Origin of the sequence: Amycolatopsis acididurans (assembly GCF_012328925.1) — a bacterium.
In the GTDB taxonomy this organism is placed as follows: Bacteria; Actinomycetota; Actinomycetes; order Mycobacteriales; family Pseudonocardiaceae; genus Amycolatopsis_E; species Amycolatopsis_E acididurans.
This window is the reverse complement of sequence record NZ_JAAXLS010000036.1, coordinates 1-57,202: the sequence shown is the minus strand read 5'-3', so window position 1 is coordinate 57,202 and position 57,202 is coordinate 1. Positions and strand designations below refer to the sequence as shown.

Annotated in this window: 52 protein-coding genes (1 of these 52 cut by a window edge); 24 read left to right on the top strand and 28 right to left on the bottom strand. The window is 69.4% G+C overall.

Features of this window, described 5'->3' with window-relative positions; genetic code table 11:
• The 13 genes from HFP15_RS31790 to HFP15_RS31730 form a co-directional block, all read right to left on the bottom strand.
• Positions 1–361, bottom strand: partial view of an SDR family NAD(P)-dependent oxidoreductase gene (locus tag HFP15_RS31790; protein WP_168520476.1) — the 5' portion only. Its footprint begins 380 nt before the window's first position; only the first 361 of its 741 coding nucleotides appear in the window; its start codon is at positions 359–361; its stop codon lies off the left edge, out of view.
• Positions 362–374: 13 nt separating this feature from the next.
• On the bottom strand, positions 375–1,520 hold the full coding sequence (locus HFP15_RS31785) for an acyl-CoA dehydrogenase family protein (protein ID WP_168520475.1): 1,146 nt from the start codon (positions 1,518–1,520) through the stop codon (positions 375–377).
• Between the two features lie 2 nt (positions 1,521–1,522).
• On the bottom strand, positions 1,523–2,326 hold the full coding sequence (locus HFP15_RS31780) for an enoyl-CoA hydratase-related protein (protein ID WP_312871855.1): 804 nt from the start codon (positions 2,324–2,326) through the stop codon (positions 1,523–1,525).
• A gap of 135 nt (positions 2,327–2,461) precedes the next feature.
• Positions 2,462–3,433 carry a PDR/VanB family oxidoreductase gene (locus HFP15_RS31775; protein WP_168520474.1) on the bottom strand — a complete coding sequence of 324 codons (972 nt, stop codon included), beginning with the start codon at positions 3,431–3,433 and terminating at the stop codon, positions 2,462–2,464.
• Positions 3,434–3,629: 196 nt separating this feature from the next.
• Positions 3,630–4,484 (bottom strand): helix-turn-helix domain-containing protein, encoded by an 855-nt coding sequence (locus HFP15_RS31770; RefSeq protein WP_312871854.1) that lies wholly within the window; start codon positions 4,482–4,484, stop codon positions 3,630–3,632.
• Positions 4,474–5,880, bottom strand: a complete 1,407-nt coding sequence (locus HFP15_RS31765) for a PepSY-associated TM helix domain-containing protein (RefSeq protein WP_210718137.1) — start codon at positions 5,878–5,880, stop codon at positions 4,474–4,476. Before HFP15_RS31765 ends, HFP15_RS31770 begins: the two co-directional genes overlap by 11 nt.
• A gap of 30 nt (positions 5,881–5,910) precedes the next feature.
• Positions 5,911–7,158: a copper resistance CopC family protein gene (locus HFP15_RS31760; protein WP_168520473.1), complete on the bottom strand. Its 1,248-nt coding sequence runs from the start codon at positions 7,156–7,158 to the stop codon at positions 5,911–5,913.
• Complete coding sequence (locus HFP15_RS31755) at positions 7,155–7,904, bottom strand: DUF1775 domain-containing protein (RefSeq protein WP_168520472.1); 750 nt, start codon at positions 7,902–7,904, stop codon at positions 7,155–7,157. Before HFP15_RS31755 ends, HFP15_RS31760 begins: the two co-directional genes overlap by 4 nt.
• A gap of 109 nt (positions 7,905–8,013) precedes the next feature.
• The gene (locus HFP15_RS31750) at positions 8,014–10,299 is read right to left on the bottom strand and encodes a copper oxidase (protein WP_312871853.1); all 2,286 of its coding nucleotides are present in this window, start codon (positions 10,297–10,299) and stop codon (positions 8,014–8,016) included.
• A 295-nt stretch (positions 10,300–10,594) separates the two neighbouring features.
• The gene (locus HFP15_RS31745) at positions 10,595–11,425 is read right to left on the bottom strand and encodes a hypothetical protein (protein ID WP_168520470.1); all 831 of its coding nucleotides are present in this window, start codon (positions 11,423–11,425) and stop codon (positions 10,595–10,597) included.
• A 304-nt stretch (positions 11,426–11,729) separates the two neighbouring features.
• Positions 11,730–12,470 (bottom strand): helix-turn-helix domain-containing protein, encoded by a 741-nt coding sequence (locus HFP15_RS31740; RefSeq protein ID WP_246272213.1) that lies wholly within the window; start codon positions 12,468–12,470, stop codon positions 11,730–11,732.
• A 7-nt stretch (positions 12,471–12,477) separates the two neighbouring features.
• Positions 12,478–14,241 carry a copper resistance CopC/CopD family protein gene (locus tag HFP15_RS31735; RefSeq protein ID WP_246272212.1) on the bottom strand — a complete coding sequence of 588 codons (1,764 nt, stop codon included), beginning with the start codon at positions 14,239–14,241 and terminating at the stop codon, positions 12,478–12,480.
• 12 nt (positions 14,242–14,253) lie between these two features.
• Positions 14,254–14,877 (bottom strand): YcnI family copper-binding membrane protein, encoded by a 624-nt coding sequence (locus HFP15_RS31730; RefSeq protein WP_168520469.1) that lies wholly within the window; start codon positions 14,875–14,877, stop codon positions 14,254–14,256.
• 579 nt (positions 14,878–15,456) lie between these two features.
• On the opposite strand from HFP15_RS31730, the gene HFP15_RS31725 reads away from it, so the two are divergent.
• The 3 genes from HFP15_RS31725 (at position 15,457) to HFP15_RS31715 (ending at position 17,098) form a co-directional block, all read left to right on the top strand.
• A complete protein-coding gene (locus tag HFP15_RS31725) occupies positions 15,457–15,933 on the top strand; it encodes an MmpS family transport accessory protein (protein WP_312871852.1) in 477 nt (158 codons plus the stop codon).
• Positions 15,934–15,936: 3 nt separating this feature from the next.
• On the top strand, positions 15,937–16,752 hold the full coding sequence (locus HFP15_RS31720; RefSeq protein ID WP_168520468.1) for a hypothetical protein: 816 nt from the start codon (positions 15,937–15,939) through the stop codon (positions 16,750–16,752).
• A gap of 178 nt (positions 16,753–16,930) precedes the next feature.
• Complete coding sequence (locus tag HFP15_RS31715; protein ID WP_168520467.1) at positions 16,931–17,098, top strand: Lsr2 dimerization domain-containing protein; 168 nt, start codon at positions 16,931–16,933, stop codon at positions 17,096–17,098.
• Here HFP15_RS31715 and HFP15_RS31710 read toward each other — a convergent pair.
• Positions 17,076–18,314 (bottom strand): calcium:cation antiporter family protein, encoded by a 1,239-nt coding sequence (locus tag HFP15_RS31710; protein ID WP_168520466.1) that lies wholly within the window; start codon positions 18,312–18,314, stop codon positions 17,076–17,078. The genes HFP15_RS31715 and HFP15_RS31710 overlap by 23 nt on opposite strands.
• Positions 18,315–18,597: 283 nt before the next feature.
• Positions 18,598–19,227, bottom strand: a complete 630-nt coding sequence (locus tag HFP15_RS31705) for a GNAT family N-acetyltransferase (RefSeq protein WP_168520465.1) — start codon at positions 19,225–19,227, stop codon at positions 18,598–18,600.
• A gap of 161 nt (positions 19,228–19,388) precedes the next feature.
• On the opposite strand from HFP15_RS31705, the gene HFP15_RS31700 reads away from it, so the two are divergent.
• The gene (locus HFP15_RS31700; protein WP_168520464.1) at positions 19,389–19,646 is read left to right on the top strand and encodes a helix-turn-helix domain-containing protein; all 258 of its coding nucleotides are present in this window, start codon (positions 19,389–19,391) and stop codon (positions 19,644–19,646) included.
• Here the strand turns inward: HFP15_RS31700 and HFP15_RS31695 are convergent.
• From HFP15_RS31695 to HFP15_RS31675, 5 genes are all read right to left on the bottom strand, one after another.
• Positions 19,643–20,017 (bottom strand): pyridoxamine 5'-phosphate oxidase family protein, encoded by a 375-nt coding sequence (locus HFP15_RS31695; protein ID WP_168520463.1) that lies wholly within the window; start codon positions 20,015–20,017, stop codon positions 19,643–19,645. The genes HFP15_RS31700 and HFP15_RS31695 overlap by 4 nt on opposite strands.
• Before the next feature lie 172 nt (positions 20,018–20,189).
• Positions 20,190–20,564 (bottom strand): STAS domain-containing protein, encoded by a 375-nt coding sequence (locus HFP15_RS31690; RefSeq protein ID WP_312871851.1) that lies wholly within the window; start codon positions 20,562–20,564, stop codon positions 20,190–20,192.
• Between the two features lie 19 nt (positions 20,565–20,583).
• On the bottom strand, positions 20,584–20,931 hold the full coding sequence (locus tag HFP15_RS31685; RefSeq protein WP_168520462.1) for an STAS domain-containing protein: 348 nt from the start codon (positions 20,929–20,931) through the stop codon (positions 20,584–20,586).
• A 114-nt stretch (positions 20,932–21,045) separates the two neighbouring features.
• A complete protein-coding gene (locus HFP15_RS31680; protein ID WP_168520461.1) occupies positions 21,046–21,303 on the bottom strand; it encodes a WhiB family transcriptional regulator in 258 nt (85 codons plus the stop codon).
• A gap of 161 nt (positions 21,304–21,464) precedes the next feature.
• Complete coding sequence (locus HFP15_RS31675) at positions 21,465–22,481, bottom strand: epoxyqueuosine reductase (protein ID WP_168520460.1); 1,017 nt, start codon at positions 22,479–22,481, stop codon at positions 21,465–21,467.
• A gap of 178 nt (positions 22,482–22,659) precedes the next feature.
• On the opposite strand from HFP15_RS31675, the gene HFP15_RS31670 reads away from it, so the two are divergent.
• Positions 22,660–23,094: a winged helix-turn-helix transcriptional regulator gene (locus HFP15_RS31670; protein ID WP_168520459.1), complete on the top strand. Its 435-nt coding sequence runs from the start codon at positions 22,660–22,662 to the stop codon at positions 23,092–23,094.
• A gap of 48 nt (positions 23,095–23,142) precedes the next feature.
• On the opposite strand, the gene HFP15_RS31665 is transcribed toward HFP15_RS31670, so the two are convergent.
• Genes HFP15_RS31665 through HFP15_RS31655 form a run of 3 tightly spaced genes read right to left on the bottom strand, consistent with a single transcriptional unit; the run spans position 23,143 to position 26,903 of the window.
• A complete protein-coding gene (locus tag HFP15_RS31665; protein ID WP_312871850.1) occupies positions 23,143–23,757 on the bottom strand; it encodes an acetoacetate decarboxylase family protein in 615 nt (204 codons plus the stop codon).
• Positions 23,758–23,767: 10 nt separating this feature from the next.
• Complete coding sequence (locus HFP15_RS31660) at positions 23,768–25,444, bottom strand: GMC family oxidoreductase N-terminal domain-containing protein (RefSeq protein WP_168520457.1); 1,677 nt, start codon at positions 25,442–25,444, stop codon at positions 23,768–23,770.
• 1 nt (position 25,445) lies between these two features.
• Positions 25,446–26,903: a flavin-containing monooxygenase gene (locus tag HFP15_RS31655; RefSeq protein ID WP_312871849.1), complete on the bottom strand. Its 1,458-nt coding sequence runs from the start codon at positions 26,901–26,903 to the stop codon at positions 25,446–25,448.
• Positions 26,904–26,974: 71 nt separating this feature from the next.
• Between HFP15_RS31655 and HFP15_RS31650 the strand changes: the two genes are divergently transcribed.
• The 5 genes from HFP15_RS31650 (at position 26,975) to HFP15_RS31630 (ending at position 30,837) form a co-directional block, all read left to right on the top strand.
• On the top strand, positions 26,975–28,006 hold the full coding sequence (locus HFP15_RS31650; RefSeq protein ID WP_168520455.1) for an AraC family transcriptional regulator: 1,032 nt from the start codon (positions 26,975–26,977) through the stop codon (positions 28,004–28,006).
• A gap of 57 nt (positions 28,007–28,063) precedes the next feature.
• Positions 28,064–28,492 carry a cupin domain-containing protein gene (locus tag HFP15_RS31645; RefSeq protein WP_168520454.1) on the top strand — a complete coding sequence of 143 codons (429 nt, stop codon included), beginning with the start codon at positions 28,064–28,066 and terminating at the stop codon, positions 28,490–28,492.
• Between the two features lie 209 nt (positions 28,493–28,701).
• Entirely contained in the window at positions 28,702–29,454 is a 753-nt protein-coding gene (locus HFP15_RS31640) for a GAF and ANTAR domain-containing protein (RefSeq protein WP_168520453.1), read from the top strand.
• 38 nt (positions 29,455–29,492) lie between these two features.
• Positions 29,493–30,590: an FUSC family protein gene (locus HFP15_RS31635; protein WP_312871848.1), complete on the top strand. Its 1,098-nt coding sequence runs from the start codon at positions 29,493–29,495 to the stop codon at positions 30,588–30,590.
• Between the two features lie 37 nt (positions 30,591–30,627).
• Entirely contained in the window at positions 30,628–30,837 is a 210-nt protein-coding gene (locus tag HFP15_RS31630) for a DUF2795 domain-containing protein (protein WP_210718135.1), read from the top strand.
• Here the strand turns inward: HFP15_RS31630 and HFP15_RS31625 are convergent.
• Entirely contained in the window at positions 30,834–31,925 is a 1,092-nt protein-coding gene (locus HFP15_RS31625) for a glycosyltransferase family 9 protein (protein WP_312871847.1), read from the bottom strand. The genes HFP15_RS31630 and HFP15_RS31625 overlap by 4 nt on opposite strands.
• Positions 31,926–32,042: 117 nt before the next feature.
• On the opposite strand from HFP15_RS31625, the gene rfaE2 reads away from it, so the two are divergent.
• The 3 genes from rfaE2 to HFP15_RS31610 are packed head-to-tail and all read left to right on the top strand — an operon-like array spanning position 32,043 to position 34,989.
• A complete protein-coding gene (gene rfaE2 / locus HFP15_RS31620) occupies positions 32,043–33,491 on the top strand; it encodes a D-glycero-beta-D-manno-heptose 1-phosphate adenylyltransferase (protein WP_246272210.1) in 1,449 nt (482 codons plus the stop codon).
• On the top strand, positions 33,488–34,285 hold the full coding sequence (locus tag HFP15_RS31615; protein WP_168520451.1) for a glycosyltransferase family 2 protein: 798 nt from the start codon (positions 33,488–33,490) through the stop codon (positions 34,283–34,285). The genes rfaE2 and HFP15_RS31615 overlap by 4 nt, the downstream gene beginning before the upstream one ends.
• Positions 34,285–34,989 (top strand): methyltransferase domain-containing protein, encoded by a 705-nt coding sequence (locus tag HFP15_RS31610; protein ID WP_168520450.1) that lies wholly within the window; start codon positions 34,285–34,287, stop codon positions 34,987–34,989. Before HFP15_RS31615 ends, HFP15_RS31610 begins: the two co-directional genes overlap by 1 nt.
• Here the strand turns inward: HFP15_RS31610 and HFP15_RS31605 are convergent.
• The gene (locus HFP15_RS31605) at positions 34,986–36,023 is read right to left on the bottom strand and encodes a glycosyltransferase family 4 protein (RefSeq protein WP_168520449.1); all 1,038 of its coding nucleotides are present in this window, start codon (positions 36,021–36,023) and stop codon (positions 34,986–34,988) included. The genes HFP15_RS31610 and HFP15_RS31605 overlap by 4 nt on opposite strands.
• Positions 36,024–36,108: 85 nt before the next feature.
• On the opposite strand from HFP15_RS31605, the gene HFP15_RS31600 reads away from it, so the two are divergent.
• Together HFP15_RS31600 and HFP15_RS31595 are read left to right on the top strand one after the other, a co-directional pair.
• Positions 36,109–36,273 (top strand): hypothetical protein, encoded by a 165-nt coding sequence (locus tag HFP15_RS31600; protein ID WP_168520448.1) that lies wholly within the window; start codon positions 36,109–36,111, stop codon positions 36,271–36,273.
• A 118-nt stretch (positions 36,274–36,391) separates the two neighbouring features.
• Complete coding sequence (locus tag HFP15_RS31595; protein ID WP_168520447.1) at positions 36,392–37,276, top strand: PfkB family carbohydrate kinase; 885 nt, start codon at positions 36,392–36,394, stop codon at positions 37,274–37,276.
• On the opposite strand, the gene HFP15_RS31590 is transcribed toward HFP15_RS31595, so the two are convergent.
• Positions 37,266–38,525 carry an erythromycin esterase family protein gene (locus tag HFP15_RS31590; protein ID WP_168520446.1) on the bottom strand — a complete coding sequence of 420 codons (1,260 nt, stop codon included), beginning with the start codon at positions 38,523–38,525 and terminating at the stop codon, positions 37,266–37,268. The genes HFP15_RS31595 and HFP15_RS31590 overlap by 11 nt on opposite strands.
• Before the next feature lie 72 nt (positions 38,526–38,597).
• Between HFP15_RS31590 and HFP15_RS31585 the strand changes: the two genes are divergently transcribed.
• Genes HFP15_RS31585 through HFP15_RS31575 form a run of 3 tightly spaced genes read left to right on the top strand, consistent with a single transcriptional unit; the run spans position 38,598 to position 42,198 of the window.
• Positions 38,598–39,023: a hypothetical protein gene (locus tag HFP15_RS31585; RefSeq protein ID WP_168520445.1), complete on the top strand. Its 426-nt coding sequence runs from the start codon at positions 38,598–38,600 to the stop codon at positions 39,021–39,023.
• Entirely contained in the window at positions 39,020–40,519 is a 1,500-nt protein-coding gene (locus HFP15_RS31580) for a glycoside hydrolase family 13 protein (protein WP_168520444.1), read from the top strand. Before HFP15_RS31585 ends, HFP15_RS31580 begins: the two co-directional genes overlap by 4 nt.
• Before the next feature lie 17 nt (positions 40,520–40,536).
• The gene (locus HFP15_RS31575; RefSeq protein WP_168520443.1) at positions 40,537–42,198 is read left to right on the top strand and encodes a RecQ family ATP-dependent DNA helicase; all 1,662 of its coding nucleotides are present in this window, start codon (positions 40,537–40,539) and stop codon (positions 42,196–42,198) included.
• Here the strand turns inward: HFP15_RS31575 and HFP15_RS31570 are convergent.
• Positions 42,162–43,883 (bottom strand): IS1634 family transposase, encoded by a 1,722-nt coding sequence (locus tag HFP15_RS31570; protein WP_168520442.1) that lies wholly within the window; start codon positions 43,881–43,883, stop codon positions 42,162–42,164. The two genes, HFP15_RS31575 and HFP15_RS31570, sit on opposite strands and share 37 nt — an antisense overlap.
• Positions 43,884–44,027: 144 nt before the next feature.
• On the opposite strand from HFP15_RS31570, the gene HFP15_RS31565 reads away from it, so the two are divergent.
• From HFP15_RS31565 to HFP15_RS31555, 3 genes are all read left to right on the top strand, one after another.
• The gene (locus tag HFP15_RS31565) at positions 44,028–46,616 is read left to right on the top strand and encodes a bifunctional FO biosynthesis protein CofGH (protein ID WP_168520441.1); all 2,589 of its coding nucleotides are present in this window, start codon (positions 44,028–44,030) and stop codon (positions 46,614–46,616) included.
• Positions 46,617–46,651: 35 nt separating this feature from the next.
• The gene (locus HFP15_RS31560) at positions 46,652–47,473 is read left to right on the top strand and encodes an inositol monophosphatase family protein (RefSeq protein WP_168520440.1); all 822 of its coding nucleotides are present in this window, start codon (positions 46,652–46,654) and stop codon (positions 47,471–47,473) included.
• A 765-nt stretch (positions 47,474–48,238) separates the two neighbouring features.
• The gene (locus HFP15_RS31555) at positions 48,239–50,068 is read left to right on the top strand and encodes an AMP-dependent synthetase/ligase (protein ID WP_168520439.1); all 1,830 of its coding nucleotides are present in this window, start codon (positions 48,239–48,241) and stop codon (positions 50,066–50,068) included.
• A gap of 136 nt (positions 50,069–50,204) precedes the next feature.
• Here the strand turns inward: HFP15_RS31555 and HFP15_RS31550 are convergent, their stop codons facing one another.
• Positions 50,205–51,122 (bottom strand): SDR family NAD(P)-dependent oxidoreductase, encoded by a 918-nt coding sequence (locus HFP15_RS31550; protein ID WP_168520438.1) that lies wholly within the window; start codon positions 51,120–51,122, stop codon positions 50,205–50,207.
• Between the two features lie 391 nt (positions 51,123–51,513).
• Between HFP15_RS31550 and HFP15_RS31545 the strand changes: the two genes are divergently transcribed.
• From HFP15_RS31545 to HFP15_RS31535, 3 genes are all read left to right on the top strand, one after another.
• The gene (locus tag HFP15_RS31545; protein WP_168520481.1) at positions 51,514–52,704 is read left to right on the top strand and encodes an MFS transporter; all 1,191 of its coding nucleotides are present in this window, start codon (positions 51,514–51,516) and stop codon (positions 52,702–52,704) included.
• Between the two features lie 761 nt (positions 52,705–53,465).
• Positions 53,466–54,713 carry a GGDEF domain-containing protein gene (locus tag HFP15_RS31540; RefSeq protein WP_168520437.1) on the top strand — a complete coding sequence of 416 codons (1,248 nt, stop codon included), beginning with the start codon at positions 53,466–53,468 and terminating at the stop codon, positions 54,711–54,713.
• A 72-nt stretch (positions 54,714–54,785) separates the two neighbouring features.
• Positions 54,786–56,921 carry a phospholipase gene (locus tag HFP15_RS31535; protein WP_168520436.1) on the top strand — a complete coding sequence of 712 codons (2,136 nt, stop codon included), beginning with the start codon at positions 54,786–54,788 and terminating at the stop codon, positions 56,919–56,921.
• Positions 56,922–57,202: the final 281 nt, after the last annotated feature.

Genomic DNA, 57,202 nt, shown 5'->3' with positions numbered 1-57,202 from the left:
GCACCGTGCGGCAGGTGTTGAGCACGCCGTAGAGGTTGATCTGCACGACGCGGTCCCAGTCGGCGGGATCGGAGTCCACGAACGGACCCGCCTTATCCCAGCCCGCGTTGTTGACCAGTGCGTCGATCCGGCCGAACCGGCTTTTCACGTCCTCGACCATGGCGTTCACCGACTCGCGGGAGGTGACGTCGGTGTGGATGCCGATGCCGCCGATCTCGTTCGCCGTTTCCTTGGCGGTGGTCTCGTTGATGTCAGTGACGACAACGGTCGCGCCCTCGGCTGCCAGCTTCTCCGCGATGCCGCGGCCGATGCCCTGGCCGGCACCGGTGACGATGACGATCTTGTCGGTCAGCTTGCCCATGTCGGGAGTCCTTTCACGGTGCGTAGGCCCGGCCGAGCAAGTTGCGGGCGATGACGAGCTTGGATACCTGTGCGGTGCCGTCCCCGATTTCCAGGCCGATCACGTCGCGCAGCCGCTGCCCGATCGGGCTCTCGCTGGAGTAGGCGAGGTGCCCGAAGGTCAGCAGGCACTGGTGGATGACCTCGGCCGCCAGCTTCGGCGCCCAGAACTTGGCCATCGCGGCCTCCGTGCTGTGCTCGAGGCCGCTGTCCTTGCGCCACAACGCCTCGTAACAGACATGCCGGGCGCCACGCAGGTAGGTCGCGTACTCCGCGAGCGGGAACGACACGCCCTGGAACTTGCCGATCGGGTTGCCGAACGCGACCCGGTCCCGCGCCCACTGCAACGTCTCGTCGAGCGAAACCTGTGCCGCGCCGAGACAAGCCAGGCCGATGATCGCGCGGGAGTAGTCGAAGCCTTGCATGACGGACACGAACCCCTCGCCCTCGCCGCCGACCATCCGGTCGTGCGGCACGGGCAGGCCGTCGAAGTGCAGCGAGGCCCGGCCGATCGCGCGGCTGCCGAGGTCGTCGAAGGCGGCGCGCGAGACGTAACGCTCATCGAGGTCGACCCAGAAAGCGCTTACCCCGCGTGCACCGGGGCTACCGGTGCGGGCGAGCACGAGCGCGGCATCCGCGGCGGCGCCCAGCGTGATGGACGTCTTCTCGCCCGTCAGCCGCCAGCCGTCGCCGTCGCGTTCGGCCTTCATCTCCAGCTTCGCGGCGTCGGTGCCGTGCTCGGGTTCGGTGATGCAGAACGCGGGCACGACCTCGCCGGACGCGATCGGCGGCAGCCAGGCCGCCTGCTGGTCCTCGGTCGCGTTGCGGGTGAGGATGTCGCTGACCAGCGCACTGACGATGATCAGGTAGCTGGCGTTGAAGTCGCCGCGCGCTACCTCCTCGGCGGCCATTCCCGCGATCGCGGCGCTGGCTTCCTGGCCGCCGTGGCGTTCCGGGATGCGCAGCCCGGTCAGCCCCATGCCCGCCATCTCGGTCACGAGTTCCGGCCGGAGCTTGGCCGCCTTGTCATCGGACTGGTAGTGCGGCGCGAGCACCTTGCCTGCGAACCGCCGCAGTTCCTGGCGGTAGGCCTCTTCGTCGTCGGAGAAGGTGAAGTCCATGATCAGTGCCAGTTCACGTGCGCGTTGAAATCGGGCTTGCGCTTCTCGGCGAACGCGGTCGCGCCCTCCAGCCCCTCGGGTGAGGCGGTGAACAGGTCGAGCGCGGACATGGCCAGATTGGACAGTCCGGCCTGGTGGTCGGTGTCGGCGTTGAAGGACTGCTTGCAGAAGCGGATCGCGGTCGGGCTCTTCTCGGCGACCTCGCGGGCCCAGTCCTTGGCGGTCTTGAGCAGCTCACCGGCGGGCACGACGGTGTTGACCAGCCCCATGCGCTCCGCCTCGGCCGCGTCGTACTGCCTGCACCAGAACCAGATCTCGCGTGCCTTCTTCTCACCGACAACGCGGGCGAGGTAGGCGGTGCCGAAACCGGCGTCGAACGAGCCGACCTTCGGGCCGGCCTGGCCGAAGCGGGCGGTCTCGCTGGCGATCGTGACGTCGCAGAGCACGTGCAGCACGTGCCCGCCGCCGACCGCGATGCCGTTGACCGCGGCGATCACGGGCTTGGGAATGTCGCGGATCAGCTTGTGCAGGTAGCCGATCTCGAACATGCCGCTCTCGGTCGGGCCGTAGTCCCCGGTCTCCGCGCGTTGCTTGACGTCGCCGCCGGAGCAGAACGCCTTTTCGCCGGCGCCGGTGAGGATCACGGCCTGCACCTGCTTGTCCGCCCAGGCGGCGCGGAAGGCCTTGATCAGCTCCTCGACCGTTTTGCCCCGGAAGGCGTTGTAGCGCTCGGGCCGGTTGATCGTGATGATCGCCGCCGGCCCGTCGATCTCGTAACGGATGTCCTCGTAGTCCTGACCCACCACGGTCGTCTCCTTCGTCGATCGGGTGTGACCACGATGGCAAACTTTGACTCATGGGTCAATAGTTGATTTTGAGGTAAAAGAAGAGGCCGTGACCGCACTGCGCGGTCACGGCCTCTTCGAAGGCGGCGGGGACGGCTAAAGGTCGAGCACCAGGCGACGACCACACGCTCGGGAAACGCAGATCATCATGGTGTCGTTCGCGGCCTGCTCGTCGTCGGAGAGCAGGGAGTCGCGATGGTCCACAACGCCGTCCAGCACGGATGTCTCGCACGTGCCGCAGGTGCCCTCCTGGCACGAGGACAGCACCGGTACGCCCGCGTCCTCGACGACCTGCAGGATCGACCTGTCCTCCGGCACGGTCAGCGTGAGACCCGACTGCGCCAGCTCGACCTCGAACTCGGTCCGCTCGCCGCTGTCGGCCCCCTGCTTCGGCGTGAAACGCTCGAAGTGCAGCGCTCCCGACGGCCAGAACCGGCACAGCTCCTGGACGGCGGTCAGCAGCCGCTCCGGGCCACAGCAGTACACCGCGGTGCGCTTCTGCGGTTTGCCGAGCAGCGCCTGCAGGTCCATCAGCCCGTGTTCATCCTGGGGCCAGGCCGTCACCCGGTCGCCGTACTTCTGCGCCAGTTCGTCACGGAACGCCATCGACGTGCTGGTCCGGCCGCCGTAGATGAGCCGCCAGTCGGCGCCGCGCGCGTCGGCCGCGGCGATCATCGGCATGATCGGGGTGATGCCGATCCCGCCCGCGATGAACAGGTAGCGCTTCGACTTCACGAATCCGAAGTGGTTCCTCGGCCCGCGGATGCGGAGCCGGTCCCCATCGGAGAGCTCGTCGTGCACCAGCTGCGATCCGCCTCGCCCTTCGGGCTGCCGCAACACGGCGACCTGCAGCACCGACCGGTCACCCGGGTCCCCGCACAGCGAGTACTGCCGCACGACATCCGGTCGCAGCACGAGGTCCAGATGCGCGCCCGGTTCCCACGGCGGCAACGGCTCGCCCTCGGGGTGGCGCAGCGTCAGCCGGACCACGCCATCGGCGACGACCTCCTTACGCGCCAACAGAACCTCGAGGTCGAGCTCGGTTTTGGGAAGGGTGTTCAGACTCATGACACTCCCACTCTTCGCGTCCTTCCCCAAAAGTCAAACGGCCGGGAGGGAAATTCGCGTGGCGGGGATGTCAAATCGCCGTATCAGAACTCTCACCACGTGCGGCTAGCATGGTGAAAGCGACTCATTCAAGTCCTAGTGCAAATACTACACACTGACCGCAGCACGAGGCACCCCTGTTCGCCGCAGTGGAATCCTACGTGAGGGTGAAGCGCACCGACACCCGGTTCGGGTAACGCTGCGGCCACGTCCGCACCAGACCGTAGTACTGCAACGGCCAGCCGCAGATGATCACGTTGAGTCCCTTGCCCAGCTGTGCCATCAACCGTTCCAGGAACTCCGTCACCTGTTTCGCGTCGAAGGGTCCTCGTTTGGCCTGGAAGAAGACCACGCCGCGATTCGACATCGCGACGAGCACGTTGACATCGCCGAAGTAGTCGCGGAAACCCGACATGAGATTCTGCCTGCCGGCGACCGGACCGCGCTGCGGATGCAGCGGCGCGTGCGGCCGGGTCCAGGCCAGCCACAGGATTTCCGCGTTCGCTATCCACTCGTTGCCGCTGACCCCACGCATTCCGCGGCGGGGCACCGGCACGGTGCCGGCTCCCCGCCGGTTGTCCAGCAGCCGCCGCTCCTCGATCAGTCCCCACCGCAGCAGGTACTTCGAGACGGTCGCGGGGCTGAGCAGGATCCGGAACTCGCGGTTGACCAGTTCGACGATCGCCTGTCCGGTCCACAACCGGTGCGGCATGCCGAGCCGGTCCGGCGTACCGTCCACAATGGTCCGCACGATCCAGGCCTGCTGGGCCGGGGAAAGCGCCATCTGCTCGCCCGGCCGCCTGCCCCGGCGTTTGGGCCGGAACGACTCCTCGCCCATGCGCTGGTAGGCCGAGACCCAGACCCCGACGGTCTTCCTCGACACCCCGAACAGCCGGGCCACCTCGGTCTGTGAAGCCCCGGACTCGACCGCCGCGACGGCCCTGCGGCGCAGGGCTTCCAACGCGTCCGGGGGCAGGCTGCGCGCGTCGCGGGTCGCCATGTCAGCGCGCACGGGGAGTCGGGATGGGCCGGCGCCTGCGCCTGATCAGGTTGATCAGCGCGTCGGCGAGGACGAACACCAGCAGGCTCGCGCCGAACACCGGCATGAACCAGGCGAGTGCCGCGACGACGATCAGCGCCAGCGCCAACGGCAGTGACGACAGCTGCCGCCATGACACCGGTGGTACGGCCGACCATGTGCTCTTGTACGGATTCTTGATCCACCACATTCGATACCCCAGCAGTATCAGCGCGATCAGCCCGACGGCGATCACGGTCAGCACGATTTGATTGGCGAGCCCGAACAACGTGCCGGTGTGGAACTCGGTGGCCAGCGCGCTCACCTTCGCCGGCACCGAGTAGTCGTGCCAGCCGATCTTTTCGGTCACGGCGGAGGTGTAGGGGTTGATCGCGACCTCGTCCCGGTGCATGGGCAGGCCGAGGGAGGTCTCCCGCACCGTGTACACCGCGCCCGGCTTCGCCGGCTGCGTCACGACGAGTTCCCCGTCCAGGCCCGCGCTCCGCGCGACGGCGAGCGCTTCGTCGATCCCGATCGGCGCGGTGCCGGGCGGCACGGGCACCGGCGCCGCCGTGAGCGTGGGGGCGTGCAGGCGCAGCGGATCGATCGAGCGATCCGCCCTGCCGCCTGCGAACTGTGACATCAGCAGGCCGGAAAGGGCGAGCAGCAGCATCCCGATCGCCAGCCACAGCCCGAGCGGCCCGTGCACGCCGCGCAACCTGCCCCAGCCGTCCTTGGCGCCGCTGACCGACGGAAGTAGCAGTTCCTTGGCAGTGACGCGTTTTCGCCGCTTCGGCTGCGCGAGCCACAGCACCAGCCCGCCGATGATGATCAGCGGCAGCCAGCTCGCGCCGAGTTCGGCGTACACCCTGCCGACCTCGCCCAGATGGAAGTCCGCGTGCAGATCCCGTAGCCACGTGTTGGCGGGCAGTTTGCTGTCCACTGTGGTCAATTCGCTGCTGATGAAATCGGTGTACGGGTCGACGAAGACGGTCCGCTCCTGCATCCCGTAACCGGACTTCTGCAAACCGGGCACCGACATCACCACGCGCGTGGTCCGCTCCGGCGTCGGCGGGGGGATGACCTGGCGCACCGAGCCTTCCGGATGCGCGGCCAGCGCCGCCGCGACCTGCTCGGACACCGGGTGCGGTTTGCCCTGGTGGCCGTTCACGTACAGCGCCGAGTGGTACAGGCTGTCGTGGATCTGGGGGCTGAACACGTACACGAGCCCCGTCAGTGCGAGTACCAGCAGGAAGGGCGCGACGACGATCCCGGCCATGAAGTGCAGCCGCCGGGCGAGCAGGCGCACCGCGAGCATCCCGCCTGCCTTGGCCCGCCTCGGTTTGGCTCTGCTCGGCCGGGTCTGCTCACCAGTACTGGGGGTGGACAAAGTGGACTCCTCGACGTGCACGGGCGTCGGTCAGGCTGGAACGTCGACGACGCCGTAGATGGTTTCTCGCTTGCCGCCCGCGGATTCGACGGTCAGCTCCAGCTCCCACTGCCCCGGTCCGGGAAGCCGTACCGAACCCGTGGAGTAGCCGGTTCCCGCGCGGGCCAGCGGAACCGGAACGGCGGGCACCGCCGCGTCGGGCGGGTGGAACGCGACGGTCACGCCGAGCCCGTCCTTGGCGACGTCCTTGGTGTCGAGCACGGAGACGTGAACCTCGTTGTCGCCGATCTTGCCTGGCGTGACGGCGAGATCGAGCAAACCCTTGTCGGCGCCGGTGTCGAACATCAGCCGGACCGGCGCGGCCTGCGTGTGCCGCGCGGGGCCGCCGATGGGCGCGACGAAGACCCAGGTGACCGCGAGCGCACCGGCGCATCCGGCCACGGTCGCCGCACGCGCCCAGCGCTCACGCGCCGTCGCCGCCGCTCCCGCGGTCATCAACTGTGCGACCGCGAGCCCGCCGAGCGCGAGCACGGCGAGCCGGGCGAGCAACACCGCGCCCGCGCCGGAATCCATCGTGCCCGCCAGGGTTTTGAAGGCTTCGGTCAGCGGCAGCTTCGCCGTGTAGGGGCCGAAAGTCAGGAATGCGGCCGTGGTCAGGCCGATCGCCGCGAACCACGCGTACGTCGCCACGCGCCGCATCGGACCCTCACCGACCGGACGGAACACCGCCAGCAACGCCGCGCCCGCCAGCACCGCCGCCGCGGCCAGCGCGCCGAACTGAGCGATCCCGTGCGCGACGGTCACCACGACGGAGGGACGAGCGGGCAGGACGGGTGCGTCCTGCACCGGGCTGCGCGAGGCCAGGTCGAAGGTGAACGTGCCGTTCGCCGCCACATCCGCACCCGCGGGCACGCTCCACGCGACCGAATAGGTACCCGCGTATTTCTGCTTCGGCAGCGGCACCGAGATGGTCTCGGCGCGGCCGTTCGCGTGCACCGGGCGGTCCGGATCGATCGGACGGTGGTAGGGGTCGGTCAGCCGGACCGTCGCCAGATTCGCGCTGACGGGGCGGTCGAACGTCAGCACCAGGTTGTCCGGCCGCGCGGTGGAATCGACGCCGGGCGAGGTGGTGCGCAGCACGGGAAGATCCGAAGACGGTGGCGCTGCGATCGCGAGCAACGTGCCCCAGCAAGCCAGCACCAGCAGCGCGAACGCCGCGAACCGCCGGGCGCGGGGCCCGGCCGGTTTCGCCCGCGGGCGTCGCTCGAGAGTCGTCATTTCCGCAGCACCTCCGACACCTCTTCGTCTTCGGCCTCGGGCGCGGGCGGCTGTTGCGCGCGAAGGCGAGCGCGAATTCCGACGACCGCGACGATGAGGATCGCGAGCCCGAGCGCACCCCACATCAGCGCGAGCGCCGGGAAACCGCTGCCCTCGCTGCCGCTCCCGGCACGACCCGCGGCGGCGACTTCGGGTTCGCCGGAGTCGTTACCATTGTTCGAATCCGCGATCACCGGCGGCGCGTCGGCGGCGCCGGCCGGGGTCAGCGAGATGCTCGGCGCGTTGGCGCCGGTCCACTTCTCGACGCGGCCGCCCGCATAGGTCTGCGTGGCCTCGAAGCTCAGCATGCCCTCCGCGGGCAGCGGGCCCAGCGTGATGAGGAACTGCTCGAACTGGCCGGGTCCGACGGATCCGCCTTGGAGCACGATCGAGTCGACCACCTCGGTGATCGTCTTGTCACCGGAGCGCATCGGTTGCGCGAGCGGCCGTGCGGTGATGTTCGCGGTCCAGCCCCGGACGGGGGCGACCTCGGCGAACGCGATGTTCTTGTCCTGCGGGATGACGATTTCCAGCCGGGTGCTGTTGGTCGCGGTCTGCTGGTTGGCCAGGCGGAAGGCGAACGTCGCAGTGTCTCCGCCACGCGCGGCACCGGGCACAATGGACACTTTGGCCTGTGCGGGCGAGGCGAAGGCGAGCAGCGCCAGCAGGGCGAGGAGGAAGGTGACGAGGGTGCGGGGAAAGGACATTGGGGTCTCCGGGGGAAGCCGCGGCCAGGGGCTCGGCCAAGGTGAGCCCCTGGCCGCGGTGTTCTAGTGGGTGACGGAGTGTTTACGGTTGAGCTGCTGCGGAATCAGTTCAACCGATCGGGTTCAGTTGCTGCGCGGTCAGCTTCGACCGCCACGGCTCCGGAACCTTCTGCGACCATCCGTTGTAGACAAGCGGAATCGGCAGCACACCCTGGCCACCCATACCGGGCTGCCCACTGAGTGAACCGTCCATCTTGGTGTCCGCGGTCGGCGCGAGCACCAGCTGACCCACGATGGCGGCATCGGAGATGTCACCGTCGTTGTTCGGGTCGATGTCGATCACCTGTGCGGCGTTGGAGAACTTGTTCGACACGTAGGCGTAGTACCCGCCGCCCTTCTTGGCACCGAAGTTGATGCCGTGACAGCCGGCGTTGCACGGCAGCTCCTTGACGATCTTGTCGGTCTTCGGGTTGATGACCGAGACCGTGGCGCTGAAGGTGTTCGCGGCCAGCAGTGCCTTGTCGTCGGGGCTGACGGGCAGCTGGATGGTCAGACCACCCCACGGCTTGGTGCCGTTGCGCCCGGCGACCGGGTCGTAGTTCTCCCAGAGGTCGATGCTCGAGTTGTGCACCTTCTGACCGCTGGGGTTGACGCACGCGTCCTGTCCCAGTGAGACACACGAGATGCTCCCGCCGAGGAAGTCGGCCATGTAGAACTTCGACTGGTCGGACATGGCTCCGGTCGCGATCGGCAGTTCGCCGGTCGGTTCCTTCTTCCACGTCCCGGTTTCGTTGTCCAGCACTGTCGCGTCGTACGGGTTGACGTTCGGCGTCAAGGTGGTCTTGCCGTCGGCGGTCAGCCAGAACGCGTGCGGATGCTGTGGCGCCTGGTTCGCGCCCGGTGGCCCGACCGGTAGCCGCCGGTCGATCTTCGTGGCACCCGGTGAGAGCTCCACGACGTCGGTACCACCGTTGATGGCCACCTGCACCTGGTCGGTGTCGGTTCTGGTCATCACGTGCGATGGATCAGGCCCGACATCGATCGTGCGGACGTGGGCACCTGTGTTCCGGTCGAACACGGACAGCTCGTCGTCGAACCATTCCGTCTGGTACAGGTACTTGTAGTCCTGGTCGGTCCACATGTTGTGCGGATTGTTCATGTTGATGCTCGAACCGGAGATCTTGCGATCGACGGTCCAGTTCTCCACGTTGACCTTCGTGGCAGCACCGACGTAGTCCTTGCTCGAGTACTCCTCCATCTGGGTGTCGATCCAGACTTCGCCCACACCGGGTGTCTTCGGCGGGCTCAGCTGGTCCAGATTCTTGGGGTAGCCGAACTTCCTGTCGTAGTAGGCATCCAGCAGCGGGATCAGAACGGGGTTGCCGTTCTGGTCGTACTGCAGGATCGGCGCGGGCGGGAACACGGGGTTCCACTGCGAGGCCGACGTGGTGCTGTATTTCTGCCAGTTGTCCGGCACGGTCGCGGTGAAGAAGATCCGCACCAGCTGCTGGATGACGTCCGCGGTCGAGGGAACGGTCAGGTTCCGCGACGTGACCTGGAGGTTCTTGCCGAAGTCCAGGCCGATGGTGAGCGGATCGTCCACGACGGTCGCACCGAGCATGTACGGGTGGATCGTGCAGGTCCACGCGTACAGTCCGGGTTCGGTGAGCTGAGTGGAGTCCTCACCGGCGAACGCGCCCATCTGCTCGAAGAACGGGGCGCCCTCCGGACGGATCAGCGACGTGATGTCGTGCAGCGACTGGTTGTTCGGCGACGCGATCTTGAAGTCCGCCGTCACCGCCGGGCCCTTGATCGCGAACGTCGCCAGGTCGTTCAGGGCCCGTTGCAGGTCCAGTCCGACCGGGAGATCGTTCAGGTTGATCGGGGCGTCGGCGGGCAGGCTCGCCACCTGAGCCTGGAACTGGCCCAGCAGCCCTTCGGCCTTGGCTGCCGAAGCGGCGGCCTTCGGCTGGGTCGCGGCGATGTTCTTCACCGCGGCCAGCGTGCTGTCCAGGTTCAGCAGGTCGGCCAGACCACCCGTGAGCGACCCCAGCGCCGGCGCGGGCTTCGTCACGTCGGTGACGAGCCCGGTCAGCGAGTTGACGAGGTCGAGGTTGAGCAGACCACCCGACTGCTGGGCGTTGAGCCCACCAAGCCCGAGCGTGCCCGCGGGCAGGCTCGGGATGATGTTTCCGTCCAAAGCGGACGTTCCCAGCCTCGGCAGCTCGGCGACCGCGAGTGACCGGCCACCGAAGAGGTTCAGGCCCGAGTCGAACCAGTTCCCGTTGCTGTCGTTGAGTTCGAACGTGATCGGCACAGGGCCGATCCCGACCGGAAGGGCGTTGGCCGCCGGCAACGCGGCCACCGTCGAGGCACCGACCGCGACGACGGCCACTGACACCACCGTTTTGAGGCGTCGTCGCCTCCGCCTGCCTCCCGGAGGAGTTTCTTCAGGCATGCGATTCCTTTCTGTATCCGTGGATCCACGGGCACAAAAAAGTAAATCATGATGTGTCCGCATTGCCGCGTTTTGGAACGTAAACCAGATGTAAAAACGACCCGGTCACATTACCCCGGATACGTGAAAAAATGTAGAGAAAAACACCTGGTGAGCGGCCTTGTTAAATACTTCCACGAGGGTTCGTACAGTGCGAAGTATTTAATTTCGACGGAAATGGGAAATGGTTCGCTCAGACCTTTGTTCCGAGCGCCCACCGGCGCACGAGTTGCGCACTCACGACCGCGAGCAGCACCACCGCCAGCAGAATGGGCGCGGAAAGCTGACGCTGGGCATTGGGCAGCGCCCGCGCGTCCCCGGTCTGCACGGCCGGGTTGACCAGTGAGGACTGCTGTGGGGCGCGCGCGGCACCGTCGAGGCCGGTTCCCGGTACGCCCGCGGTGTTCAGGCTGAACGCCGCACCACTGGCCAGCAGATCGGACAGCCGCTCGCCGAACACCGCGCCCTGGCCTTCCGAAGCGTCACCACCGTCGGCGATCCGGCCACTGCCCGACGGCGATGTGGTGGGGTCCGCCGGTGCACTCGACGGAGGGGGCGCCGTCGGTGATCCGGCAGGTGGTGCGACCGGTTTTTCGGCCCGTACGAGCAATCCGCACAACGAGCCGAGAAGATCGGTCACGCCGGGCACGAGCGGTTTCAGCACCGGCCCCACAACGGGGATCTCGTTCAGCCTGCCGGTGACGGCGCCGGCGACCTGGCTGCCGCCGATTTCCGAATCGCCCGTACCGACCGTGCCGACCGGAATCGGGCCCGCCGCGCGCCAGGCCGCACCGAAGGATCCGGTCAGCACGCCGAGCGGATCCAGTCCCGCGAGCACACCGGTGATCGGTTGCTCGACCGAAGCCGGATCGAGCATCACCTGTTGTCCCGGCTTTCCCGTCACCGTGGCCGAGCAGCTTCCGGCGATGACCGGGCCGGAATCGGCCGCGGTCGCCACCGGTGGCGCGCTGAGCACACAAAAGAACGTCAGCGTGCCTGCGGCGAGAAGGCGTCGGGATCGCATGTGCTTGTGCCTTTCGAATTCTTGGCCATATCTCAGGTACGCGGCCGTGCGATGTGCCACCGTGGACGAAGGTCGGCAACAGCCATGGTGACAGCAGCTCGCCACCATGACCAGTCACCCGAAATTGCTTGCACGCCTTGGTTTCACGGCAGTCTCGGCCCGCCACGAATCCAAATGGGTCACACATCCGCCCAGCACAGCGTCCGTTGCGCTGTAACGTATTTGTCCGACCAGGAGCCGGGTGGTGCCACGTTTATCACCGCCTCGATCGGCCGCAGGAGGAGAAGTTTCACGCGGGCGTAACTCAGCGCAACATGATCGCGGCATCCGACAGCCGCCAGCGCGCGAGCAGTTCCGCGTGCGGGGCGGGCCAGGAGCGTATCCGCACGCGCACGTCATGGCCGAGCGCTACGCCGAGCCGTTTCCGGAAATCGCCGAGTTGTGCCTGTGTGAAGGGATGTTCGCTCGCGACGAAGAACATCAGGCCGCGATGGTTGACCGCGATGAGCGCGTGCATGCGCTCGACCCCGGTCGCGTCCCGCGGGTGCGTCCACGCCACCTGCAGCGTGTCCGGCTCGCAGTCGTCCGGGTGCGCCAGCGGGCCCGTCCGGTTCGTCACGTCCCACCGCGCGAGGTACTGGTCGATCGTGCCACCGGTCAGCGAAATGCCGAACTCCCGCCGGATCAGCTCGGTCAGCGCCTTGCGTGTCCACAGTAGACTCGGCAGGCCGGCGTCGTCGGGTGGGCCGCACGCGATGGTCTTGACGATCCATGCCTGTTGCGTGGCCGAAAGCGCGAGCTGCTCACCGGCCCGGCGGCCGCGCCGCCGTGGCCGGAACGCCAGCTCGCCGTTGGCCTGGTAGGCACGCATCCAGTTGCCGACCGTTTTCCTTGACACGCCGAACAAGCGCGCGACGTGTGATTGCGGCATACCGGACTCGACAGCGGAAACCGCCTGCCGGCGAAGCCTTTCCAGTGCGTCGGCGGGCAGGCTGCGTGCGCCGGCACTGCCCAGTGGTTGATCGAGGTCCATGGTCGCCCCCATCTCGGGTTCACCGTGCTCCGACCGGCACGCGGAGGACGGCCTGGTCGATTTCGGACGTACGGACGGTCACGGACAGCTCCCACATGCCCGGCATCGTGATCGGCGCGTTGGTGCCGATCGCGTGGTCCCCGCCGAGGAACCGCATGTCAACGGGCAGCGGCCCGATGCCACGCGACGGCAGGCTGAGTTCGGCTCGTAGTTCGGCGACCTGCTTCGGTCTGCCGTTGGAGTCCAGTGCCGCGAGGTGCACCTCGTTGCGCCCGACCTTGCCCGGGGTGACCAGCACCGCCAGCTTGCCGGTGCCCGCGGGGCCGCCACCGGCGTCGAACGGCAGCACCGTGTTGACCGGTCCGCTTCGCTGCGGGATCGCGGCCTCCTCGCGGATCCTGGCGAGTTCGGCGGCGGCAGGCTCGGCGTTGACGAGGGACGCGGTCGCGCCGAGTACCGCCGCGGCCACCACGACCTCGACCGCGACCATCCGGCGGAACCGGCCGATCTCCTGCTTTTCCGGGCCCCGCTTGGCTCTGCGCTTGTCCGAGACGGTGACGATTTCGAACGCGTAGTGCCGCTGGACCCATTTGCGCGCGTAGGCGCCCAGCACGACGAGCACGACGACCATGCCCACCTTCGCCGCGAGGACGAGCCCGTAGCTCGTGCCGAACAGCGCGGCGGGCGTGCCGACCTCCCGCCATGCCTGGTAGGTACCGGTCACGACGAGGACGAGCACGCAGATCAGCGCGATCTGCGAGAACACCGGCACCGCGGCACGCATGCCCGGCACGTCACCGGAGCGCAGCAGCACGCCGAGCAGCACGGGCAGTCCGCCGAGCCAGATCGCCATCGCGAGCAGGTGGATCGCGTCGACGGGCAGGGCGAGCAGCGCACCGGAACCGGCGGCGCTGTGGTTGGCGAGACCCCACGTGACCACGAGCGCGACACCGATGCCGAGCACGATCGCCGCGCGACGGCGCAGGTCGGCCGGGCTGTGCGCGGTGAACGGCACGATTCGCCGCAACCGCACCATCGCGACCGCGAGCAGCCCCAGCACCATGAGCCGGACGAGAAGCACCACGCCGATCCGGCTACCCAGCGTCGCGCCCAGCAGCGCCGGATCGAGCGGCGATCCGCCCGCCACCGACGGGCCGTAGAGGGCGAGCGACGCCAGCGTCGCGCCGAGCAATGTCGCCCATCCGGCCCACAGGATCCGGCGGATGCCCGTCGAGGACTCGCCGCCCGGCCAGCACACCGCCGCGAAGAACGCGGTGCCGATCATCAGCGCGAGCGCGGCGTAGGCGAGCCATCGTGCGAGGCCGTAGAGCAGCGACACCCCGGCACCGGCGCTCGCGGGCCGACTGTTCTCGGCGACTCCACCCGTGACCGTCCCGACGCTGAACGCGAACGCGCCCTCCACGGGATGGGAGTCCGCCGAGGTCACGCGGTAGGTCACGGTGTAGGTGCCCTTGGCCAGGTTCGCCGGCAGGGTCGCCGCGATCGTGTCGGGCGCTGCGGCGGCATGGGCCGGTTTCGACACCCCGTCGACGTTCGTGCCGCCCGGGCCGATGAGCCTGACCTCGGCCAGCGACACGTCGATGGACTCGCTGAACCGCATGGTCACCTCACTCGGGGCCGAGTCCAGCAGCTGGAATCCGTTGGGTGTGGTGGACAGCAGGACCGCGTGCGCGGAGGCCGTGCCGGGGACCGAGACCAGTGCGATCGCGGCCAGGCCGAGCACCGCGGCCAGCCGCCGGGCCCAACGTTTGTGTCGTGACAACGCCGGCCCCCTCTACCGCAGCCCCTTCTCGCGTCGCGGTGTGAGCCTCGCCCACAGCGCGACGGCGAGCGCGATCACGCCGGCCCCGAGTCCGGCACCGCCGAGCGCGATCGCGGTGGTGTCCGAAGTGGACTCCTCGGCCGCCGCCGGCACGGCTGCCGATACGGTGACCGTCGGCGCCGGGTGCTCCGGCTCCGGCTTCCCCGGTTCAGTGGCGTCGATCCAGCGTGAAACCGTTCCGTCCGAATAGGTCTGGAGCGTTTTGAACGCGAGCGCACCCGGCTTGTCGGGCATCGCGTTCACCCGCACCGGGAACTCCGCGTACGTGTCGGGAGGGATCTGGCCGCCCTCCCACACGATCGACTGCACCTGCTGGCCGGACATGCCGGTCGAGGTCTGCATGGGCTTGTCGAGTGGCAGCTTGCGGACGGTGATGCGCCAGCCGGGCACGGCCTGCGGTGTCGCCGCGGACAGCGGCTGGTCGGTGGGGAACACCACTTCGAGTCGTACCGTCGAGGCGGTGTCGTTTTCGTTCGGAACGTGGAAGGAGAACACGGCCGGCGCTCCGGTCTCGACCGTTCCGGGCGTGATGGAGATGTGTGCGAACGCGGCGGGCGGTACGGCGAGCGTTGCCACGATCCCCAACGCACCTGCCACGACGAGCCGGGACGAAACCATGCGTCGCAAATGCGGTGCGCGCATAAGTGTCCTTTCTGGAGTTGACCCTTTCGCGATGCGACCGCGGTGGCGGAACCGCGGTCTGGCCAATGGTGCTCCAGCTTGTGTCGGGCAAGCTACGCGCTCGTTACCCCCTAATGACAAGGGGTCCTGCTTTGTTGTGTTTGTGTGCTTAGGCCGATTGGCCGAAAGTACGGGTGAAGTGCGAGGTCAGGCAAAGGTGTTACAACCCGCCATCGGGTTACCTGTACACAATCGACAGTGCACTGTCACCTATTTGCCCGCGCTGACATTTAACGGCCGGTCATGCGTTTTCAGGGCGGACACCTGCCTGGTTCGCCGGGGCCACCACGAGCGACCTGCGAAAACGGGCATACCGCCCCATGTTTCGGGCACGTGAACCACGACCGGCGGATGCCGCACGCCGAGGCTGGCGCGGAATGGAGCGAACATGCCACCATTGCGCACCGCGACAGGTATGAGATTCGCACATCCGCGGGCCGAGTACCTGAGAAGAAACCAAGAAAGCGAGCGGCGGTGAAGGCACCCCAGCCCCATACGAAGGAGCCGCATCCGTCCACTGTGTACCGGTTGGCGGTGCGTACGTGGTGGATGCCGTGGGTGCTCGGGGTCGCCATCGTCGCGGCGGGCACGGTGACCGCGGTGCAGCTGCTCACCGGCACCACCCCGGTCGCCGAGCAGGAAGGCAAGCGCACCAGCCACCAAGTGGTCTACGAGGTGACCGGGACCTCCGCGTCCGAGATCAGGTACGTGATCGACGGTGCGCGCGGTGTCGAGACCGTGACCCGCACCCGCCTGCCGTGGCGGGTCGAGCTGCCGGTCGAGGTGGGACCGGGGCTCGGGGTCGTGCAGGTGTCGGCGTCGCGGCCGGATCCCGACGCCCCGTTGTCGTGCTCGGTCACGGTCGACGGCAAAGTGGCGCAGCGGTCGCAAGCCATGCGCGACTGGTCGTCGGTGTCGTGTTCCGCGGTCATCCGGCCGGGCGCGGAGTAAGCCATGCGCTGGTCGGTCGCGGTCCTCGTGCTCGTGTTCGGTGTGCTCGGCGCGCCGCCGGCCCTCGCGGACGAGCAGCAGGTCGTCGACAGCTGCGTCGCGACCGTGCCCGCCGGGTCTCCGATCGCGCTCAATCCGCTCGCCGTGCTCGAGCCGATCACCGATCTGCTCGGCCCGCTCGACCCGCTCGACGTGCTCACGCCGGTGTTCCGGTCGGTCTGGGCGGCTCAGCCGCCGATTCCGCTGTCCGCGTCGCCGTCCGGAATTTCCGGTCCGGCGATAGCGGATGCGGTGCTGGCCCGGCTGGCGAACCTGCCCGTGTTGTCGCCGGTGCTCGACGCCCTCACCGCGCCGCTGCGTGCACGGCTGGCGATGACCTGTGGAATCGCGATCACGCCGCGCGTCGCGAGCGGAGCCGGGACGGCCACCTTCCCTGCCAAGTCCACGAAACCGGCCGTACCCGAGCCTCCGGCGGTGCAGCCCGCACCGCAGCCGACCGCAGGGGTGACCGTGCTACCGCCGCAGGCGCCGGCGGAACCCGGACCGCGGCCGGGCGCGGCCACGCCACCGGCGGGAGGTGCCGAACCTTCCGCAGAGGGCCGCGATCTCATGCCGCTGGCCGTGGCCAGCGTGCCCGCGAGCGTCGGGCAACCGGAGGGTGAGCCCGGCAGCCACACCGGGGTGCTGCTCCTCGCCGGGCTGCTGAACCTGCTCGTGGGCGTTCAGCTCGGCCGGGTCTGGGCATTGCGCAGACCCGCCGCCGGGGTGCGATCCAGCGGACGTTCCGCCCGTCCGCTGGATCCCACCGTAGTGCCCTGACCGCATTTCAGGGCGATGCCAGCGTAAACGCGGGGACGAGCGATTGGCTGAGGAAGAGCTTTGAAAGCCTGCGCGCGCCGCGAGGAAAAAGCTGGATAACAACCCTGGCGGGTTCGCCGTCACAGTGGTTTCATTAGCTGAAATACGATGACCAAGCTTACGGGAAGGGGAGTTAGGGATGACCACGCCGAACCTTGCCCACCGAACGGCCGACCTCGACGTCGCGGTGGAGAACGTGAAGTTCCACCTCGACGGCGTTTCCTACGTCATCAGCCTGTCCCACCAGGAGGCCGGTGAGCTGCGGCGCAAGCTCGCCCGCTACATCAAATCGGCCCGGAGGCGCTGACCGGCGACCGCGGCTCGGTTCGCACCGGTTCCGCCCGGAACGGTGCCGTCAACGTCGCCACGATGTGGCGGCGGTTGCGCAGCAGAGCCACGAGGGCGAGCGCGGCATAAACCCCGCACAGCACGTACCGCGCCGCCTGCCCGGGAAACGCGAACTGGGCACCGAACAACGCCAGCAGGGCCCAGGCCGCCCAGCGCGGAAAACGCAGGGTCAGCAGGGCGGCGACACCGAGCAACGTCTGCGTCGCGGTGAGCAGGACCTCCTCGACCTGGCGCGCGTCCAGCTGCAGCGCCGCCCCACCACCTCCGGAGAGATAGGCGATCGGCAGGCTGCCCACGAGCAGGGTCCACTGGTTGACCTTGCTGGAGATGAGCGTGCCGATCGCCTCGTCGCCCCGCCCGCGCACCGCGAACAGGATCGCCACGATGAACTCCGGCGCTTCCGACGCCAGCGGCGCGAGCCACTGCACGAGCAGGAAGCGGTCGACGCCGAGGCTCGTGCCCGTTTCGATGAGCGAATGCGCGAACGGTTCCGCGCACATCACGATCACCACGGCGGCGAAGGCGAACAACACCGTCACCAGCACCCGGCGCGCCCGCTTCGGCAGCTCCCCGATGGTCGCGGCGGGACCGACGAGATGCGGCTGCCCGGCCTCGGCACGCGAGACCTTCCACAGGTAGAACACGAAGAACCCGAGCAGCGCGAACCCGAGCACGAGCGGGATCCGCCCGGTCGCCGGGATCAGGAACGCGACCACCGACGCGATCGCGAGGAACCCCAGCTCGATCCGGTACCCGCCCTCCAGCGTCAGCTCCCGCAGGCTCCTGCCGCTGCGGCGCTTCGCGAGCGCCAGCGCGACGAGCACGACGACGGACCAGCCCAGCCCCAGCAACAGCCGGTTCGAACCGGTCATGTTCGCGGCGGCGTAGGACACGTATTCCGGATCCGAACCCGCGGTGTAGGCGAAGTAGAGATCGACCGCGTACTCGGGCAGCACCGCGATCACGGCGAGGATCGCGATCGCCAGTCCACCGGAAATGTCCACCTGCGCGGCTTCCGCCGCCCACGCGAGCACGAACGAGGCCGCCACCACGGCCATCCCGAACAGCAGCAGCCCGGCGACCGGCGCCGGCACGAGACCGCCCGCCCGCAGCACGAGCGCCGGCACCGTGAGCGCCACACGCAGCGCCAGCGGGCGCACCAGTTTCGCGGGCATCCGTCTTTTCCTCCCAGAACGACCGAATCCCCACGTTGACGACGGTTTCGCTGTTTTCGCAACCGGCGAAACGGATCAAGGTCTCCCGCGACCCCGAATGGGGGCTGGGGGAACAATCGGAATCGTCGTGCCGAAATCCGCCGCACGGACCACCACAGAATCGGGCATTACCGGCATCAACACAGAGCCGCCCGGCGACGGCCGGCCACCACCGTCGCGACGCTCACCCTGCGCGCGAGCGCACCGCGGCCACGCGCGGTGTGGCCCATCACACAGGCCGCGCCTACAGGCCCGCCTTGCCGCCGCTGGGCCACCACAGGTCCAGCACCTTCATGCGCGTCTCCAGCAGGGCCGGGTCCCGCAGGCCGATCACGTGTACGTCGCGCCAGCGGCGGAAACCAATGCGTTCCAGCATCCCGCCGACGCGGGACGCGGCGAGTTCGCGCGCCAGGCGGTCGTCGTGGCACTGCGCGAAGTCCAGCGGCGAGATGCGGCAGACCGCGAGCCTCGCATCGGGGGCGAGGATCCGCAGCGCGCTCGCGATCAGGGCCGCCCCGAGACCGTGCCCACGCCACAGCGGCGTCAGCGCGACATGCCGCAGGACCACCATCCGCGGCGGGCCGGGGTCCAGTTCGGCATCGAGTGCGGGATGTAGCTTTCCCTGTCTCGGATCGATCACCGTCTCCGCGATGAACTCCAGCGCCCATTCGCCGAGCGTGACCGAGTCGAGCAGGTTCCGCTCCCCGCCGAGATCGGCGATGGCCAGTTCGATGTCGGCGACGTGCCGGAGTTCGTCCTGACACGGATCCAGTGGCGTGATGTCGGCGGAGACATGCCACGACTCGGGATTGGCGTCCTCTTCGTCGATCTGCCACCAGAACCGGCGGTGCGACAGCGTCAGCTCGATCGACATGGGTGTGACAGGAAGGTCTTGGACCACCGTGCCGGCTCCGTCCGTGTGACCTGCGGCTTTAAGTCAACGTTCGCCAGCGACAATAGTACATGTACCTAGGCTCATGTACTTAAGATCATGTTCTGTGGTTCCGGGAACAAGTTTGCAACAACCTGTACCGCGTGCCGAGGCCGTCCAGTCCCTCTCCCGCGTCGACCGAGCTGGGTCGTCGCGTCCACGAAGCCCGCAAGGCGGTCAAGGGCCTGACGCAGGAAAAGCTCGCGCACAAGCTCGACATCGCGCACTCCGGAATCAGCGACATCGAGCGCGGCCTTGCGAACCCGACCTTCGAGACGCTCGTGCGGATCGCCGACGCGCTCAACACCGACCCAGGCGACTTCATCCGGGGCTTCACCGCGAAGGAACTCGACCGCTCCTAGGCGGCCACCGGCACCAGCCGGCGGCCCGTGACGCGTTCGATGTTGACCTTGAGCGCGCGACCGCGCATCGAGGTCACATCCTCGTCGAGATCGCCCACCAGCTCCGCCTTGCCGACCGCGACGACGCTCCACCCGGTGTGCGTCGCCTCATCGATTTGGTCGGCCTCGAACGCCACCACGGTGCGGTCGAGCTTGTCCGCCCAGGATCCGCGCGCGTCGGGGATCACTACGAACCCGGCGGCGATGGTGAAGGTGACCGGCCGGATCGCCGGCAGCGCCGCGGCCGAGAACACCAGCCTGCCGACGGCAACCGACCGCAGCAGGGACAGACATTCTCGCACCCCGAGTACCTCGGATTCAGTGCTCGGCATGACGCCCTCCGACTTGAAAAACTCGCTCTGATACAACGAGTGTGCCGTCCGGCCAGTACGCGGAGCAGAGGAGAAAGACCCTCGGGGCAGGTGTCAAGAGACCGATTCCACACCGGCCTCGCCGAGCGCGGCTGATCGGCAACCGCGTCCCAGGACCCGCTACGCCGCAGGCTCAGGCGCCGAGCGCTTCCTCACGGGTGGGGTAGAGCGGGATCTCCTGGTCGAGACCGGTGAGCTGGAGCGGCCGCGCGGTCGCGCTGCTCTTCGCGACCACGCGCAGCGCCGTGACCTCACCCGCCTGCTGACGGGCCGCGACCAGCGCGGTCAGTCCCGCCGAGCCGAGGAACGCGACCCCGGTCATGTCCACGACCAGCGCCTCCGGCTGCTCGCGTACCGCGGCGATCAGGGCTTTCTCGAACTCCGGGGCGGTCACCATGTCGATGTCGCCAGACACCACGACGACCGCGTCCCGGCCGTGCTTCTCCACGGTGACGCTTACGGTCTGCCCGCCAGGGGGCTCGGCTTGGGACGAATCGACTGAACTCACGGCGTCAATATCTCACAGGTCAGCTGTCGAGGGCATGGTCAAGGTCCGGACTCGTGGGCACCGGTACCCCGGCGACCTCCAGCGCACGCGCGACGGTGCGGCCTTCGCCGACGACGACGCGGACACCGACACCGGCCGATGCGGCGCGCTCGGCGACGCCGGTGATCTCGGTGATCCCGGCGGTGCCGAGGAAACCGACCCTGGACAGGTCGAGCACCACGGCTTCCGGCCCCGCCGCCAGCGCACTTTCCAGTGCCAGCGCGAACTCCAGCACGGTGGCGGCGTCGATCTCGCCGACGATGTGCAGGACCGTCCGGCCGGGACGTGGCTGGCTGGACGTGATGTGCAACAGAGTGGCTGTGCTCACGAAACCCCTCCGGTTTGCAGCGCGCGAAAAAAAGGTGTGGGCTGCTGTCTCAACCGTAGGCAGCCTCTGTCTATCACGTACGGAACTGTCTGTACAGCTAGGCGGTGAACCAGCTCACGCCGCTTCCGCACGCGTGCGGCGGAACAGCCCGCGCCGCTCGGTCTCGGTCGTGCCACCGAAGATGCCGTAGTCCAGTCCGTTGTCCAGCGCGTGGCTGAGACATTCGGACCTGACCGGGCAACGCGCGCAAACGGCCTTGGCCTGCGTCACCTGCCGGGCGCCCGGTCCCTTGTCGGACACGGGGAAGAAGAGCTCGGGGTCCTCGTCCCGGCAGGCGGCGCGATGCCGCCAGTCGATGTGGTCGCGATTCATCTGCCGCCTCCTTTCCTGGCGTGTTGACGGCATGGACCGACCTGCTCGCGCGGCTTGGACGGAGTGCACGACGGTGCGGACCAGCCGAAATCTCAACGACAGCTGGTCGTGCATTCTTCCCGTATGGGGGTTGTGGTGTTCCGCACGTGGCTTTACCCCGATCAGGCCGGACGTAATCCGATCTCTTTCACCTTCTTGTGCGGGAAGCGCCGCTCGACGTGTTCCCTGGCCGGAGAGCCCGGGGTGACGTAGACCGTCTCCTCCTTGTCCTGCAACGGCCGTAGAACCTCGTTCATGAACTCCTTACGGTTTTCCAGATACGGCTCCAGAACGTCCTCCCCGGCCGGGCAGACGGCCAGGCAGTAGGCGGCTTTGTAGTTGGCCTTGAACGACAGGCTCTGCCACATCGAGGCGTTCTCGGAGTCGGTGACGCGGGCACGGAAGTCGGCGCCGTTCTCACTGTCGGCGATCGTTTCCACCCAATCGGTGAAGCCGCCCATGAACTCGCGGTAGTTGTGCGTGGCGCACGCGCGGAAGTCGAAGGCGCCGTCCTTGCCGATCGCGCCGACCGGACACGCGGCGACACACAGTTTGCACTCGAGGCAGGGGTTGTAGTCGAGCTTTTCGCCGTACTCGCTGACCTCGGCGTCGACAAGGAGCGTCGCGAGCAGGACGAAGTTGCCGAAGCGCGGATGGATGACGTTGCGGTGGATGCCGATCGCGCCGAGCCCGGCGGCGACGGCCACGGTCTTGTGCGCGACGACCCAGATGCGGCCCGGGTAGTGCTCCATCTCCATGGGGAACGTCGCGGAAGGATTGATCACCCGGTGGCCCGCGTCCTGCAGCGCACGGGTGATGTCGCGAGCCGCCTCGTTGATGATCTCGCCGGTGCGATGGAACTCCTGGTTGGCGACGCTGCGGGCCGGGGACCGCACGTTGTCCCGGTTCATACGCACGACGAGGGAGACGAGGCTGCGGGTGCCCGGCAGGGCGGCCTCGACGTGCGGACGCTCCCCCGTGAGATCCGGATGACTGAGCGGGACCGCGGCGACGTCGTCGGCGCCTGCTTCGAGGGCGACCTTGCGCAGCCACCGCGCGTCGATCACCTCGGCCCGCTTACGGGCAGGACGGGACCGGACGTGCTTGACGGAGGGATGGTTGTTCAGGTCGCGTGCCATCTGAAGCCGACTCCTTCAGGTCAGTTGTGAAAGTCGACTTAGGGTTTCACGTGGTAAGTTGGTTTTCAAGACTCAATGTGGTCGAGGGTCGTGATCGCGGGTGGAGCGGGGCACGCGGCAAGGTGGCGGTCTCGCTCGATGCGGCAGCGGGAATGATGGCGGTGAGGAGGTGTCGTCCATGGCCGGACGTGAGTGTTCGATCGCCAACGCGCTGGGCGTGATCGGCGAGCGGTGGACGCTGCTGGCGTTGCGCGAAATCCTGCTGGGGGTGCGGCGGTTCGACCAGATCGCACACAACACCGGCGCCAGCCGGGACATCCTCGCCACGCGCCTGCGCAAGCTCGTCAGCGCGGGCGTACTGGAGAAGCAACAGTACGAGGCACATCCGCCGCGCTACGAATACGTGCCCACCCAGGCCGGGCGCGATCTCGCCCCCATCTTGCACAGCCTCATGGAGTGGGGCGACCGCTACGTGACCGAGGGCCCCGCCCCCACCGCCTGGGAACACACGTGCGGATCCGAGTTGCACGTTCGCGCCGTGTGCGCCCAGTGCGGCGAGACCGTCCGGTCCGAGGATCTTCGGCCACTGCGCCTGGGAGCCGTGCCGTCCTGAGCGAGGGGCGGCTCACGGAGCGAAGCTGCTCGCGGACGGCGCCGCCGTTCAGGCTCGCCGGGGGCCGAAGCGCAGGTCGAAGTCCGTCGCCGTGATCGTGGCGAAGGGGCGGCGGCCGGACAGCCAACTGAGGGCGCCGCCGACCTGCCAGGTGCTGCGGGCGAGGTGAATGCGGGCATTCGCGCGGACCGGGGTACGCGCGAGCGCACCGTTCAGGGTTTGCAGCACCGTGCCCTGCACCGGGACAGGCAGCTTGACCCCACCGAACAACTTGCGCACGTGGGCGTCGGCCAGGACGGTGTCGTTCTCCGTCGCCGTGCCGGTGAAGGTCGGCTCGTGGACCAGCTTGAAGTCGGCCAGTTCCTTGGGGATCCCCCACAGCTCACGTCCACCCGCCCGGGACGACGGGCTGTCCACCCAGATGTCCGTGATCGTCAGGCCCACCTGCCTGCCCTGCCGCACCAGCACCCCGGCCAGCAACTCGTGGTAGGGCAGCAGGCCTCCGGGCAGGTAGTCGACGAACGCCGTGCTCACCAACGCCCGTCCCAGCAGGCTGAGCGGTTTCACCTCGGGCGGCAGCGGTGGCAGCGCCGACACCGGTACCTGCCACAGCGACACGTAACCGTGCCCGCGCAGGTCCCATGGTTCGGGCGGATAGTCCACAGTAGACACCTCACTTGGGGCTGATCGGCAGCCGCAGGGCGCCGGGAGCAGCCTCGGGGACGACGGGATTCTTCGGGGCGACCGGGGCGAGCCGCCGGTAGCGCGCACCCAACGGCGGCCGCTCGTCGGCCTCGCCCTTGTTGGGCCACATGGACATCGCGCGCTCCGCCTGCGCGGTGATGGTCAGCGCCGGGTTGACGCCGAGGTTCGCCGAGATCGTCGAACCGTCGACCACGTGCAGGCCCTCGTACCCGTACAGCCGGTGGTACGGATCGACCACACCCGTGTCTGCGGAGTCGCCGATCGCGCAGCCCCCGATGAAGTGACCGGTGAGCGGGATGTTCGCGAGGTCGGGCCATGCGCCGCCGGGAATGCCGTCGATCTTCTCCGCGACCCGCCGCGTGGCGTCGTGACCGGCGGGAATCCACACCGGATTCGGCTCCCCGATGCCCTGCCGCGTCGTCATCCGGCGGCCGAACAGACCGCGCCGGGTGTACGTGGTCAGCGAATTGTCCAGGCTCTGCATCACCAGTAGCGCGATCGTGCGCTCCGACCAGTGCCGCGGATTGAGCAGGTACGGCAGGTCGCGCCGCTGCCGCCACAGCTCACGCAACCCGAGCAGCCACCGCGCGCGCCCCTCCTTCGCGTCGACCAGCACCGTGCCCAGCATGCCCATGAGGTTGCTGCCGTGGCCGTAGCGCACCGGCTCGATGTGGGTGTGCGCGTCCGGATGCAGCGACGAGGTGATGGCGACGCCGTTGGAATAGTCGACACCGGCGCCGCGCGCCTTCGCCGCGAGCACGGCCTCGGAGTTGGTGCGCGAGAGCATCCCGAGCCGGTGCGAGATGGCAGGGAGGCTGCCCTTGTCCCGCAGCTTGTGCAGCAGCCGCTGCGTACCGAGCGACGCCGCCGCGAACACCACCTGGTCGGCGGTGTAGGTGCGGCGCCCGCGCCCGCCCGTCTGCCGCGCCTTCACCACGAAGCCGCCACCGGGCCGCGGCTGGACGTCGGTGACCGTGGTCAGCGCGTGTACCGTCGCACCGGCTTGCTCGGCGAGGTACAGGTAGTTCTTGACCAGGGTGTTCTTCGCGTTGTGCCGGCAGCCGGTCATGCATTCGCCGCAGTGGGTGCAGGTGGTGCGCTCGGGCCCGATGCCGCCGAAGAACGGGTCGGCCACCCGCTTGCCCGGCTGCTCGCCGAAGAACACGCCGACCTGCGCCGGGTGGTAGGTGCCGCCGACACCCATGTCCTCCGCGACGGCGCGCATGACGTGGTCCGACGGGCTCGTGCGCGGGTACCGCGTCACGCCGAGCATCCGTTTGGCCTGGTCGTAGTAGGGCGCGAGCTCGGCCCGCCAGTCGGTGATGTGGCCCCACTGCGAATCGCGGTAGAAGGCCTCGGGTGGTTCGTACAGCGTGTTGGCGTACACCAGCGAACCACCGCCGACACCGGCACCGCTGAGCACCATGACGTCGCGCAGCAGGTTGATGCGCTGGATGCCGTAGCAGCCGAACCCGGGTGCGAACAGGTAGTCCTTGAGGTGCCAGGAGTTCTTCGCGAACTCCTCGTCCCGAAAGCGCTTTCCCGCTTCCAGGACGCCGACCCGGTAACCCTTCTCGGTCAGGCGCAAGGCGGTGACACTGCCGCCGAAGCCGGAGCCGATCACCAGCACGTCGTAGTCGGCCACGTCACACCACCTCCTGGTAGGCACTGAGATCCGGCTTCGCGGTGCGTTTGTGGTACTCCCAGACCAGGCCGGGCCAGTTGGTGGACACCCGGCCGTTCGCTTCGCGGTACCAGCTCGAGCAGCCGCTCCACACGCTGCTCGCCAGCCGTCGCTGCACTTCGTCGTCGAAGGTGGCGGCCACCTCCGGCTTGACGTCCACACAGGACATGCCCGCCCGCAGCACCTGCAGGATGTACCGCGCCTGGTGCTCCATCATGTAGATGATCGAGTTGCCGCCCAGGTTGGTGTTCGGGCCGTAGATCAGGAACATGTTCGGGTAGTTGGGCACGCTGATGCCGAGATAGGCGTGCGCTCCCTCGGCCCAGTCCTTGGACAGCTCGTGCCCGTCGAGGCCGCGGATGCGCATGGGCGCGAGGAACTCCGTGGCCTTGAACCCGGTGCCGTAGATGATCACGTCGACCTCGTGCTCGCCCTGGGCTGTGCGCACCCCGCGCGGCGTGATCTCGGTGATCCGGTCGGTGACCACGTCCACATTGGACTGGGCGAGCGCGGGGAACCACTCGTTGGAGAACAGCAGCCGCTTGCAGCCGATCGGGTAATCCGGAACCAGCTTGGCCCGCAGCCGCTTGTCGGGCACCTGGCGGCGCAACTGGAGCCGGAACAGCCCCTCGACCAGCTTGCCCAGCGGCTGCACCGACGTTAGCGCCATGGTCAGGAACTCGCCGATGGTCCACGTGCCGAGCCTGCCCGCCAGCTGGGTCAGCGGCAGCGCCCGGTAGAGGCGGTGGTGCCAGCGCGTGTAGGCGCGGTCCGCCTTCGGGATGACGTACGGGGCCGACCGCTGGAAGACCGTCAGGTGCCCTGCCGTCGGCTGGATCTGCGGCACGAACTGGATGGCGCTGGCCCCGGTGCCGATCACCGCTATGCGCTTGCCCGCCAGGTCGACGTCGTGGTTCCAGGTCGCCGAGTGGAACGCCGCGCCCTCGAAGCTCGCCGCGCCGGGAATGTCCGGCATCGCGGGCCGGGACAGCTGCCCGACCGCGGGAATGAGCACGTCCACCTCGAACGTGTCGCCCTGTGCGGTCTCCACCCGCCACCGCCGCGTGTCCTCGTCGAACTCGGCACCGGTGACCTCGGTGCCGAACCGGACCCGGTCGAGAATGCCGTGCTCGGTGGCGACCCGGCGCAGGTAGGCGAGGATGTCGGGCTGCTGGGAGTAGCGGCGTGGCCAGGCGCGGTTGGGCGCGAACGAGTACGAGTACAGCGGTGACGGCACATCGCAGGCCGCACCGGGGTACGTGTTCTCGCGCCACACCCCGCCGAGGTCGGCGGCGCGCTCGAACACCGTGAAATTGTCGAACCCGGCACGCTTGAGCGTCATGGCCATGCCGAGCCCGCCGAAGCCGGCGCCGATGATGGCGACCGTCGGCTCGCGGTAAGACGTCCGTGGCTCACTCACGGAAACGACGTTAAGGCCCGCCATGGCGTGTGGCCAAGACAACAGCGGTCAGACGATCCATAATTTCGGACATGAAGCAGCTGGCGGATCCGGCCATCCGGCATTGGGACTTCCCTCGCGGGGTCGCGAGCGTCTGCCTGCTGGTGCGCTTCGGCGAGGAGTACGGGCTTTCCGGAGAGCGCCTGCTGGCGGGCAGCGGCCTGACCCCCGAGCAGCTCGCGGACCCCGCGGGCGTGCTGGAGGCACGGCAGGAACTGCAGGTCGTGCGCAATCTCGCGAGCGAACTGCCCGAACTGGGCCTCGTCGTGGGCCGCGAGTACCACGCGACCACGTTCGGCATGTTCGGCTTCGCGTTCATCAGCAGCCCCACGGTGCGCGACGCGGTGGACTTCGCGCTGCGCTACCTGGACCTCAGCTTCACCTTCAGCATCCCGAAAGCCCGGCTGGAGGACGGCCAGGTGCGGATGGAGATCGACGACAGCACGCTTCCGGGTGATATCGCGGATTTCCTCGTCGCCCGCGACCTCGCCGCGATCTACACGGTGATCAGTGAGCTGCTGCCGACCGGGGTCCCGCTGACCGGGCTGGACCTGCGCATGGCCGAGCCGTCCGAAGTGGACATGTACGAGGAGACCTTCGGGGTCGAACCCCGCTTCGGCAGGCCCGCCAACGTCGCCAGCTTCGACGCCCGCTACCTCGACCGCCCGTTGCCGCAGGCGAACCCGCAGACGGTCGCGTTCTGCGAGGCGCAGTGCCGTGAGCTGGTCTCGCGAAGGCGGAGCAGGGCCGGGATCGCCAACGACGTGCGTGAACGGCTGGTCAAACTCGGCGCGCTGCAGGAGGGCATGCCGCGGATCGCGCGGGAGCTGAACATGAGCACCCGGACGCTGCGCCGCAAGCTGGAGGAGGCGGGCACGAGCTTCCGCATGCTCTCCGACGAGGTGCGTGAGGCGCTGGCCGAGGAACTGCTGACCACCGGCGCACTGTCCATTGAGGATGTGGCGACCCGGCTGGGCTACGCGGAGGCGTCGAGTTTCATCCACGCGTTCAAGCGCTGGAAGGGCACGACTCCCGCCGCTTTCCTGCGTAACCGCGGGATCTGACCTGACCGAACAGGGGATGTGCGGCGGCACCTTCGCGAGCTGAGTGACAATGAGGCGATGAGCGACCAATGGCATCAGCCGCTGCGGCACATCAAAAGCGGTGAGCTGACCGGGGACACCACGCAGACCAGCGGTATGCGCCGGTTCGAGGCGATATCGGGCAAGTCCGTGGGCTCGTCGAAGGTCTGGATGGGCGAGACGCACGTCGGCCCCGCGACCAACTCCGGCGACCACCACCACGGCGAGGCGGAGACCGCGATCTACGTCAAGTCCGGGCATCCGGTGTTCGTGTTCGCCGACGGCGACGAGGAAGTGCGGCTGGAGGCCGGCCCCGGCGACTACATCTTCGTGCCGCCCTACGTGCCGCATCGCGAGGAGAACCCGGGCGGCGAGGACGCGGTGGTGATCATCGCGCGCAGCAGCCAGGAAGGCATCGTGGTGAACCTGCCGAGCCTGTGGGCACCGGTGGACGTGCCCGAGGCGTAGCGCTTAGCCCCACCGTCCCCGGCTGTCTCCCTCCCGGGACGATGCCGATCACCAAAGCCCGCCCGCGCGGTCTCCCGCATCGTGGGAGGCCGTATGCTTTCCTTCGCGTCAAGCAGCCGGCGCCGAATTCTTAACGGCGCGAAGGTGGCGGACGGCTTGATGCATGGCGTATTCGTGGTGGGCTCACCGGGATCGGCGAACGCCCGTCGATGAGCAGCAACGCACCAGGGCGGCCGGAGCCGCTCATCCGGCTCGACGAGGTGGCCGCCGCACTCGAGGATCTGCGCACGGAGATCGGCGGCGAGGAGCCGCTGGCCGATGTGCTGCACCGACTGGCGGAAACAGCGGTCAAGGGGATCGGCGACGCGGACGCGGTCAGCGTGACCGTGCTGTCCGAGGAGGGCATCCGCACGGCGGCGAGCACGGACGAGCCGCTCGCCAGGATCGACCGCGACCAGTACGCGGCGGGCCGCGGACCGGCCCTGCACGCCACGCACACCCGCAAGCCGGTGCGGGCCGTGGTGGCCGAGGACGAGAACCGGTGGCCGGAGTTCGTCGCGGCCGCCCGGGACGCCGGGGTGCAGGCGTGCCTGTCGGTGCCCTTACTGCTCGACGGAGCCAGTGAGAACGAGGGCGAACTCGTGGGCGCGTTGAACATCTACAGCCGCACGGCCTCGGCCTTCGACCCGTTCGACGAAACCCTGATGCGGCTGTTCTCCAACGCCGCGTCCGCCGCCATCAGCAACGCCCGCCGCTGGCATCACGCCAGTCGGCGGGTCCGGCATCTGGAGATCGCGCTCGTCTCCCGCGCCGAGATCGACCAGGCGAAGGGCGTGCTGATGGCCGTGCACGGGATCAGCGCGGACGACGCGTTCGCGTGGCTGGTCGAGCAGTCGCAGCGGCAGAACGTCAAGCTGCGCGAGGTGGCCCGCAAGCTGCTGTTGTCGGTCCGGCGTCGTTGAGCGGGCATGACGCCGCCCCGACCGGGTACCGCACGTGAGTGATCCGAATCCTGCGTGAACCCGGCTGGTGGCTGTGGCGTGCCGTGCGCGTGTCCGGTCGCGAACGCGAAGCCGTGCTGCAGGCGGCGAAGATGGCGATCGCCGCCGTGCTCGCGTGGCTGCTGACCCGGCTGCTGCCCTCGCCGCAGTCGTTCATCGCGCCCTACGCGGCGGTGTTCCTGATCGCCGGAACCGTGTACCGCTCTCTCGCGAACGCCATCACCCAGACCGTGACGGTGATGCTGGGGCTGGTGCTGGCCTATCTCGCGTTCAGCGCGCTTCCCTGGCAACCCGTGGCGCTCGGCGTCGCGGTGTTCGTCGGCATGCTCGTCGGATCGTGGCACCGGCTCGGCGCCAACGGGATGTGGGTCGGTGTCACGGCGTTGCTGATGATCACCGCCGGTACCGCAGATCACGGCCACTACCTGCTGGAACGGCTGGCCGAGACCGCGGTGGGCGCGGTGGTGGGGCTGGCGGTCAACGTGCTGCTCCTGCCGCCGGTACACCTGCGCGGCGCCCGGCACGCGGTGCGTTCGCTCGCCGGCGAGATCGACGAACTGCTGCAGTCGCTGGCCGCGGATTTCGACAGCGACTGGGACGCCGACACCGCGTGGACCTGGCTGCACCGGGCCAGCGCGCTCGACGACGCCGTGCGTAAGGCCGAGGACGCGCTGAGCCGGGGCCACGAGAGCGTGCGGTTCAATCCGAGGCTGCTGCTGCATCCTGGGATGCGCCGGCCTGCCCCGGAACCGTCGCTGCGGGTGCTGCGCGAGGTGTCCAGGCAGGTGCAGCGGATCACCGAGGCGCTGGCGACGGCCAGTCTCGACGAGGACGAGTTCGACCCGGAGTTCCTCGCCGGGCTCGGCTCGCTCCTGGAGCAACTGGCGAAGGCGATGTCCTACTACGAACGGTCACTGGACGAGCGTGGCGCCCTGCCCGACCTGCTGGACACGCTGCACTTCGAGCAGTGTGAGCTGTCCGGACGAGTGCGGCGGCACCGCGCCGGGCCGGCGGCACAGCAGGCGGAAGACGCCGTGATGCTGTCGGTCTCCCGGATGGTGCGGGTGCTGGCCGGGGACAGCCCCGCGATGCGCTGATCCGTTTGAGCGCTCGCGAGGCGGCAAGCCTGCGGACATGACTATCGCCACCACCCGCGAACGACTCCGGGAATCTCTGAACGATCTGGACTACCCCGCCGACAAGGCCGAAATCCTGGCCTGCGCGGAAGGAAACAGCGCCGACGTCGACACGCTCGGTGCGCTACGGGCCATCCCGCCCGACACCTACGGCAGCCGCGAGGAGCTGATCTCCGCCGTGCGGCTGGTGGACGAGGAAGGGTCCTAGCCGAGCAGGTCCTGCGTTTCGGCCAGCACGTCCGCTGTGCGCACACTGTCCACGAAGGACACATCGTGCGCGCAGCGCGGCAGGTCCTCCCGGGTGACGTCCACGCCGCACACCGGGCAGTGCGTGGTCCAGGAGATGAGGATCCGGTCGCGGGACCGGCCGAACGGGCCCGCGTTGATCACGTTACCCATCCAGTACACCCCGACCGCCGGAGTGCCGACGGCGCGTGCCAGGTGCCGCGGCCCGCTGTCGTTACCGACGAAGACGCCGCAGCCGGCGAGCACCCCGCACAGCCCCGGCAGGCTCAGCCCGGTCAGCGGACGCACCAGCTCCGGATCGGACAACCGTTGGCGGGTAAGAGAAGTCACCTCGTCCACGAGGTCCTGTTCGGCAGGTGTCCCGAGCACCACCGACGCGGCGCCGTCGCCCGCGAGCTTGGCGATGACCTCCGCGAACCGTTCCGCGGGCCAGCGCCGCCGCGGGTCCGTCGCGCTGGGGTGCACGGCCACCACCGGCCGCGGCAGTCCGCGCAACGCCTCGTCGGCGATCGCGAGGTCGGTGTCGGTCACGGTGATCGAGGGTTCCAGAGCCACCGGCGGCGCGCCCGCCAGACCGGCGACCTCCAGCGCGCGCATCACTTCGTGCTGGTAGTAGCGGAACGGCACCCACCGTTCGGGCTCCTCGGCGTCGGGCGTGCGGGCGCCCACCATCCATGTGGCGTGCAGCCGCCGCAGGAAGGGATGCGAGTTGCGGCCGCCGCCGTGCACCTGCACCGCCAGATCGACCGGTCCGACGCGGTCGAAGAACTTCCGCTGCTCGGCCTCGTCGAACGGCTCGCCGTCCGGTTCGTGCACCCCGCGCGCGGGCGGCAGCAGGAAGACCTCGCCGACCGGCGACGGCCGCCCGGCGAACAGTTCCGCGTGCATCCGGGTGCCCAGCAACACGAGTTCGGCGTCCGGATAGGCGGCCTTGAGCGATTCCATCGCCGGAACCGCGAACAGCAGGTCCCCCAGTCCCCCGCCACGCAGTACGGCGATCCGGCGCACGCCCGGAAACGGCGGGCACAGCGGTCCCACGGATTTCGACACGATCGCCTCCCTTCCCGCTCAACATGCCCCTGTTCCCGGGCGGGCAAACCGGAGCAGGAGAAGTTTGACCTTGGCCGAATCGGGCACGTTGTTCGACGAGGACGGATGGAGGTGGAGATGACGGCCATCACGGCGGAAACCATCGAACGGCTTTCGGTCCATCGGCCCGAAGTCGTCGTCGTGGGGGACGCGATCATGGACGTGTGGCTTTCCGGGCACTGCGCACGCGTCAGCCGGGAGGCACCGGCGCCGGTCGTGGACGTCGGGCACCGCGCGTCGTCGCCGGGCGGCGCGGCCAACACCGCGGTGAATCTGGCCGCCATGGGCGCGCGCGTGCGGTTCGTGAGCGTGCTCGGTGACGACGGAGCCGGACACGAGCTGCGGGACGCACTGACGCGCCAGGGTGTGGACACCCGGCACGTCGTGCTCGCCCCGGGGCGCCGCACCGTGCGCAAACACCGTGTCGTCGCCGACGACCAGGTGCTCGTGCGGTTCGACGAGGGCGACACCGATCCGGCACCGGCACAGTCGGTGGTGGCGGCGCTGCGCGCGGCGACCGAGGACGCCGACGCGTTGCTGGTGTGCGACTACGACAACGGCCTGCTCGGCGACGAGGTGCGCGCCGCCATCGGAAGCATCGACGTGCCGCTGCTCGCGGTGGACGCACACGACCCGTCGCGATGGCGGGACACCCGCCCCGGCCTGGTGGCGCCGAACGCGACGGAGGCCGCGCAGCAGCTGGGGCCCGCACCGCAGGACGATCGCGCGGCGTTCTTCGAGCGCCACCGAGCGGAACTGCTCGAGGCGACCGGCGCCAAAGCCGTCGTCGTGACCCTCGATCGTGAGGGCGCGCTGCTGCTCACGCCGGACGAGCCGCCGTATCGCACCTGGGCCGAGCCCGCGCCGGAAAGCCGGGCCAGCGGCGCCGGGGACACCTTCTGCGCGGCGCTCTGCCTCGGCATCGCGGCCGGGCTGCCGCTGCGCGGCGGAATGGAGCTGGCGCAGGCCGCGGCCGGCGTGGTGGTGCGCGAGCACGGGACCTCGGTGTGCACGTGGACCCAGCTCGCGGCGACGCTGGACCGCGACGCCGCGCTCGGCACCGACGACCTCGCGGACATCGTGGCGCGCCACCACGAGGCGGGGCGCAGCGTCGTGTTCACCAACGGCTGTTTCGACGTGCTGCACCGGGGACACATCAGCTACCTCAACGAGGCCAAGCGGCACGGTGACGTGCTGGTCGTGGCGCTCAACTCGGACGACTCCGTGCGGCGGCTGAAGGGGCCGGACCGGCCGGTCAACGGCGCGCAGGACCGCGCGGCCGTCCTGTCCGCGCTGAGCTGCGTCGACCACGTGACCGTGTTCGACGAGGACACCCCGATCGACCTGCTGCGGCGCCTGAAGCCGGAACTGTACGTCAAGGGCGGGGACTACACCGAAAGCATGCTCGCCGAGGCGCCGGTCGTGCGCTCCTACGGCGGCGAGGTGCGGTCGCTGGGCTACGTGCCGGACCGCTCGACCTCGTCGGTGATCGAGAAGATCCGCTCGGCCGTCGGGGAGGTGCGATGACCGAGATCGACGTGCTCGTCCCGACGTGTGACCGCCCGGCGGAACTGGCGGTCACGCTGTCCGGTCTGGCGGCACAGGAGTTCGCGGACTTCGCGGTGATCGTGGCCGACCAGTCCGAAGGCGAACCCGGCTACGACTCGCCGGCGGCCATGGCGATGATCCGCGTGCTGGAACGCGACGGGCATCCGGTGCGGTTGAGCCGGAACCTGCCACGGCGCGGGCTGGCGCAGCAGCGCGCGCACCTGCTGGAGCGGGCCTGCGCGCGGTACGTGTTGTTCCTCGACGACGACGTCTGGCTCGAACGGGGTTCGCTGGCCCGGATGCATTCGGCGATCACGGAACTGGAATGCGGATTCGTCGGCAACGCCGTGCAGGGTCTGTCCTATATGGACGATTTCCGGCCGCACGAGCTGACCCCGTACGAGGAGTGGGAAAGCAGGCCGCAACCGGAAGAGGTCGATCCGGAATCGCCCGCGTGGGATCGGTGGACGCTGCACAATGCCGCGAACCCCGCGCACCTGTCCGATCTGGTCGCACACCGTCCCAAGTGGACAGCGTACAAGGTGGCCTGGGTGGGCGGATGCGTGCTCTACGACCGGGAACTGCTGCTCTCGGCCGGCGCCTTCGACTTCTGGCGCGACCTTCCCGCCGAGCATTGCGGTGAGGACGTGCTCGCGCAGACGCGCGTGATGGCCAAGTACGGCGGCGCCGGGATCCTGCCCACCGGGGCGGTGCACCTGGAGTCGCCGACCACGGTGACGGAACGCAACCTGCAAGCATACGAGGCGGTTTGATGGCTCTGTCCGACCAGCGGCTGCGGAAACGGGACGACTTTCTCGACCGCGCCGTGCGGGAGATGTGGAAGTACGACGAACGGGTGCGCGACCTCGGCATCGACGTGCGGTTCGACCGCGGCGTGGCGCATCTCACCGGCGAAGCCGGCACGGCCGAGCAGCTCGACACCGCCCGTTCGCTGATCGGGCGGCTGGACGGCGTGCTCGGCGTGTGGGACCGGGTGCGCGTCGGCGGCCGGGATCCGGTGGTGCTCGATCTCGGCTGCGGCGGGCAGAAGCAGTATCCGGGAAACGTGGGCGTGGACCTGTTCCCGACGTCCGAGGTGAGTGTGCTCGCGGACGTCTCCGGCGCGCTGCCCTTCGCCGACGATTCGGCGGACCGCGTGTTCCTCGTGCACATCCTGGAGCATCTGCTGGATTTCCTGCCGCTGGTGGACGAGGTGCACCGGGTGCTGCGGCCGGACGGGGTGGCGTTCATCCTGTCCCCGTGGTGGCGCTACGTCAACGCCGTCGCCGATCCGACCCACGTGCGGATGCTGGACGTGCAGACGTTCAAGGGAATCTGCCGCCGTCCGGGCGCGCCGCGCACGTGGTCTCCGCTGCACGCGGGGTGCGACGGCGCCAGCATTTTCGCGGAGCTGCGGCCCAACAAGAACGGCGAAGACCTGCCGGGCGAAGCCGAGCTGGCCCGCTTCTTCGACTAACCCGCGGCCGACCAGTCGTCCGAAGTGGACAGAAAGAGGCGGGCGGTCTCGGCGGCCGTCCGCCGGATGTCGAAGTCGCGCAGGACTCGTTCCCGTGCGGCGCGCGCGAGTTTCGCCCGCAACGCCGCATCGGTCACGAGCCGGTCCAGCGATCCGGTCAGCGCGGGCACGTCGTGTGGCGGCACGATCGCCGCCGCGCCCGCCAGCGCGTTCGTCGTGTCGCCGACCGCGGTCGTGACGCACGGCAGCCCGAAGGCCAGCACATCGACCGTGGTGGCCGCGAGGTCCTCCGGGGCGGGCACGCAGCACACGTCGAGCCGCCGCACGAATGCCGCGAGGTCGGCGACGGGACCGGTGAAACGTACCGGCAGGCCGCGTGCCCGGTCGATCAGCGCCGCGCGGTCCTGGCCATCGCCGGCGACGAGCAGGGTGAACCTCCGGCCACGCCTGCGCAGCGTGGCGGCCGCCTGCAACAACCGGTCCACGCCGCCGCCCGTGACGAGCGGTCCCAGCGCGCCGACCACGACAGGTGACCGCGAGGACGGCGGCACCGGCTCGTCCGGCACCTCGACGCCGTGCCGGATCAATGCGGTACGCAGGGCACCGAGCCCGCTCAGCTCCTCGACCAGGCCCTGCGTGGGCGCGATGGCGCAGGCGAGGCGCCGGTAGGTGTCCCACGCGTCGCGGGGGCGCGCATCCGTCCGGCCGTGCAACGTGGCGACGACCGGGGCGGCGTCCTCGGCGGCGCGCAGGGCCGCCAGATTCGTCGACTGATCGGCAAGGTCGACGTGCACGACGTCAGGCGCGAGTTCGCCCAGCGCGGCCCTGATCGCGGGCGCCCACAGGTGCCCGCGCGAACCCGGCACCACGTGGACGTCGGGACACTCGCGCAGGAACGGGCCCGCGACCTCGGAGCTGACCACCACACTCCGCCGCACCCAGTGCGGCAGGTGACGCAGCAAGCGAATGGTGTGGGACTCGGGAGCGCCGAACGTGTGGTTGTCCACGACCAGCGTGACGTGAGGAGAGGCCATCGGCCTGCCGGGTACCCCTGGTCCGGGTTTCACACACGTGGCTAGTGGGAAACCCCGCGATGCAGTGTCGGCATGGGAGGAAATCATGGGCAGACATCGCTTCGAAGACAAGGACCGGGACAAATGGGGTGGCCCCGAGCTCGCCGAACGCAAGGACAACGTGACCAGGCACAGCCGCGACGCCGACGGCCGCGATCCCGCCGTTCCCGGCACCGCCGACCGAGCCCAGCCCGACGCCGGGAAGAAATGAAAGGCGGCGTGACCGGAGGGGGCACTACAGTCACGCCGCCGGCACGGCCGGCACAGCAGCGCTCCGGCCGGGGTCGCGCACGATCTTGGCCTACCCGGCGTCAGGAAAGGCCAAACCTGTGACGGTTGTCGTAGTTGGACAGATCGCCCGCGACCTCGTGTTGCGCACCGGCGAGTTCCCCGGGGCAGGCACTTCGGCGCCGGTCCGCTCCCGCCGCGAGATCCTGGGCGGCAAAGGCGCGAACCAGGCCGTCGGGCTGGCGCAGCTGGGCGTCCCGGTGTCGCTGGTCGGCGTGATCGGCGACGACCACACGGGCGAGCAACTGCTGGCGCACGCCAAGGCCGACCACGTCGACGTGTCGCAAGTGGTGCGGCGAACCGGCGCCGAGACCGCGCTGATCGTGGACGTTGTGGACGATCACGGCCAGTGGCGCTACCTCGAGCACGTCCCGTCCGATCTACTGGTCACCGAACGGGACGTGTTCGCCGCGTCGGAGCAGATCTACGCGGCCGAGGCCGTCGTGGTCCAGTTGCAGCAGCCCCCGGTCGCCACGCTGGAGGCCGCCCGGCTGGCCCGCGCGGCCGACGCGAAGGTCGTGCTCGACGGCGCGCCAGAACCGGACGTGCTCGCCTATGCCGACGTCCTGCGCGCGGACGCCCGTGAGGCGGAGCTGCTGGCCGGCAGGGCGATTCCCGACGTTCAGTCCGCCGTGGAGGTGGGGAATTCCCTGCTGGAGTACGGCCTGTCCCTCGTCGTGCTGGAGGTTTCCGGCCAGGGAAACGTGTTCGTGACCCGAGCCGGATACGAGTTCCTTCCGCTGGCCGAAGTGGAGGTCGTGGACACCACGGGTGCCGGTGACGCGCTGGTCGCGACGCTGACGTACGGGCTCGTCGCCGGCAAGCCCGTACCGGAGGCCGCGCGCCTCGCGGTCGCCGCGGCGGCGCAGACCGGCCGCCACGCCGGAGGCAGGCCCCGGTTGAGCCTGGACCTGCTCAATGCGTGAGCTCGCGCTCGAAGCCGTGCAGCGGGCTCAGCGCGGTCGCGTGGTCACAGTGGACGAACGCGTCGTATCGGCGGGAGAGCACGGTCGGCACGTAGTTGCCGCGGAACTCGGTCGCCGGTTCGTAGACGACGCCGATCGCGCGATGCCCGCGCAGCTGCCCGGACCATCCACTGTGGTCTTCCGGCAGCAGGAACAGCGTGTCCGCGTCCGGCACGGCCCGGTGCAGCAACCCTTCGACGCTGTCCTCCCGCGCGCCCGGCACGGGCATCCGGCGAGGCGCGGCACCCCAGCGATCGGCCGCGATCACCGAACCGCGGTGACTACCGAAACCGACGGCCACGACGCCCTCGTCGGCGTGCCGCTCCCGCACCAGCTGGCCGACGTTGACCATCCCGCGGGTGGCCATGTCCGTCGCGCGGGCGTCGCCGATGTGCGTGTTGTGCTCCCACACCACCGCTTTCGCGCCGGGTCCGTAGACCTCCGTCAACCGGTCGAGCGTGTCGGCCATATGGCGGTCACGGATGTTCCAGGACCGCCGGTCCCCGCGCAGCATCTCCCGGTAGTACCGCTCGGCACCGGCCGCGACCTCGGCGTTCTGCCTCGCCACGAACCGCGGGTCCAACGCGGGCAACGGTTTGCCGTACGCGGCGCGGCGCATTTCGGTCAGCAGTTCCACCACTTCGGGTTCGCAGCTGCGCGGCACGACGGCGTACTCGGCCGGATCCTCGTGGTAGGGCTCGAAGCAGCGCACGGCCGCGAGCGCCTTGCCGACCTGATCCGGCTCGTGTTCGCGCAGGTAGGCCAGCACCGCGCGCAACGACTCGTGCAGGCTGTACACGTCGAGCCCGTGAAACCCGATCGGTGGCCCGCCCGTGCGCCCCGTGTTGAACTGCCGCAGCCACCGCGCGAACTCCACGACCTCCTCGTTCGCCCACATCCAGCGGGGCCACCGGCCGAAATTCCACAGCACCTGCTCGGGATCGTTCGGCACGCCGGGCGCGCCCGCGAGGCAGCAGTGCAGTTCGTGGCAGTCCGGCCAGTCCCCTTCCACCGCGACGAACGAGAATCCCTTTTCGACGACCAGCCGCCGGGTCAGCTCCGCGCGCCAGGCGTAGAAGTCACCGGTGCCGTGCGAGGCCTCGCCGAGAAGCACGAACCGCGCGTCGCCGATACGCCGCAGCAACGGATCGAGATCGCCGACACCATGCAGCGGCAGCGCGTCCCGGCGCACCTGCTCGATCGGGTCCATGCCTCGCCGTTACCCATTCCCGCGCTGGTCAAACAGGTTTCGCCGGGCATGCCGCGGGAATCCGGGACTTCGATGGCTCACGGGAATCTTCAGGACAGCGCGCGGGAACTGGCCGGGAAACTGGTGGACGTGGTCGACCGGGAGGACTTCGACACCCTCGCCGGGCTCGTTCCCCGGCTCATCGGCAGGCAGGCACCCGAGCATTCGCTGCTGCGGCCGCTGCTCGGCGAGTTGCTGACGGTGCTCGCGCACCTGGTCCGCGCACGGTCGAGCGAGATCTCGCCCGGCGACGTGTTCAGCGTCGAGCTGACCGACGACGTCGAGGTCGACGAACTGCCGCCGCCGCTGCGCGCGACGCTGCGTGCCGTGCTGGCCGAGCTCAACGACGACCACGACAACGCGCGCCTGCATCTCGATTTCATCGCGGCCGATCCGAATCCGCTCGGCCGTCTCGACGCGCTGGTTCACCTCGTGACGTGGGTGCACGGCCTCCGATGACCTGGTGGCGGGACGCGGTCGTCTACGAGATCTACCTGCGCAGTTTCGCCGACGGCAACGGTGACGGGATCGGCGATCTCGCCGGACTGCGGTCCCGCCTGCCCTACCTGCGCGATCTCTGTGTGGACGCGCTGTGGATCACGCCCTGGTACCCGTCGCCGATGGCCGACGGCGGCTACGACGTCGCCGACTATCGCGGCATCGACCCGATGTTCGGCACGCTCGCCGACGCCGAGGAGCTGATCGAGGCGGCGCACGAGCACGGTCTGCGGCTGATCGTCGACCTGGTGCCCAACCACACCTCCGAGAAGCATCCGTGGTTTCAGGCGGCGCTGGCCGCGGGTCCCGGATCGCCCGAACGCGAAAGATATGTCTTCCGCGACGAACCCAACGACTGGCGGAGCGTCTTCGGCGGTTCCGCGTGGACGCGGGTCGCCGACGGGCAGTGGTACCTGCACCTGTTCGCCTCGGCGCAACCGGATCTGAACTGGTCGCATCCCGGGGTGCGCACGGAGTTCGAGGACATACTGCGGTTCTGGCTCGACCGAGGCGTGGACGGTTTCCGCATCGACGTAGCGCACGGGCTGGTCAAGGACCCCGCGCTGCCGGACATCGGCCCGGAGCACGAGGGGCTCGTCGAGCCGCCCGACCGCGCCGACCATCCGCACTGGGACCGCGACGGGGTCCACGAGATCTACCGGTCCTGGCGCCGGATCAGCGAAACCTACGGCGGGGAAAGGATCTTCGTCGCCGAGGCGTGGGTCGACCGGCCGGACCGGCTCGCCAGGTACGTGCGCCCGGACGAGCTGCACACCGCGTTCAACTTCGATTTCCTGCGCTGTGAATGGGATGCCGGCGCGCTGCGCACCGTGATCGATACGAGCTTGGCCGCACTCGGCGAGGTCGGCGCGCCCGCCACGTGGGTGCTGTCCAACCACGACGTCACGCGGCATGTGTCCCGCTACGGCGTCCGCGCGGCGCGCGCCGCGGTCCTGTTGATGCACGCGCTGCCCGGCGGCGTTTACGTCTATCAGGGAGAGGAACTCGGGCTCGAGGAGGTCGATCTGCCGCCCGCACGGCGGCAGGACATCGACGGACGCGACGGATGCCGGATTCCCCTGCCCTGGAAGGGTTCCGCACCGCCGTTCGGTTTCGGCGGCGATCCCTGGCTGCCGCAACCCGCACACTGGCAGTCGCTCACCGCCCAGGCGCAGGAGGCCGATCCCGGCTCGATGCTGGCGTTGTACCGGAAGGTTCTGGCGCTTCGCCACGAACACCCCGCACTGGGTTCCGGTTCACTGTCCTGGTTGGACAGTCCGGACGGGGTGCTCGCCTTCCGTCGCGAGCCGGGTCTTCTGTGCGTGGTCAACGTGTCCGGCTGCGGTTACCGGCTTCCGGAGGCGGAGGTGCTGCTGGCGAGCGAGCCACTGCCGGACGCGACCCTGCTGCCGCCCGGCGCGGCCGTCTGGCTCAACGCAGGTTTCCACCGGTCGTGACGGGGAACCTGGCAACGGTGTCCACCATCGAGCAGTTGCGCGAAGCCGCGCGTAAGACCTTCGGCTGGTCCGACCTCAGGCCGGAACAGCTCACCGCGATGGAGCAGCTGATCGACGGGCACGACGTGCTGGTGGTCATGCCCACCGGGTCCGGGAAATCCGCGATCTACCAGGTTCCCGCGCTGTTGCTGCGTGGCCCGACTCTGGTCGTGTCGCCGCTGACGGCGTTGCAGCGCGACCAGGTCGGCCAGATCGAGGACAGCCGGGCACCGGAGGCCGTCGCGGTCAACTCGGCGCAGCGGGCCGGGGAGAGCGATCGAGCGTGGGACGCCGTCAGCGAAGGCGAGGCCGAATACCTGTTCCTCTCCCCCGAACAACTCGCGAAGGACGAGGTGCTCGAGCAGGTCGCCGAGGCCGCGCCCAGCCTGTTCGTCATCGACGAGGCACATTGCGTTTCCGCCTGGGGCCACGACTTCCGGCCCGACTACCTCCGGCTCGGGCACGTCATCGAACAACTCGGGCATCCCAGGGTGCTCGCGCTGACCGCCACGGCCGGCGCCCCGGTGCGCGACGACATCGTGCGCTATCTCGGGATGCGCGATCCGGCCCGCGTGGTGACCGGGTTCGACCGGCCGAACCTGCACCTCGCCGTGCGGCAGGCGGGCACGGACGAGGACAAACGCGACGCGGTTCTGGACTGGGTGCGCAGCGCGGCCAAACCCGGGCTCGTCTACACCGCGACGCGCAAGGACACCGGGCGCTACGCCGAGGCACTCGGCGAACGGACGGCGGCCTACCACGCCGGGATGAAACCGTCCGAACGCGAGCGGGTGCACGAGCAATTCCTTGCCGGCAACCTGGACGTGGTGATCGCGACCTCGGCGTTCGGGATGGGCATCGACAAGCCGGACGTGCGCTTCGTCGTGCACGCCTCGGTGCCGGAGTCGCTCGACTCGTACTACCAGCAGATCGGCCGGGCGGGCCGCGACGGGGAACCCGCCGAAGCCGTGTTGTTCTACCGGCCGGAAGACCTTGGCCTGCAGAAGTTCCTCACGTCCCGCCCGCTCGACACCGAGGGGGTGCGCGAGGTCGCGGGCGTGGTCGAGGACCATGAGGGCCCGGCGAGTCCCCGGGAGATCGACGAGGCGGTGGCCCAGTCCCACCGGCGTGCCATGAACAACCTCAACCTGCTGGAGCAGGCCGAGGTGATTCGCGCGCGCGGCGGCCGGTTCGCCTACGAAGGCGGGGAGCCCGTCGAGGCCGCGACCGAGATCGCGCGGCGCCGCAAGGATCTCGCCCGGTCGCGGATCGAGGTCATGCGCGAATACGCCGAGACCCGCTCGTGCCGCCGCCAGTTCCTGCTCGGCTATTTCGGTGAGGTCGCCGACGAGCCGTGCGGTCACTGCGACACCTGTGAGGCGGGTGTCGCGGAGGAACACGCGCCCGAGCCCGGCGGGCCGTTCGCCGCCGGCAGCGTCGTCCGGCACCGCGAGTGGGGACCGGGGCAGGTCGTGCGCCGCGACGCCGAGCGCCTGACCGTGCTGTTCGACGAAGCCGGCTACCGGACGCTGTCGGTGCGCGCGGTCGAGTCGGGCGGCCTGCTCACCGAGGAAGCCAATCAACTGATTACGCCGGCCGGCGGTCAGGGGGCCAGCCGCCCGAGGCCGAACAGCTCGTAGAGGTGTTGCTGCGTCGGCGACAGCGACGTGAGCACGCGGCGGGTGCGCGGCCTGCCCCCCGTCGACGGGTAACGCAGCACGGTCTCGCCGATCCCGGAAAGCTGGTCGAGCAGTTCGCGGACGGACAGGTCGACTCCGGCGCGGTCGGCCTCCTGGCGCAGGAGGTGGGTGACCGCGGTCGCGAGCACGCTGACCAGTGAGTGCACGGCTATGCGGTGTTCGGTCCAGTCCCAGCGTGGCGCGGGCGCGGCGACGAAGGCGCTGTTGAGCACGCGGAACGTCGAGTCGAGGTGGTAGCGCGCCCGGTAGGCGGTGATCACGTCGAGCACGGGCCAGTCGTCGTGGTCGGTGACGAGGAGCTGTTTGCCGAAATACTCCTCGGCCAGCCGGGTGCGGGCGGTTTCGTCGATGCGGTACTCGAGGCGGAGCTCGCCGGGTTTGGTGCCGGTGAGGCGTGCGGTGAGGACGCGGTCGACCGCGCGCACGCGGGTGATGCGGGCGATGTCGGTGAGCAGTTGCTCGCGTGGCCTGCGGTTGCGGCCGGTGGCGAGCGCGAGCGCGAGGCCGTCCAGCTGGCGGGTGGCGTTGGACAGGGCCTGGGCGAAGCCGCGGGCCTGGGCGGCGTGCAGGCGGGCGGAGTGGGTGAGCACGACCCGGCGGTGCGTGCCGAAGACGAGTGCGCGGGTGTCGAGCGCGGTGAGCCCGGCGAAGCGGAGAGGATCGACCGGCCGGCGCCCGGAGGCGGGGCGGCTGAGCAGGTCGGGGTAGTCGCCGAGCGGGAGCGCGCCGACGAAGTGCAGTCCGGAGTCGAGGTCGAGTTGCGCGTGCTGCCCGGTGTCGAAGACGACGGTGACCGGTCCGGGGTGGCGGGCTGCGAGCCGGTCGGCCTCGACGCCGAAGGGGACCATGCCGGCGGAGTCGCGGCGGTACACGTGCGAAACGAGGGGGATCGCCCCGTCGCGGGTGACGATGGCACTGAGCCCGGCGAGGGTCGCGGCGGCGGTGTCGGACTGGGCGTACGTCGCGAAGCCGGGGATGTCGACCGCGAGTGCCGCCGCGCCGGGCAACGCGGCCGTGATGCGAGACGAGACGGCTTCCTCGATGCGCTGGAGCTGGTCCCTGGTGAGGCGGCGGGTGGCGCGCCAGAACTCGTCGTCGGTCACGGCGTCCGCGGGCAGGCGGGGCCGGATGAACCGCTGGACCGCCGAAGCCCCCCACCACTCGGCGAACGTCGAGCCCGGGGCGGTGGCCCGATGAAGCACCGCGAGCGCGAGATACATGCCCGGCGACGGCCGGCCTCTGCCCTTGCCCCCGCCCTTGCCCCCGCCGCGGACAGGCCGGGCGCGGGCGGTGACCTGGGCTCGGGCGGCGTGGATGCGGGCCGGTGCGGTTCCCGCGGCCGGGTCACCGGTCTCCGGTCCCTTGCCGCGGCGGCTGATCGCCTCGTCTATCGCCTCCGCCACCTGGAGTTGCTCCAGGGTGGCCCAGACCGCGGCCACCGCGCCGAAATTCAGGTGCTTCGTGTGCTCGGGCAGCGCACCTCCGCCGTCGAGCGCCGCGGCGACGTCCGCCGCCGAACCCAGGTAGCGCTGTTCGGAAATGCGCGGCTTGCCCGCTACCCGCTCCGAGGTCACGAGGTAGTAGTAGGTCCGCCCGTTGATCCGCTTCCCGACGATCGATGCCACACTTTAGGTAATACACGCCCGCACAGCGTCCCGCAACGAGATCAACCTCGCTGAGCTGCGGAAACAGTTCGGCCCAACACGGCACGGACCCGGCCACCAACGTGGTGATGGAGAAGCATCGCGCCCCGCACTTACGTTGGCCACATGGCTTCCGCTGACTCGCAGGACCGCCCGACCGCCTCCGCGATGCGTCGTGCGCTGGCACGCGCGCGCGACGGCAAGACGCTGGACATCGCCGAGGCGACCGTGCTGCTGCACGCCCGCGACGAGGATCTCGAAGCACTTTCCGACCACGCGTCCCGCATCCGCGACGCCGGGCTCACCGCCGCCGGCCGCGAAGGAGTCATCACCTACAGCCGCAAGGTGTTCATCCCGCTCACCCGCCTGTGCCGCGACCGCTGCGGCTACTGCACATTCGCGACCGTGCCGGGCAAAGTGGACGCACCGTTCCTCTCGCCCGACGAAGTACTCGAAATCGCGCGCGAGGGCGCGGCCATGGGCTGCAAGGAAGCACTGTTCACACTCGGCGACCGCCCCGAGGACCGGTGGAAGGCCGCGCGCGAGTGGCTCGACGCCCACGGCTACGACGACACGCTCTCCTACGTCCGCGCGATGGCGATCCTCGTGCTCGAGGAGACCGGCCTGCTGCCGCACCTGAACCCCGGCGTACTGACCTGGCAGGACTTCCAGCGGCTCAAGCCCGTCGCGCCGTCGATGGGAATGATGCTGGAGACCACCGCGACCCGCCTGTGGAGCGAACGCGGCGGGCCGCATTACGGCTCGCCCGACAAGGAACCCGCCGTCCGGCTCCGGGTGCTCGAGGACGCCGGGCGCAGCTCGGTTCCGTTCACCACCGGGATTCTCATCGGGATCGGCGAGAACTACTCCGAACGCGCCGACGCGTTGTTCGCCATCCGTAAGGCGGCGCGCGCCTACGGCGGCATTCAGGAAGTCATCGTGCAGAACTTCCGCGCCAAGCCGGACACGAAAATGCGCGCCACACCGGACGCCGATCTGCAGGAACTCGCCGCGACGATCGCCGTCGCGCGCCTGGTACTCGGGCCGAAAATGCGCATCCAGGCGCCACCGAACCTGATCGGCAGCCAGTACTCGATGATGCTGCGCGCCGGGATCGACGACTGGGGCGGGGTTTCGCCGCTCACGCCGGACCACGTGAACCCCGAGCGCGCGTGGCCGCAGATCGACGAGCTGGCGAGGCAGACGTCGGCGTCCGGGTTCGAACTGCGGGAGCGGCTGACGATCTATCCCGAGTACGTCGTCGCGGGCGAGCCGTGGCTGGACCCGCGCGTTGCCGGGCACGTCGCCGCGCTGGCCGAGCCGGGCACGGGTCTCGCGCTCGACGTCAAGCCCGAAGGCAAGCCGTGGCAGGAGCCGGACGGCGGCTGGCAGGAGCAGGGACGGACCGACCTGCACGTCGAAGTGGACACGATCGGCAGGACCAGCGACCGCCGCAGCGATTTCGACTCGGTGTACGGCGACTGGAACGAACTCGCCGAAAAGGTGCCGAGCGCACCACGCCGGATGGACACCGACATCGCGGCCGCGTTGCGCCGAGCGGAAAAGGACCCCGCCGGACTGTCCGATGAGGACGCTCTTGCGCTGCTGCACGCCGATGGCGCGGAACTCGACGCGCTCGCCTCGCTGGCCGACGGGCTGCGCCGCGACGTGGTCGGCGACGATGTCACCTTCGTCGTGACGCGCAACATCAACTTCACGAACGTCTGCTACACGGGCTGCCGCTTCTGCGCGTTCGCCCAGCGCCGCACCGATGCCGACGCGTACACACTTTCGTTGTCGCAGGTCGGGGACCGGGTGGACCAGGCGTGGGAAGCGGGCGCCACCGAGATCTGCATGCAGGGCGGCATCCATCCGGACATGCCCGGCACGGCGTATTTCGACCTGGCCGCGGAAGTGAAGCGGCGCCAACCGGACATCCATCTGCACTCCTACAGCCCGATGGAGGTCGTCAACGGCGCGTCGCGGACCAATCTGTCCATCAAGGACTGGCTGACCCGTGCGCACGAGTCCGGTGTGGACTCGTTGCCCGGCACGGCGGCGGAGATCCTGGACGACGACGTGCGGTGGGTGCTGACGAAGGGCAAGCTGCCGACGTCCAGCTGGATCGAGGTCATCTCGACCGCCCACGAACTGGGCATCCCGACGACTTCGACGATGATGTACGGCCACGTCGACACGCCCGCGCACTGGGTCGGCCACATCAAGCTGATCGCGGAACTTCAGCGGCGGGCGCTGGAGAAGACCGGGCGCCGCGGGTTCACCGAATTCGTGCTGCTGCCGTTCATTCACCAGAACGCGCCGATCTATCTGGCGGGGCTGGCGCGTCCTGGTACGACGGTGCGCGAGAACCGTGCGGTGCACGCGCTGGCGCGACTGCTGCTGCACGGGCTGATCGACAACATCCAGTGCTCCTGGGTGAAGCTCGGTGAGCAGACGTGCCGCGCGGTGCTACAGGGCGGGGTCAACGACCTCGGTGGCACGCTGATGGAGGAAACGATCAGCCGCATGGCGGGCGCGAACAACGGCTCGTACAAGACGATCAGCGAACTGGCCGGGATGGTCGAGCCGCTCGGCCGTCCGCTCGTGCAGCGCACCACCTCCTATGGCCGCCCGTCGCCGGAACGCGTCGCCGCCGCGATGGCCAGTGACGGTGTCGCGCAGGCTGTGCGCAACCCGCTGCCGCTGCTTTCGTAGCGGGTCCGGCGGTCACGGCGTGCGATGATCAGCCCGTGAGTACCAGGAACGAGTGGCCTGTACCGGAGCCTGAGTTGCCCGGCGGCGTGGACGACGCGCTCGCGGCCGTGGCGAGGGCGGCGTCCGCGGCCTACGGCTCGGCCAGGCGGGCGCACACGCGTGCCGAACTGGCGGAGAAGGTGGCCGACGGCGCCGACGGAACGCCGACGATGCGTGTGGACCAGATCGTCGAGGACGCGATCGCCGACGCCGCCACGCGGCAGGGCGTGAACCTGCTCAGCGAGGAGGTCGGGTTCGTCGACAACGGCTCGGCCGTGACGCTCGTCGTCGACCCCGTCGACGGGTCGGCGAACGCGGCTGCCGGTGTGCCGCTGTGCTGCTTCGCCGGAACGGTCGCCGTCGACGGCCGCGCGATCGAGGCGCTCACCGTCTGGCTGGACACCGGGCGCGCGTGGCATGCGGTCGCCGGGCAGCCGACGCCGTACCGAACCAGCGGATGCACCTCGCTGGCGGACGCGACCGTCAACCTGCTGCGGCCGCACCGCCGGAATGCCGAAGCCTGGTGGCGCGTCGCCGACACGGCTGCCAGGGTGCGCATCCTGTCCACGACCGTCCTCGAATGCGCGCTCGTCGCGGAAGGATCGGTCGACGCGTTCTGCGATCCGGGCTCGGACACGCATCGCATCGTCGACCTCGCCACGGCGATGGTCACGGTGCCCGCGGCGGGCGGTGCGATGATCGACGCGAAGGGGCGCTTGCTGGAGGTCGACCCGGACCTGACACGCCGCTGGTCCGGTGTGGCCGCCGCGACACGCGAACTCGCGGAGCAACTCGCCGCGACGATCACCGGAGGCTAGTGTCCTGCGCCGGACGCCACCGGACGCGTGTGGCCCGCCGGATCGCGCCGAACGCGTGTCCTACGCCGAAGAAAGGGCCGGCACGCGTGCCGCGCCGGACACCGGCGGACACCTCTCGTGCGCCCGACGCCATCGGGCGCGTGTCACGCGCCGGAAGTCGGGGGCGCGTTGCCGCTCGATCGTGAGGGAGGGCGACCGGCGGCGGCATGAATCTCGCGCCGCGTTTGGTAGGCGGAGATGGTTGATACAGCCGCGTTTTCTCAGTGTGCGGTAGGGACCTGCGGGGCCGCGCACTGTGCTGGGGCAAGGCGCGGCGTTGGGCTCGTCGGCGCATCGGTTTCGCCCGGACTTGGCTTCGTGGCGGGATGTTGTTGGCGGCTTGTCTTCTCGCCCGGTGCGTTCGCGGGAACAAACAGGGCCATAGGACCCTGGTCGCTCGTGCAGGCTTACGCGAAAGTGAACGAGTCCCCCTGCGGGACGGGCAGAATTTCTCGGTCGCGACGGTCGCCGTGTCCCGAGGAACGGCCGGGGTGGCGACTCCCACACCTCCCCGTCATCCCGGCCATCTGCTCCCGAAAGTCCTTGTGGTGTGCCAGCTCCGGGTAGCCCGGTGGGGCGAAGGGCGGGGCCACTACGGCGTCCTTTGTGGACCTCGGGCGGCGATGGGGGCCGCCCCGGCCCGGGTGGCGGCCTCTGCTACCTACTTGTGTCTGTCGTCACATAGAGTGGGCGGCGTCGGGTCGTGACGCATCTAGGAGGCCAGTGATGCCCAGCCAGCCGTCGGTCGCGGAGCGGACCAAGGGACAGACCATCCTCTCGCTGCTACGCCGCAACGCGGTCGAGTACGGCGAGCTGCCCGCGCTGACCTCGCTCGACAACGAGGACCAGCCCACGTTGACCTGGACCGCACTGCGCCAGGAGGTCGCGGCCGTGGCGCGCGGGCTCGCCGAGCTGGGGCTGCGGCGCGGGGACCGCATGCTGATCATGGCCCCGAGCTGCCCTGAGCACCTGATCGCCGACCTGGCCGCGACGCACCTGGGGGCCATCCCGTGCACGGCCTACGCCACGCTGAGCCCCGACCAGATCAGGTACGTCGCGCGGCACAGCGGCGCACCCGTGGTGGTGCTCCAAGGGCTCGGCGAGCTGAAGCGCTGGGAACAGGTGCTGGGTGACCTGCCCGCGCTGCGCCACGTGGTGATGATCGACGGCACCGCCGTACCGGCAGGCGACGAGCGATTCACAGGTTTCGCCGAGCTCCGCGATCGAGGGGCGGCCTTGCACGAAACCGACCCCGATGCGTTCGAGCGCGGCTGGGCCGACATCCGGCCCGAGGACCCGCTGTCGATGATCTACACCTCGGGCACCACCGGCGAGCCCAAGGGCGTGGTCCTTTCCCACCACGCCGCCATACACGAGGCCTACGCCGTGCACGACCTGCACAACACGCCGATGCACAGCACCAACATCGCCTACCTGCCGCTGGCCCACATCGCCGAACGCGAGATCTCCATCTACATGCCGATCGTCTACGCCGGGCACGTGCACACGCTCGCCGATCCGACCGCGATCGCCGGTGCGCTGGGCAAGGTGCATCCCCAGGGTTTCTTCGGCGTGCCCCGCGTGTGGGAGAAGATGGTGGCCGGCCTGAAGAACATGCTCGCGAACGTGCCGGAGGAACGGCGCAAGGCGCTGCTGGACGCGAACGAACTGCTGCAGCGGGGCTACAAGCTGCGCGACTCCGGCCAACAGGTGCCGCCGGAACTCGCGGAGCAGATCACCGAGACCGACCGGACCGTGCTGGCTCCCGTCCGCCGGCTGCTCGGACTCGACCGGCTGCACTTCTGCTCCAGCGGCGCCGCCGCGCTGCCCGTGGAGGTGCTCTACTTCATGGCCGGGCTGGGCGTGGAGATCCAGGAGGTGTGGGGACTGTCGGAGACCACCGGTGCCGTCACCTCCAACTGCGCTGCCGCGTTCCGTGCGGGAACGGTCGGCAAACCCCTGGCCGACACCGAGATCAAGGTGGCTGAAGACGGGGAGTTGCTCGTGCGCGGGCCGCTGGTGTTCCTCGGGTACCTGCAGGCCGACGGCACCATCAAACCCGACGTCGACGCCGACGGCTGGTTCGCGACCGGAGACATCGGCGAGATCGACGAGGACGGCTTCATCCGGATCACCGACCGCAAGAAGGAACTGATCATCACCTCGGGCGGCAAGAACATCGCCCCCACCCGGATCGAGGGCCTGCTCAAGGAGCACCCGCTGATCGGGCAGGCGGTGGCCATCGGCGACGACCGGCCGTACATCACGGCGCTGATCGTGCTCGACGACGAGATCCTGCCCGGCTGGGCGGCGGCGCAGGGGATCGAGTTCACCGACGTGGCCTCGATGTCTTCGCATCCCGCGGTGCGCGAGGAGATCGAGCGCGCGGTGGAGAGCGCGAACAGCCGGCTTGCCCGCGTGGAGCAGATCAAACGGTACGAGCTGCTCGCGAAGGCGTGGACGCCGGAATCGGGCGAGGTCACGCCCACGCTGAAGCTCAAGCGTCGCGTGATCAACGAGCGGTACGGCACCGAGATCGCCGGGCTGTACGCGTAGTCGGAGGTGACGGAAAAGGTTCACCCGGCAATCGTGGCGCCTCCGGACCCCCGCGGTGGCACGAATCGTGTTCTGTGGACAACTCAGCGTTGCGACTGGCGCCACTCGCTCGGAAGCGACGCGGTTGTCCACAGGTTCACGCCGTGCGCAGCGGTGTGTGCGGTGCCGAGTCCGTCCATTTCCGCAGCCGCGGCGGCACCCGCTTCTCCAGTCCGTACGGCTCCAGATGCGCGCTGAACACCTCGTCGAACGCCCTGCGCACGGTCTCGGTGTCCCAGGTCTGCCGCTCCAGGATCGGCGACTTCAGGTAGGGCTGGCCCACGATGTGCAGCTGCGGCCCGTTACAGCGCACGAGCTGGCCGGTGATGCCCTCGGCGTCGTCGGAGAGCAGGAACAGCACGAGCGGGGCGATCCGGGACGGGGTGCGGTCGGGCGGGCAGCTGCGCAGCGAACGCTCCGACTTCCACACCATCCGGGTGTGCGCGAGGGGGCAGATCGCGTTGACGCGGATGCCGACCTCCTCCAGGTCCAGCGCCCAGGAGTAGGTCAGCGACGCGACCGCGCCCTTGCTCGCCGAGTACACGCCGAGCTTGCGCTGCCCCAGCGAGGCGCCGGAGGAGACGTTGACGATCGCGCCACCGCGGCCCTGCTCGACCATGGTCTTCACCGCCGCGATGCCCGTGTACATCACGCCCAGCACGTTGACCTCGACCAGCTCGCGGACCTCGTCGAGGTTCTCCTCCCAGGGCAGGGCCTCGTAGTTCAGCCCGGCGTTGTTGACCAGCCCGTCGATCGCGCCGAACTCGTCGACGCAGCGCTGGACCAGTGCCTGTGCCTCCGCCGGATCCGTCACGGTGTGGCCGCTGGCGACGGCCTGCCCGCCGTGCGCCCTGATGTTGGCGGCCGTACGCTCGGCCAGCTCCGCGTCGACGTCGTTGGCCACCACGCGCACGCCCGCGTGCGCGAGGTGCGTCGCGAAGGCCTCGCCGAGGCCGCGGCCTGCGCCGGTGACCACGACCGCCCGGTCCTTCAAGCCAGCCAGCTGCATGCTCATCGTCCCAACTCCCCACTGGCCGGCCCCGGCACCGGCCCTCTGGCACCAGTCTTCGCCGTGGCCGCCCATGCCGGACCCGGCGTGGCGACGAGCGGTCACCAGACTGCGCTGAACGAGTGAGTGCCGATCAGCCCAGACTTACTCACCGACTGGTCGCTCTTGATACCGTCCGTCTGCCCGGATTGGCCCAGCGGCCGTGACAGGTCACCCTTCGGGTCGGTTTAATGAGCTATGTGGTCACGGTGTGACTGTTCGCCTGCGCGGAGTGAACGGCATACTTAATGTTGTCTCTCATGTCACCGGGGTGAACGGGCAGGTGAGCCCCGGTGCACGCCAGAGCGCACCGACCAGGGGGAGTGGGTAGAAGGTGAAAACGCGCGCGAAACCGCGGATGCGTGAGGCCCTGCGCAACGCGGAGTACCGCGCGCTCTGGTTCGCCGAGGCGCAGTCCTGCGCCGGTGACCAGCTCGCCAAGGTGGCACTCGCGATCATGGTCTACGGACGGACCGGATCGCCGCTGTGGGCCGCGATAGTTTACGCATTGACCTTCCTACCCGCGCTCGCCGGCGGGCTCGGGCTCTCCCAGCTCGCCGACCGCTATCCCCGCCGGGCCGTACTGGCGACCTCCGCGGCCGTGCAGGGCGTCCTCGTGGGCTGCATGGCGATTCCGGGCACGCCGTTGCCCATTCTCTGCGTGCTGCTGGTCGCGGTGCAGCTGGCCGGGGCGCCGGCGAACGCGGCGCAGAACGCGATCACCCGCGAAGTCTTCGCCAACGACGAGGTGTACCTGCGCAGCCAGGACCTGCGCGGGATCACGATGAACACGGTGATGCTGCTCGGTCTCGGGGGCGGCGGCCTGCTGGTCACGGCGGTCGGTACGTCGTGGGCCCTCGCGATCGACGCCGCCACTTTCCTTGTTTCCGCCGTCGTCGTGCGCTGCTGGGTGGCGAATCGTCCGGCCGCGGCCGGTAAACAGGACAGTTGGTTCGGCTCGATCCGCTGGGTCGCGGGGCAGCGTCCGCTGCGGGTGCTGATCGGACTGTCCTGGTTGGTCGGGCTCGCCGTGGTGCCCGAGGGGCTCGCGGCGCCACTCGCCCACGAGATGGGCGAATCGCAGCACGCGGTCGGCTGGCTGCTGGCCGCCGACCCACTCGGCTTCGTCGTCGGCGCGTTCCTGCTGTCCCACTACGTCTCGGCCGAAGCCAGGACGCGGCTGCTGGGTGTACTGGCGCTCGGCTCGGTCGCGACCCTGCTCGGGTTCGCGTGGAAGCCCAATCTCACCGCCGCTCTGGTGCTACTCATGCTCGCGGGCGCGATCGGCGCCTACATCATCACCGTCACCGCGACGTTCTCGACCTGGGTGCCGAACGAGATGCGCGGCGGGGCCAGCGGGGTTTACCGGACGGGCCTGCGGGTGGCGCAGGGTGTGGGTGTCGCTTTGGGCGGGGCCGTCGCGCAGGCGACTGGTTCCGCCGCGGGCACGGTCGCGATCGCCGGTATGGCCGGTGTACTGCTGGCCGTGCCTGTCGCCATCTCCTGGACCCGGGTCCGGGTCCTCGCGCCGGCGGCCATAGGGAGCTGACCTATGGACGGGTACGGGGAACGCCACTGCGAGCGCTCTGCTGCACGGTGCATTCTCACGCCTCGCGGTCACGCACGGACGCCACCTCCAACAGATAAAAAGAAACGCCTGGCAAACAATCTTCGGACAGGGCTCACGCCTCGCGGTCACGCATTACGCGCACTCCTTCCCGCAATAACACCGAACAACCGAGGTTTCGACAAGCTCACGCCTCGCGGTCACGCATGTGCGGGCACCTCCTCAAACACACAGAACGATCAACAACACACGCTCAGTGAACTCAGGCTTCGCGGTCGCGCATCGCGGAAACACCTCCACGTAGTGGGAACTACTCCCCTTGCCATCTGCGGTTTGTGGGAAAATTACCGGATCACTGGTCGAAGGTTCGCAGCCGAATACATCTTGATTCTCCCACAGGGATACCGTAGGACCAGCGGGAACTGGTGTGGTGGGATGATACCTACTACCAGTTCGAATCTCACCGTGGCGGGCGCAACCATACTTCACTCGCCGGGCGGGCCAGAAGTGGGAGGAACGTGATCGTTGTGTTCACCTCCCGAAGCCATCGGCAGCACACCCTAACCGAAGAGAACCGGAAGACTACAGAAAGCACATCCTCCGATTATTCCGGGAATGGGCACGGTCCGGCGCAGGCACTCGGCGACGGGCATCTTTCGGTTAGCGGAAGACACGCGCCCCGAAAAACTCGCCCGAAACCGAGGAAACCGACTCAGTGGGACCTCTGGACGAAACCGCGCCCGATGGTCGCATTCCTCATCGGCTGGGAGATTTTCGCGGTTATCGCGCTGGCGGCCGGAATGGCGACCGAAGTCGTGCCGTCCAACGTGGACTGGCTGCGACTCGGGGTGCTGGCAGTCTGCGCCACCGCACAGATCCAGCTCACGCGACGGCAGGAGGAACGGCGCCGTAACCGGCTCTCCGCCGTCCACATCGACCTGAGTGGCATCTGGATTTTCCCTGCCGCACTGGTACTTCCGCTGTACCTGACACTCGCGCTGCTCGCGATCGTCCGGCTGCAACGCTGGTTCAACTCGCGCCGCGCCCCGCACAAGTTCCTGTTCACCACGCTCACTTGGGGACTGTCGGCACTGGCGGCACAACGGCTTTTCCGGTGGCTGTCCCAGGACGATCTCGCGCACCTCGACCACGCCAACCAGCTGCGCCTTTTCCTCGTGCTGATGCTCGTCGGCGTCAGCTACGCCGGTGTGCAGATCATCGGCATCGGCGCACTGCTCGCGCTGGGCGGCACGTCCAACCCGACGCTACGCAACGTGCTGGGCAGCAAGTCCGACAACCTGCTCGACCTTTCCACCATCGGACTCGGCACGGTCGGCGCGATCCTGCTGGTCAACCTGCTGCCCGCGATCACGATCCTGGTGCTGATCAGCGTCGTGGGCAACCGGCTGGCGGAGATCAACCAGCTGCAGTCGGAGGCACGCACCGACGCGAAGACGGGCGTGTTCAACGTGCGGGGCTGGACAGAGGCCGCGCAGCGTTCGATGGCGCGGGCGAGCAAGGGCGAGCACGGGCTGGCCGTGCTGATGATCGACCTCGACCATTTCAAGTGGATCAACGACACCTTCGGTCATCCGGCGGGCGACGACGTGCTGCGGATGGTGGCGCAGCAGCTGGACGAGGTCACTCGCCCCGGCGACGTGATCGGCCGCTTCGGCGGCGAGGAGTTCGTCGTGCTGCTGCCGGACATCGAGGACGGCGCGGCGCAGACGACCGCGGAACGGATCCGGGTGGCCGTCGCCGACCTGCACATCCCGACCACCGACAAACGCGGCGGGCCGACCACCGTGACCGGACGTACGACCTCGATCGGCGTCGCTGTGTACCCGGCGCACGGAAGCACGATCGACACGTTGCTGCAGGCCGCGGACGCCGCCGTCTACGAGGCCAAGGAGGGCGGCCGCAACCAGGTGCGGGTCGCCACGGACCAGCAGGCGCGAGGGGCGGCCACCGACGGCCACGGCACCCACTAGGGTGGCGGCCCGACCGCCATCCGGGGGTTGTCCCCATGCCGGAACACCGCCGACAGTGCCACCCTGGAGCTTATGATCGCCCCAGCCGAGACACCGCGCCTGAGGCGTCACCTGTCCACCTCCGCCTGGCTGCTCGTGCTGACCCTGGTGCTGCTGGGGTTCGGTTTCGTCGCCTCCAGACCGGCCACGCCGCCGTTCCACGGCCCGCCCACCGGCGGCGCCCTGCAGGCCGAGCGCGCCATCGACGCCCTGACCCACCCCGGCCCCGAGCCGACGGCGCTGAGCCTGCTGCCCGCCGACTTCACCCGAGTGACAGGAGTCACACCGGGAGCGGCGGCCGCGCCGGACGGCACCGTGCGCGCCGTGCACGTCGACGGCGGTTGCTCCACCCCCTGGGGCGACGACAACACCAAGTGGGACTACGGCGTGGCGTGCAAGGCGCACGACCTCGGCTACGACCTGCTGCGCTACGCGGACAAGGTGGGCCAGCCGCTCCCCCCTTCGGTCCGGGCGTCGCTGGACTCCCGCCTGTCCACCGACATGCACGCCATGTGCCACATCGAACCGGCCGGGTCGCCGCGCACCTGCCAGCTCGTCGCGTCGGTGTTCACGGCAGGACTGAACGTCAACTCGTGGCACCAGCGGTGGGGGCCGCCGGTCGGCGACCCGATCGGCCCGATGCTCGCCGGCGTCGCGGTGATCGGCTGCCTGCTCGTGTTCCGGCTGCGCGGCTGGCTGCACACGCGCCGCACCCGCCCGGCACGACCGCTGGTCACGACGACCGCGCCGGGACCGGCCTCGCCGTGGGTGACGCTCGGGGTGGCCGGCCTGGTGCTGCTGATCCTCGGCGAGTCGGTGCTCGCGCTGGCCCGCTGGGCGGGCGCGGACGAGGCCTGGCTGTGGCCGTTCACCTGGCTCGCCCAGCTCGCACCGGTGTTCTTCTTCGCGGGCGGCCGGGCGAACGCGGCGGGCTGGCGGCACATCCGCGAGAGCGGCGGCGGATACCGGCAATACGTCGCGCACCGGGCGAGCTGGCTGCTGCGGCCCGCCCTGGTGTTCGTGGTGGTCGCGCTGGTCGTCCCGCTCGCACTGGAGTTGCTCGGCATTCCGCAGGGCACGAACGCGGCCATCGTGGGTATCGCGCTGCACCCGCTGTGGCTGCTCGCCGTCTACCTGCTCACCGTCGCGGCCACCCCGTTCATGCTGGCGCTGCACCGGCGCGCGGCCACCGTCACGACGGCCGGCCTCCTGGCGCTGGTGGTGCTGACCGCACTGGGCTCCGGCTGGTTCGGCTCCGACCTGCTGCGCTCGGCCAGCGCGCTCGGACTCGCGCTGCTGGCACAACAGATCGCGTTCGGCAGGCTGCCCACGAGGCACCGGGCCCTGCTGGTGTCCGGCGCGGTCGCGGCGCTGGCCGGGCTGGTCGCGCTGACCACCGTCGGCGGCGCCGATCCGAACCTGCTCGGCACGCCCGGCGCGTCGCCCGCGCTCGCCGCGCCGACGCTGCCGCTGCTCCTGCTCGGCGCGGCGCAGCTCTGCGTGCTGGGGCTGTTTGCACGGCCACTGGCCCGGGCCGCGGAACTGCGCTGGCTCGGCGCCCCGGTGCGGTTCGCGCTGCGCGCTCCGATGAGCCTCTACCTGGGCTTTCTGGCCGCGATGCTGCTGGTGGTCGCGCTGGTGTACCTGCCGCCGGATCCCGCGGCGGCGCTGAATTGGCTCACCGGGCCGAAGACGCTGATGGCGCTGGGGCTGCTGGCGGTGCCCGCCCTGATCGTGTTCTGGTGGTTCGAACGACACTTCGACGGGTATGTCCCACTGCACGACTCCCGGCCGACCGGCTGGCGCGCGCACGCGGCCACGGCGCTGGGCACCGGCTACGCGACGATCGGCTTGTTCGGCTTCGCGCTGACCCGGTTCGGCGGGGACACCGGTGGCACGGTGCTCGGGCTGCCGCTGGATCCGATCCAGAACCTGATCCAGCTCCTGCTCGGGGTGTTCCTGCTGCACGCGGTGCGCACGGGCGTGAGCGCCGCGACGAGCACGTGGGTGGTGACCGCGCTGGCCTGCGTTCCGCCGCTGCTGGAGGTGGCCTCGGGTTACGGGCCGGGTCCGCTCACCGTCGCGGTGTACGGGCCGACCGCGTTGTTCGCGGTGGGTACCGCTGCCGGCAACCTCATATCCGCCAAAACGGTGGCGCAGACCACGTGAGCGGGTGTTGTGAACCACTTTCACACACCCGTGTGCGACGCTACGGCAACCGGGGCCCGGGATGGCGCGTCCATTCCGGTGAGCAGGTCCCTGTAGCCGACAGCCGGGGAAGGGAGACGTAGGGGTGGAACCTCCGCGTAACGAGCGTGGACCGCGCCGTCCCTCGCCCCCGCGGCAAGGACGCCCCACCGACGCCCGCTACGCCGGTCCCGTCCGGCGCTCCCCCTCGGGCTCGCCGCCGTCCGGCCGCCGCTCGGGCGGACCTCCCCCGCGCCGCCGTC

Bases quoted from the DNA above. Each gene is read 5' to 3' on its own strand.
- HFP15_RS31785 (WP_168520475.1), bottom strand. From the start codon at position 1,520: ATGGACTTCACCTTCTCCGACGACGAAGAGGCCTACCGCCAGGAACTG.
- HFP15_RS31775 (WP_168520474.1), bottom strand. From the start codon at position 3,433: ATGAGTCTGAACACCCTTCCCAAAACCGAGCTCGACCTCGAGGTTCTG.
- HFP15_RS31760 (WP_168520473.1), bottom strand. From the start codon at position 7,158: ATGACGACTCTCGAGCGACGCCCGCGGGCGAAACCGGCCGGGCCCCGC.
- HFP15_RS31755 (WP_168520472.1), bottom strand. From the start codon at position 7,904: ATGTCCTTTCCCCGCACCCTCGTCACCTTCCTCCTCGCCCTGCTGGCG.
- HFP15_RS31745 (WP_168520470.1), bottom strand. From the start codon at position 11,425: ATGCGATCCCGACGCCTTCTCGCCGCAGGCACGCTGACGTTCTTTTGT.
- HFP15_RS31740 (WP_246272213.1), bottom strand. From the start codon at position 12,470: ATGGGGGCGACCATGGACCTCGATCAACCACTGGGCAGTGCCGGCGCA.
- HFP15_RS31720 (WP_168520468.1), top strand. From the start codon at position 15,937: ATGCGCTGGTCGGTCGCGGTCCTCGTGCTCGTGTTCGGTGTGCTCGGC.
- HFP15_RS31715 (WP_168520467.1), top strand. From the start codon at position 16,931: ATGACCACGCCGAACCTTGCCCACCGAACGGCCGACCTCGACGTCGCG.
- HFP15_RS31710 (WP_168520466.1), bottom strand. From the start codon at position 18,314: ATGCCCGCGAAACTGGTGCGCCCGCTGGCGCTGCGTGTGGCGCTCACG.
- HFP15_RS31705 (WP_168520465.1), bottom strand. From the start codon at position 19,227: ATGTCGATCGAGCTGACGCTGTCGCACCGCCGGTTCTGGTGGCAGATC.
- HFP15_RS31695 (WP_168520463.1), bottom strand. From the start codon at position 20,017: ATGCCGAGCACTGAATCCGAGGTACTCGGGGTGCGAGAATGTCTGTCC.
- HFP15_RS31680 (WP_168520461.1), bottom strand. From the start codon at position 21,303: ATGAATCGCGACCACATCGACTGGCGGCATCGCGCCGCCTGCCGGGAC.
- HFP15_RS31675 (WP_168520460.1), bottom strand. From the start codon at position 22,481: ATGGCACGCGACCTGAACAACCATCCCTCCGTCAAGCACGTCCGGTCC.
- HFP15_RS31670 (WP_168520459.1), top strand. From the start codon at position 22,660: ATGGCCGGACGTGAGTGTTCGATCGCCAACGCGCTGGGCGTGATCGGC.
- HFP15_RS31650 (WP_168520455.1), top strand. From the start codon at position 26,975: ATGAAGCAGCTGGCGGATCCGGCCATCCGGCATTGGGACTTCCCTCGC.
- HFP15_RS31645 (WP_168520454.1), top strand. From the start codon at position 28,064: ATGAGCGACCAATGGCATCAGCCGCTGCGGCACATCAAAAGCGGTGAG.
- HFP15_RS31640 (WP_168520453.1), top strand. From the start codon at position 28,702: ATGAGCAGCAACGCACCAGGGCGGCCGGAGCCGCTCATCCGGCTCGAC.
- HFP15_RS31630 (WP_210718135.1), top strand. From the start codon at position 30,628: ATGACTATCGCCACCACCCGCGAACGACTCCGGGAATCTCTGAACGAT.
- rfaE2 (WP_246272210.1), top strand. From the start codon at position 32,043: ATGACGGCCATCACGGCGGAAACCATCGAACGGCTTTCGGTCCATCGG.
- HFP15_RS31615 (WP_168520451.1), top strand. From the start codon at position 33,488: ATGACCGAGATCGACGTGCTCGTCCCGACGTGTGACCGCCCGGCGGAA.
- HFP15_RS31610 (WP_168520450.1), top strand. From the start codon at position 34,285: ATGGCTCTGTCCGACCAGCGGCTGCGGAAACGGGACGACTTTCTCGAC.
- HFP15_RS31605 (WP_168520449.1), bottom strand. From the start codon at position 36,023: ATGGCCTCTCCTCACGTCACGCTGGTCGTGGACAACCACACGTTCGGC.
- HFP15_RS31600 (WP_168520448.1), top strand. From the start codon at position 36,109: ATGGGCAGACATCGCTTCGAAGACAAGGACCGGGACAAATGGGGTGGC.
- HFP15_RS31590 (WP_168520446.1), bottom strand. From the start codon at position 38,525: ATGGACCCGATCGAGCAGGTGCGCCGGGACGCGCTGCCGCTGCATGGT.
- HFP15_RS31585 (WP_168520445.1), top strand. From the start codon at position 38,598: ATGGCTCACGGGAATCTTCAGGACAGCGCGCGGGAACTGGCCGGGAAA.
- HFP15_RS31580 (WP_168520444.1), top strand. From the start codon at position 39,020: ATGACCTGGTGGCGGGACGCGGTCGTCTACGAGATCTACCTGCGCAGT.
- HFP15_RS31565 (WP_168520441.1), top strand. From the start codon at position 44,028: ATGGCTTCCGCTGACTCGCAGGACCGCCCGACCGCCTCCGCGATGCGT.
- HFP15_RS31555 (WP_168520439.1), top strand. From the start codon at position 48,239: ATGCCCAGCCAGCCGTCGGTCGCGGAGCGGACCAAGGGACAGACCATC.
- HFP15_RS31550 (WP_168520438.1), bottom strand. From the start codon at position 51,122: ATGAGCATGCAGCTGGCTGGCTTGAAGGACCGGGCGGTCGTGGTCACC.
- HFP15_RS31545 (WP_168520481.1), top strand. From the start codon at position 51,514: ATGCGTGAGGCCCTGCGCAACGCGGAGTACCGCGCGCTCTGGTTCGCC.
- HFP15_RS31540 (WP_168520437.1), top strand. From the start codon at position 53,466: ATGGTCGCATTCCTCATCGGCTGGGAGATTTTCGCGGTTATCGCGCTG.
- HFP15_RS31535 (WP_168520436.1), top strand. From the start codon at position 54,786: ATGATCGCCCCAGCCGAGACACCGCGCCTGAGGCGTCACCTGTCCACC.